This window comes from Brachybacterium sp. AOP25-B2-12 (assembly GCF_052378625.1).
In the GTDB taxonomy this organism is placed as follows: Bacteria; Actinomycetota; Actinomycetes; order Actinomycetales; family Dermabacteraceae; genus Brachybacterium.
This window is the reverse complement of record NZ_JBQSXW010000020.1, coordinates 1-53,270: the sequence shown is the minus strand read 5'-3', so window position 1 is coordinate 53,270 and position 53,270 is coordinate 1. Positions and strand designations below refer to the sequence as shown.

General features: G+C 72.0%; 46 protein-coding genes, 2 pseudogenes and 1 riboswitch. Of the genes and pseudogenes, 20 read left to right on the top strand and 28 right to left on the bottom strand.

Annotated features, from left to right (window positions below; translation table 11 throughout):
* Positions 1-701: 701 nt before the first annotated feature.
* Entirely contained in the window at positions 702-2,357 is a 1,656-nt protein-coding gene (locus tag ACT3TZ_RS13090; protein WP_444583869.1) for an NERD domain-containing protein, read from the top strand.
* 94 nt (positions 2,358-2,451) lie between these two features.
* Here ACT3TZ_RS13090 and ACT3TZ_RS13085 read toward each other — a convergent pair whose 3' ends face one another.
* The 3 genes from ACT3TZ_RS13085 to ACT3TZ_RS13075 all read right to left on the bottom strand — a co-directional run bounded on the left by ACT3TZ_RS13085 (position 2,452) and on the right by ACT3TZ_RS13075 (position 5,408).
* On the bottom strand, positions 2,452-3,723 hold the full coding sequence (locus ACT3TZ_RS13085) for an NINE protein (protein WP_444583868.1): 1,272 nt from the start codon (positions 3,721-3,723) through the stop codon (positions 2,452-2,454).
* Positions 3,724-3,966: 243 nt separating this feature from the next.
* Entirely contained in the window at positions 3,967-4,266 is a 300-nt protein-coding gene (locus ACT3TZ_RS13080) for a hypothetical protein (protein WP_444583867.1), read from the bottom strand.
* Positions 4,263-5,408 carry a C2 family cysteine protease gene (locus ACT3TZ_RS13075; RefSeq protein WP_444583866.1) on the bottom strand — a complete coding sequence of 382 codons (1,146 nt, stop codon included), beginning with the start codon at positions 5,406-5,408 and terminating at the stop codon, positions 4,263-4,265. The genes ACT3TZ_RS13080 and ACT3TZ_RS13075 overlap by 4 nt, the downstream gene beginning before the upstream one ends.
* A gap of 179 nt (positions 5,409-5,587) precedes the next feature.
* Between ACT3TZ_RS13075 and ACT3TZ_RS13070 the strand changes: the two genes are divergently transcribed.
* From ACT3TZ_RS13070 to recQ, 3 genes are all read left to right on the top strand, one after another.
* Positions 5,588-6,079 carry a hypothetical protein gene (locus ACT3TZ_RS13070; protein ID WP_444583865.1) on the top strand — a complete coding sequence of 164 codons (492 nt, stop codon included), beginning with the start codon at positions 5,588-5,590 and terminating at the stop codon, positions 6,077-6,079.
* A 190-nt stretch (positions 6,080-6,269) separates the two neighbouring features.
* Positions 6,270-7,094 (top strand): undecaprenyl-diphosphate phosphatase, encoded by an 825-nt coding sequence (locus tag ACT3TZ_RS13065; RefSeq protein WP_444583870.1) that lies wholly within the window; start codon positions 6,270-6,272, stop codon positions 7,092-7,094.
* Between the two features lie 73 nt (positions 7,095-7,167).
* Complete coding sequence (recQ, locus tag ACT3TZ_RS13060; RefSeq protein WP_444583864.1) at positions 7,168-9,078, top strand: DNA helicase RecQ; 1,911 nt, start codon at positions 7,168-7,170, stop codon at positions 9,076-9,078.
* Between the two features lie 96 nt (positions 9,079-9,174).
* Here recQ and ACT3TZ_RS13055 read toward each other — a convergent pair whose 3' ends face one another.
* The 8 genes from ACT3TZ_RS13055 to ACT3TZ_RS13020 all read right to left on the bottom strand — a co-directional run bounded on the left by ACT3TZ_RS13055 (position 9,175) and on the right by ACT3TZ_RS13020 (position 16,962).
* Entirely contained in the window at positions 9,175-9,825 is a 651-nt protein-coding gene (locus tag ACT3TZ_RS13055) for a TenA family protein (RefSeq protein ID WP_444583863.1), read from the bottom strand.
* Positions 9,822-10,484, bottom strand: coding sequence for a TenA family protein (locus tag ACT3TZ_RS13050; protein WP_444583862.1), 663 nt, complete (start codon positions 10,482-10,484; stop codon positions 9,822-9,824). Before ACT3TZ_RS13050 ends, ACT3TZ_RS13055 begins: the two co-directional genes overlap by 4 nt.
* 99 nt (positions 10,485-10,583) lie before the next feature.
* Positions 10,584-10,676: riboswitch (TPP riboswitch) on the bottom strand.
* A gap of 251 nt (positions 10,677-10,927) precedes the next feature.
* Positions 10,928-11,161, bottom strand: coding sequence for a hypothetical protein (locus ACT3TZ_RS13045; protein WP_444583861.1), 234 nt, complete (start codon positions 11,159-11,161; stop codon positions 10,928-10,930).
* 84 nt (positions 11,162-11,245) lie between these two features.
* Positions 11,246-11,437 carry a hypothetical protein gene (locus ACT3TZ_RS13040; RefSeq protein ID WP_444583860.1) on the bottom strand — a complete coding sequence of 64 codons (192 nt, stop codon included), beginning with the start codon at positions 11,435-11,437 and terminating at the stop codon, positions 11,246-11,248.
* Complete coding sequence (locus tag ACT3TZ_RS13035; RefSeq protein ID WP_444583859.1) at positions 11,434-12,492, bottom strand: hypothetical protein; 1,059 nt, start codon at positions 12,490-12,492, stop codon at positions 11,434-11,436. Before ACT3TZ_RS13035 ends, ACT3TZ_RS13040 begins: the two co-directional genes overlap by 4 nt.
* 7 nt (positions 12,493-12,499) lie before the next feature.
* Positions 12,500-12,760: a hypothetical protein gene (locus ACT3TZ_RS13030; RefSeq protein ID WP_444583858.1), complete on the bottom strand. Its 261-nt coding sequence runs from the start codon at positions 12,758-12,760 to the stop codon at positions 12,500-12,502.
* A complete protein-coding gene (locus tag ACT3TZ_RS13025; RefSeq protein ID WP_444583857.1) occupies positions 12,757-16,065 on the bottom strand; it encodes an FtsK/SpoIIIE domain-containing protein in 3,309 nt (1,102 codons plus the stop codon). The genes ACT3TZ_RS13030 and ACT3TZ_RS13025 overlap by 4 nt, the downstream gene beginning before the upstream one ends.
* Before the next feature lie 135 nt (positions 16,066-16,200).
* Entirely contained in the window at positions 16,201-16,962 is a 762-nt protein-coding gene (locus ACT3TZ_RS13020) for a helix-turn-helix transcriptional regulator (RefSeq protein WP_444583856.1), read from the bottom strand.
* 172 nt (positions 16,963-17,134) lie between these two features.
* On the opposite strand from ACT3TZ_RS13020, the gene ACT3TZ_RS13015 reads away from it, so the two are divergent.
* The 4 genes from ACT3TZ_RS13015 to ACT3TZ_RS13000 all read left to right on the top strand — a co-directional run bounded on the left by ACT3TZ_RS13015 (position 17,135) and on the right by ACT3TZ_RS13000 (position 20,927).
* Positions 17,135-17,539, top strand: coding sequence for a RidA family protein (locus tag ACT3TZ_RS13015; protein ID WP_444583855.1), 405 nt, complete (start codon positions 17,135-17,137; stop codon positions 17,537-17,539).
* Positions 17,540-17,822: 283 nt separating this feature from the next.
* Positions 17,823-19,100 carry an alanine racemase gene (locus tag ACT3TZ_RS13010; protein ID WP_444583854.1) on the top strand — a complete coding sequence of 426 codons (1,278 nt, stop codon included), beginning with the start codon at positions 17,823-17,825 and terminating at the stop codon, positions 19,098-19,100.
* A 10-nt stretch (positions 19,101-19,110) separates the two neighbouring features.
* Positions 19,111-19,959 carry a bifunctional 4-hydroxy-2-oxoglutarate aldolase/2-dehydro-3-deoxy-phosphogluconate aldolase gene (locus ACT3TZ_RS13005; RefSeq protein ID WP_444583853.1) on the top strand — a complete coding sequence of 283 codons (849 nt, stop codon included), beginning with the start codon at positions 19,111-19,113 and terminating at the stop codon, positions 19,957-19,959.
* On the top strand, positions 19,956-20,927 hold the full coding sequence (locus ACT3TZ_RS13000; RefSeq protein WP_444583852.1) for a sugar kinase: 972 nt from the start codon (positions 19,956-19,958) through the stop codon (positions 20,925-20,927). Before ACT3TZ_RS13005 ends, ACT3TZ_RS13000 begins: the two co-directional genes overlap by 4 nt.
* A 16-nt stretch (positions 20,928-20,943) precedes the next feature.
* Here the strand turns inward: ACT3TZ_RS13000 and ACT3TZ_RS12995 are convergent, their stop codons facing one another.
* Together ACT3TZ_RS12995 and ACT3TZ_RS12990 are read right to left on the bottom strand one after the other, a co-directional pair.
* On the bottom strand, positions 20,944-22,134 hold the full coding sequence (locus ACT3TZ_RS12995; protein ID WP_444583851.1) for an LLM class flavin-dependent oxidoreductase: 1,191 nt from the start codon (positions 22,132-22,134) through the stop codon (positions 20,944-20,946).
* Positions 22,135-22,217: 83 nt separating this feature from the next.
* Positions 22,218-22,793: a MarR family winged helix-turn-helix transcriptional regulator gene (locus ACT3TZ_RS12990; protein ID WP_444583850.1), complete on the bottom strand. Its 576-nt coding sequence runs from the start codon at positions 22,791-22,793 to the stop codon at positions 22,218-22,220.
* A gap of 95 nt (positions 22,794-22,888) precedes the next feature.
* On the opposite strand from ACT3TZ_RS12990, the gene ACT3TZ_RS12985 reads away from it, so the two are divergent.
* The 8 genes from ACT3TZ_RS12985 to ACT3TZ_RS12950 all read left to right on the top strand — a co-directional run bounded on the left by ACT3TZ_RS12985 (position 22,889) and on the right by ACT3TZ_RS12950 (position 32,092).
* On the top strand, positions 22,889-23,512 hold the full coding sequence (locus ACT3TZ_RS12985) for an NADPH-dependent F420 reductase (RefSeq protein ID WP_444583849.1): 624 nt from the start codon (positions 22,889-22,891) through the stop codon (positions 23,510-23,512).
* 26 nt (positions 23,513-23,538) lie between these two features.
* The gene (locus ACT3TZ_RS12980) at positions 23,539-24,426 is read left to right on the top strand and encodes a VOC family protein (RefSeq protein ID WP_444583848.1); all 888 of its coding nucleotides are present in this window, start codon (positions 23,539-23,541) and stop codon (positions 24,424-24,426) included.
* Positions 24,427-24,737: 311 nt separating this feature from the next.
* Entirely contained in the window at positions 24,738-25,676 is a 939-nt protein-coding gene (locus ACT3TZ_RS12975) for an ATP-grasp domain-containing protein (RefSeq protein WP_444583847.1), read from the top strand.
* A gap of 298 nt (positions 25,677-25,974) precedes the next feature.
* Positions 25,975-27,189, top strand: coding sequence for an LLM class flavin-dependent oxidoreductase (locus tag ACT3TZ_RS12970; protein WP_444583846.1), 1,215 nt, complete (start codon positions 25,975-25,977; stop codon positions 27,187-27,189).
* Entirely contained in the window at positions 27,186-28,589 is a 1,404-nt protein-coding gene (locus tag ACT3TZ_RS12965; RefSeq protein ID WP_444583845.1) for an NtaA/DmoA family FMN-dependent monooxygenase, read from the top strand. Before ACT3TZ_RS12970 ends, ACT3TZ_RS12965 begins: the two co-directional genes overlap by 4 nt.
* Positions 28,590-28,718: 129 nt before the next feature.
* Positions 28,719-29,828: a DUF1684 domain-containing protein gene (locus ACT3TZ_RS12960; RefSeq protein ID WP_444583844.1), complete on the top strand. Its 1,110-nt coding sequence runs from the start codon at positions 28,719-28,721 to the stop codon at positions 29,826-29,828.
* A 76-nt stretch (positions 29,829-29,904) separates the two neighbouring features.
* Complete coding sequence (locus tag ACT3TZ_RS12955; RefSeq protein ID WP_444583843.1) at positions 29,905-31,518, top strand: MFS transporter; 1,614 nt, start codon at positions 29,905-29,907, stop codon at positions 31,516-31,518.
* Between the two features lie 289 nt (positions 31,519-31,807).
* Positions 31,808-32,092 carry a DUF1540 domain-containing protein gene (locus ACT3TZ_RS12950; protein WP_444583842.1) on the top strand — a complete coding sequence of 95 codons (285 nt, stop codon included), beginning with the start codon at positions 31,808-31,810 and terminating at the stop codon, positions 32,090-32,092.
* Positions 32,093-32,491: 399 nt separating this feature from the next.
* Here the strand turns inward: ACT3TZ_RS12950 and ACT3TZ_RS12945 are convergent, their stop codons facing one another.
* Positions 32,492-32,896, bottom strand: a complete 405-nt coding sequence (locus ACT3TZ_RS12945) for a hypothetical protein (RefSeq protein ID WP_444583841.1) — start codon at positions 32,894-32,896, stop codon at positions 32,492-32,494.
* A 69-nt stretch (positions 32,897-32,965) separates the two neighbouring features.
* Positions 32,966-35,404, bottom strand: a complete 2,439-nt coding sequence (locus ACT3TZ_RS12940) for a glycoside hydrolase family 3 N-terminal domain-containing protein (protein WP_444583840.1) — start codon at positions 35,402-35,404, stop codon at positions 32,966-32,968.
* Positions 35,405-35,641: 237 nt separating this feature from the next.
* On the opposite strand from ACT3TZ_RS12940, the gene ACT3TZ_RS12935 reads away from it, so the two are divergent.
* Positions 35,642-36,889, top strand: coding sequence for an NAD(P)/FAD-dependent oxidoreductase (locus ACT3TZ_RS12935; RefSeq protein ID WP_444583839.1), 1,248 nt, complete (start codon positions 35,642-35,644; stop codon positions 36,887-36,889).
* A gap of 126 nt (positions 36,890-37,015) precedes the next feature.
* Here the strand turns inward: ACT3TZ_RS12935 and ACT3TZ_RS12930 are convergent, their stop codons facing one another.
* The 5 genes from ACT3TZ_RS12930 to ACT3TZ_RS12910 all read right to left on the bottom strand — a co-directional run bounded on the left by ACT3TZ_RS12930 (position 37,016) and on the right by ACT3TZ_RS12910 (position 40,717).
* Complete coding sequence (locus ACT3TZ_RS12930; protein ID WP_444583838.1) at positions 37,016-38,689, bottom strand: ABC1 kinase family protein; 1,674 nt, start codon at positions 38,687-38,689, stop codon at positions 37,016-37,018.
* 89 nt (positions 38,690-38,778) lie between these two features.
* Positions 38,779-39,189, bottom strand: coding sequence for a VOC family protein (locus ACT3TZ_RS12925; protein WP_444583837.1), 411 nt, complete (start codon positions 39,187-39,189; stop codon positions 38,779-38,781).
* A gap of 4 nt (positions 39,190-39,193) precedes the next feature.
* Positions 39,194-39,643: a helix-turn-helix transcriptional regulator gene (locus ACT3TZ_RS12920; RefSeq protein WP_444583836.1), complete on the bottom strand. Its 450-nt coding sequence runs from the start codon at positions 39,641-39,643 to the stop codon at positions 39,194-39,196.
* Complete coding sequence (locus ACT3TZ_RS12915) at positions 39,640-39,981, bottom strand: SdpI family protein (protein ID WP_444583835.1); 342 nt, start codon at positions 39,979-39,981, stop codon at positions 39,640-39,642. The genes ACT3TZ_RS12920 and ACT3TZ_RS12915 overlap by 4 nt, the downstream gene beginning before the upstream one ends.
* 163 nt (positions 39,982-40,144) lie before the next feature.
* On the bottom strand, positions 40,145-40,717 hold the full coding sequence (locus ACT3TZ_RS12910) for a TetR/AcrR family transcriptional regulator (protein ID WP_444583834.1): 573 nt from the start codon (positions 40,715-40,717) through the stop codon (positions 40,145-40,147).
* A 177-nt stretch (positions 40,718-40,894) separates the two neighbouring features.
* Here ACT3TZ_RS12910 and ACT3TZ_RS12905 point away from each other — a divergent pair, with 177 nt between their 5' ends.
* Positions 40,895-41,578, top strand: a complete 684-nt coding sequence (locus tag ACT3TZ_RS12905; RefSeq protein WP_444583833.1) for an NADPH-dependent F420 reductase — start codon at positions 40,895-40,897, stop codon at positions 41,576-41,578.
* Positions 41,579-41,647: 69 nt separating this feature from the next.
* On the opposite strand, the gene ACT3TZ_RS12900 is transcribed toward ACT3TZ_RS12905, so the two are convergent.
* Positions 41,648-42,358 carry a DsbA family oxidoreductase gene (locus tag ACT3TZ_RS12900; RefSeq protein ID WP_444583832.1) on the bottom strand — a complete coding sequence of 237 codons (711 nt, stop codon included), beginning with the start codon at positions 42,356-42,358 and terminating at the stop codon, positions 41,648-41,650.
* A 95-nt stretch (positions 42,359-42,453) separates the two neighbouring features.
* Positions 42,454-43,065: a TetR/AcrR family transcriptional regulator gene (locus tag ACT3TZ_RS12895; protein WP_444583831.1), complete on the bottom strand. Its 612-nt coding sequence runs from the start codon at positions 43,063-43,065 to the stop codon at positions 42,454-42,456.
* 175 nt (positions 43,066-43,240) lie between these two features.
* Between ACT3TZ_RS12895 and ACT3TZ_RS12890 the strand changes: the two genes are divergently transcribed.
* Positions 43,241-45,316, top strand: coding sequence for a heavy metal translocating P-type ATPase (locus tag ACT3TZ_RS12890; RefSeq protein ID WP_444583830.1), 2,076 nt, complete (start codon positions 43,241-43,243; stop codon positions 45,314-45,316).
* Between the two features lie 352 nt (positions 45,317-45,668).
* Positions 45,669-46,556, top strand: a pseudogene (locus ACT3TZ_RS12885) (IS256 family transposase); the annotation flags it as partial.
* Positions 46,557-46,593: 37 nt separating this feature from the next.
* Here ACT3TZ_RS12885 and ACT3TZ_RS12880 read toward each other — a convergent pair.
* From ACT3TZ_RS12880 to dnaK, 6 genes and pseudogenes are all read right to left on the bottom strand, one after another.
* A pseudogene (locus ACT3TZ_RS12880) lies at positions 46,594-46,908 on the bottom strand (thioredoxin family protein); the annotation flags it as partial.
* On the bottom strand, positions 46,905-49,532 hold the full coding sequence (clpB, locus tag ACT3TZ_RS12875; RefSeq protein WP_444583829.1) for an ATP-dependent chaperone ClpB: 2,628 nt from the start codon (positions 49,530-49,532) through the stop codon (positions 46,905-46,907). The gene clpB and the pseudogene ACT3TZ_RS12880, both read right to left, overlap by 4 nt.
* The gene (locus tag ACT3TZ_RS12870; RefSeq protein WP_444583828.1) at positions 49,523-49,834 is read right to left on the bottom strand and encodes a chaperone modulator CbpM; all 312 of its coding nucleotides are present in this window, start codon (positions 49,832-49,834) and stop codon (positions 49,523-49,525) included. Before ACT3TZ_RS12870 ends, clpB begins: the two co-directional genes overlap by 10 nt.
* Complete coding sequence (locus tag ACT3TZ_RS12865; protein ID WP_444583827.1) at positions 49,831-50,703, bottom strand: DnaJ C-terminal domain-containing protein; 873 nt, start codon at positions 50,701-50,703, stop codon at positions 49,831-49,833. Before ACT3TZ_RS12865 ends, ACT3TZ_RS12870 begins: the two co-directional genes overlap by 4 nt.
* Before the next feature lie 3 nt (positions 50,704-50,706).
* Complete coding sequence (locus tag ACT3TZ_RS12860; RefSeq protein ID WP_444583826.1) at positions 50,707-51,213, bottom strand: nucleotide exchange factor GrpE; 507 nt, start codon at positions 51,211-51,213, stop codon at positions 50,707-50,709.
* Between the two features lie 63 nt (positions 51,214-51,276).
* Positions 51,277-53,142: a molecular chaperone DnaK gene (gene dnaK, locus ACT3TZ_RS12855; RefSeq protein ID WP_444583825.1), complete on the bottom strand. Its 1,866-nt coding sequence runs from the start codon at positions 53,140-53,142 to the stop codon at positions 51,277-51,279.
* Between the last annotated feature and the right edge of the window lie 128 nt (positions 53,143-53,270).

The window sequence follows — 53,270 nt, the reverse complement described above, 5'->3', positions numbered from 1 at the left end:
ACGAATCTTCTCGCGCGAGAAGGATGTCGAGAAACTACCCGTATTGCCAGTCACGGATCCGTTCCATCAATCCCTGAAGCGACGACACCGAAGCCATTTCCCGCAGCACCAGGTCCTGGGTCGTCGAATGTGATGGGGTCGCCCCATCTCTCGCGCCCCCGCTAGATTCCTGGGAAGACGGCTTCGATGGCCCGTTTAAGTTCGACGGCCTGCTCTCGACCCAGTTGGATGACCTGGCTGACCTTAGGATCAGATTTCCGATTATCGGAACCATATGTTGCAATATGGATTAGCGCTCCGGGCCCTGTGCCGACCTGCATCCAACGGGCATCGACTTCAGTGGGGTGCCTCGAAGCGTCCGACTCCATCATTTCGAAACTACGAATCACAGCCATTGCCGTTCCTTTCGTGGATTCGGACCGTGCCCCCCGAAAGGCACAGTTCAACTGGTATCATAGGGCCGTGAAGGCCGGCTGGGTCATGCCTATATGGCCCGTAAGCGACCTCGGCGGGTACGTTTGAGCTGAGGTCCACATGAGACGGGCAGCTCTTGAGGTCCGGTTGATCTCGAACGCTCGAGTTGACTGCATCTATTGGTCATGGATGTGATGATGACGCCCAGGACCGACGAACGGCGCCCGCCGCACCCGGGTCCGTCCTCACCCGATCGACCGGATCCCCCCACTCGTCACGGAGCACCGATGCCCGTCCTCTCCCCTCCCGATCCCGACTTCGCGTCCGAGGCCGAGCACACCGTGTGGGAGCGCCTCGCCTCCCAGCTCCCCGACGACGCGATCCTCATCGCCAACCAGCGCATCACCGCGGGCGGAGAGGAGGTGGAGCTCGACCTGCTGGTCCTGTGGCCGGGCATGGGCATCGTCGCGATCGAGGTGAAGGGCGGCCTGGTGAGCGTCCGGGACGGGGTGTGGCTGCAGTCCGATCGCTCCGGCGCGCACAACCTTCGCCGCTCCCCCATCACGCAGGCGCAATCGGCCCGGCATGCGCTCCTGCACTTCCTCAACGAGCGCTCGTCCCGGCCGATCGGCCGCAGCGTCCACATGGTCGCCCTCCCGTACACCGAGGTCCCCGCGACCTGGGACGTGCCGGATGCCCCGCGCGCCCTCGTGCTCGACACGACCGACCTCCCGCAGATCATGGATCGTCTCGCTTACGCCCTGCGCACCGTCCCGCGGGACCACCACGCGCCGCTCGACGCGCTGCAGGCCGAGGACGCGGTGAAGGCTCTCCGGGCCACCCACCTCGCGATCACCAACCACCAGGCCCTGGCCCGACGCATCGAGGACGCCGGCAACACGTTCTCCCGCGAGCAGGAGCGCGCCGTGGCGCTGCTGCGGCTCCAGCACCGGGCCCAGGTGATCGGCGGCGCCGGCTCGGGCAAGACGCACCTGGCCATGATCAAGGCCCGCACCCTCGCCCGGGACGGATTCCGCACCGCGCTGCTGTGCTACTCCCGCGGTCTGGCCCGACACTTCCAGCTGCTCTCGGCGACGTGGCCGGAGGAGGAGCGCCCGGCGTTCGTCGGGCTGTTCCACGACCTCCCGGTCCGATGGGGCGCCGGCTCTCCCGAGGAGTTCGACGGTGAGCAGGCGGACTACTACGAGGAATACCTCCCGCGCCGACTCGCGGAGGTCGCGGCCGCACAGGGCGAGGACGAGCTGTTCGACGCGATCGTCGTCGACGAGGCGCAGGACTTCGCCGACATCTGGTGGGACGGACTGCTGCTGTGCCTGCGCGACCAGCAGGACGGAGTGCTGTTCGTGTTCACCGACGAGCACCAGACCGTGTTCGACCGCGAAGGCCGGGCGCCCATCACCCTGAACCCGTTCCCCTTGGACGACAACCTCCGCAACTCCGGCCGCATCGCGAAGACGTTCGCGGCGCTCACCCCCCTGTCGCAGAATCCGCGGATGGAGGAGGGTCTGCCAGTGCGGTTCGTGCAGAGCTCGACGGATTCCGCGGTCGGCGCCGCCGACGACGTGGTCGATGGTCTGCTCGACGAGGGCTGGGATTCCGGGGACATCGCGCTCCTGACCACGGGAAGCCGCCACCCGGAGCAGAAGGCCCAGATCGAGATCTCGGGATTCGACGGCTACTGGGACCAGTTCTTCGCCGCCGAGGATGTCTTCTACGGGCACGTCCTGAACTTCAAAGGTCTCGAGCGCCGTGTGGTGGTCCTCGCCGTCAACGGTTTCCAGTCCCTGGACCGGGCGCCGCAGCTGCTGTACGTGGGGCTCTCCCGGGCGCGCTCGTTGCTCGTGGTGGTGGGCGACGCCGGGGGGATCTGGGACGTCGGCGGTGGGGACGTGTGGGCGGCGATCGACAAGGGAGTCGGCTAGCCGCGTTCCACGGCGATCCGCGATGGGAGCGGACGCGAGGACCCACCAGCATCCCCGCGCCCGTCCCACCTCACGCCCTCACGCCCTCACGCCCTCACGCGACCTTCGTGAGCTCCGAGAAGTTCACGATGTAGTCGGGCGAGTCGATCGACATCACCTCGGAGAGGTTCGATGTGTAGTAGCACCGGTCGTTGGACTCGGAGCCGGACTTCAGCGTCCCGGAGAACTCGACCTTGTCGCCGGGCGACAGCGCGAGGGCCTGGTCGAACAGAGGGGTGCCCTGTTCGATGAGGGTGTGGTCGTCGTAGTCGGACAGCGCGTTGTTCCACGTGCCGATCTCGATGTCGTCCTCGATCGAGAGGGTGACGACGGCCTTGCCCTCGCCGTTGGCGTCGACGGTCTCGACGGTGCCCACCCACTTCTCGATGCGGCCGTCCGGAACGGCGCCGCACATCGCCTCGCTGCGGGTGTTGAGCACGTTGGCGCGCTGCAGGTCGGTGGTGGCGGCCTCGGACTCGCCGCGTGCCGTCTCGACGGCGCCGGCGAACGCGACCTGGGTCGCAGGCAGCGCCACCTCGGGCGCAGGCGCCGCGGTGGTCTCGGGAGCCGGCGCCTCCGTGGTCGGTTCCGCAGGAGCCTGCGTGGCGGCGGCCGGCTGGGCCTCCTCGGCGGGTGCGGCGACAGCGGCCGGCGCGCTCTGCTCGGACTCGGCCGGGGCCACGGCCTGATCGGAGCCCGAGGCGCCGTTGATGGCGCCACCGATGAACGAGATCACGACGACGACGGCGGTCACCACCCAGGCCACCGTCCTGTTGCTCTCATACTTCGCGAGCGGCCGCCCCTGGGAGTCCTTGCCGCCGGTGGCGAGGATGATGATGAGGTCCACGAGCGCCCAGATGCCCGCTCCACCGCAGGTCAGGAGCTTGAGGATCCCCAGTCCGATGAACCCGCGGTAGAACCTGTCGGCCCCGAAGACACCGAGGAACAGCGAGAGCAACCACGCCACGACGAAGGACTTGTCGGACTCCTGCGTCCAGGACCCTCCGGGCCCGACGGGCTGCTGCCAGGCGCTGGGTGCACCGGCCGGGGACGCGGCACCGTACGAAGGTCCCGGGTAGGGCGATCCCTGGGCGGCGGGGCGCCCCGAAGGCGGGTACCCCGTGCCCTGCGAACCGGGCACGGGGCCCGTGCTCGCGCCGCCGAGGCCCTGCTGGGCCTGAGGCCATGCGGCGGGCTGTCCCGGTGCGGGGGCCGGGGCGGCAGGCGCCCATGCGCCGGGTGCGCCCTGCGGGGTCGCGGGCTGCCCGGGCTGGGCGGGGCGGGGCTGTTCGGCGCCGGGGCCGAACGAGGGGGGAGGCGTGGACACAGAGGTCTCCTGGGGAAAAGGGCTCGCCGGTGACCGGTCGAGCGGTGAAAGGGGGTACATCGCTCCGGGAGGTCTGCCGTGGGTTCCGTGCCGTCCACCGGAGGATGTGCTCGCACCATAGATCGGCCCTCCGACAGACGAACGGGACCTCTGGCGCGGGGCTCATGTCCCGGTCGGCCTGGGTCACCGACGACGATCGCCGGTCCCGTCCCTCACCTCGACGCACGCGAACTCGCGCCGCCCTCAGGCGACCCGTCCGAGCACCACCCCGGCTGGTCGCTCTCCGGTCCACGGCACCACGGCGACCACCTGCCACGTCTCCCCGCCCAGACGCAGCCGGTCCCCGTCGACCACCTCGACGCGTCGCCCCGCGCGCCCCTGCTCCGCGAGGTGCACCGTCGCCACGGCCCTGCCCGACGACTCGTCCATCACGGCCGCGAGGACCCCGACGACGACTCCTGCGACCTCACGCCGTCCCGCGAGCCGGAGCCGCACGAGTTCGGGTGCGCCGCCTCCCTCGGCCTCGCGCTGCGCCTCGGTCATCGGTCCCCTCCGAACTCATCCGGTGTCCCGCCGACGCCTGCCATCACGAAGTTGGCGTTGTAGTCCTGGATGGAGACCCGCACCACGTGGGGCATGTCGCCCTCTCCCTCGCCCGTGTTGCCCCACGGGTTCACGAGGATCAGCTCCCCCGTGCTCTCATCGACACCCTGGACCTGATAGACGTGCGCGGTGGAGATGTCGTCCCGCCACGGGTGGAGGGGATCGGACATGACGGTGATCGGACGGCCCTCGTCCAGTGCGGTCCCGAAGTCCTCGAGCGAGGGATTCCCCCACAGGAAGGTGTCATCGGGCGCGGGAGCTCCCGTGATCAGCTCGAGCCCCCGACCAGGGGTGTCTGCGATGACCGACTCGTAGTCGGGACCCAGATGGTTGATGGCCGCCTGCTCGTAGATGGACATGTAGCCGATGGGATCATCGGCCCAGAAGTTCCCGGCACCGTCGTCGTCGACCCGGGCCCCTGTGGCGGCGAGCTGGTCCGCCGAGACGTTGACCGTCACCGGGTCCCCGTCCTCGTAGAGGGTGACGTCCCAGGTCCCGTCCGGGCGCAGCACGATGTTCTCCGCGAGGAAGTCGGGGTCGGTGCCGGCGACCGCCATGAGCCCGGCGAGGAACCAGCAGTCCCCCAAGGACCCTTGCCGGACGGTCTGCTCGGCGATGGCCTCGGCCGACAGATCCACATCTGCCGGGTCGAAGTCCTGGCCCTCTGCCGAGTCGATGTAGCGACCGCCGAGGTCGTCGATCGTCAGCGGATCCTGGAACCAGTCCCAGACGGCCTGTCCCCCGTTGATGACGTCCGACCACGAGAACCGCCCCCCGATCAGCCCCGCGAGAGCGGTCGCGTCGATCCTCCCGTCGACGTCCGAGGCGATCTCCTGCTCCGCGGCGTGGAGTCCCACAGCCTGAGAAGCGCCGTCGAGCTGGGAGCCCGCGGCGCGGAGCGAGGGTCCATGCGTGCCGTTCCAGACCTCCCGGAACGCTTCCCCGTCACCGCCTTCCCAGCGTGCGCCGCTGATCGCCGCGTCGAGCGTACGTGCGAGCTCGTCGAGCCGCCGCCCCGAAGATTGCGCGCGCAGCCCCCAGTCGATGAGCGCCTCGACATCTGCTCCGTAGAAGCCGTTCATGGTCCCCCCCTGACCCGTGCGGCCCCATCGGCCTGCTCGTGCCGACCCTAGAGCGTCCGACACCGTCGGGCCATGGGTCGGACTCCCCATGACCGATCGGCGCGGCGCTCGCGGTCGGACCCCATACTGGCGGGAACCGTCACAGATACCGACCACGGCGTCACCTCCCAGGAGTCCACATGTCCCGCCGTCTCCGGCACCTCGTGCCGCTCGCCCCCCTCGCCCTCCTCACCGCCTGCTCCGCCACCTCCCCCCTTCCGGCGTCCGGCGCGGTCGACCGCTACGACACCGTCGGCGAGGACGTGGCCACGACCCTCGCCGCGGCGGACAGCACCGATGTCACCTGGTCCCTCACCGAGACCACCCGCACGGTCACCGAGGTCGGCGGCACCTGCTCCTACACCCCCGGCACCTGGACGCCCTCCTCGGCGCTCGCTGAGCCCAGCGACGACGACGCCTGGCAGGGACGCATCGACGCCCTGAACCCCGTCCTCGAGGAGTCCGGCTTCGAGACCCTCGACCGCCCTGCCGCCGACGGCTCCCGCACCGTCCTCACCAGCGAGGACACCCACGGCGCGACCCTCACCATCACGGCCGAGGGCGAGGTCCGCATCCACGGCGCGACGGTCGACGCGGACCCCTGCACGACGAAGACCCTGGGCATCGGCTGACCAGCTCATGCATCGGAGCCGGCATCGGACGTTCCGCCCATGTGCTGCACAGCATCACAGGGCCTCGACCCGCCCGGAACGCCGCCCCGTTGCTAGCATCGGCCACCGGTTCCCGCAGCATCGCACGCGACCACCGAGCACCTGACCACGGCACCTGCGCCCCTCCCCCGTACCCCCCAGGAGAACCATGCTGAGCTGGCTCGAAGCCGCCTTCCTGGGCATCGTGCAGGGACTCACCGAGTTCCTGCCCGTGTCCTCGAGCGCCCACCTGCGGATCGTCGGGACGTTCCTGCCGGGCGCGGAGGATCCCGGGGCGGCCTTCACCGCCATCGTCCAGCTGGGCACCGAGGCCGCCGTGGTCGTCTACTTCTGGCGGGACATCGTCCGGATCATCGGCCGCTGGGCCCGCTCGCTCACGGGCTCGGTGCCCCGGGACGACGCCGATGCCCGCATGGGCTGGCTGATCATCCTGGGCACCATCCCGATCGTGCTGCTGGGGCTGCTGTTCCAGGACCAGATCGAGAGCGTCTTCCGCTCCCTGTGGGTGGTCGCCGCGATGCTCATCGGCTTCGGGATCCTGCTGGGCGTGGCGGACCGCATCGGCGCCCGCCGCCGCGAGCTCGACGATCTCACCTACCCCCACGGCATCCTCTACGGGATCGCCCAGGCACTCGCGCTGATCCCCGGCGTCTCGCGCTCCGGCGGCACCATCACGATGGGCCTGCTGCTGGGCTACTCCCGCGAGGCCGCCGCCCGCTACGCCTTCCTGCTGGCGATCCCCGCGGTCTTCGGCAGCGGCCTGTACCAGCTGGTCAAGAGCTTCGGAGAGCCCGCCGTCTACGGTCCGGGCCAGACGGCGCTGGCCACCGGCGTCTCCTTCGTGGTGGGACTGGCCGTCATCGCCTTCTTCATGAAGTGGATCTCCTCGCGCAGCTTCATGCCGTTCGTGGTCTACCGGATCGCGCTGGGCATCGTCCTGATGATCCTGCTCGGCGCGGGCGTCATCGTCGCCTGATCCCGGCTGTTCCCCGGGCGGGCGCCCTGTGGGTCACGAACCCTCCACACCCCTCGCCGCCTACCCTGGATCCATGACCGACGGTCCAGCCCCCTCAGTGCTCGATGCCATCACCAACGCCCCGGACCCGGTCGACCCCCTCGCCCCCGCGCCCCAGCAGGCGCCCTCCCCCGCCCTGCACATCCTGCAGACGGTCTTCGGGTACGACGCGTTCCGCGGCGAGCAGGCGCAGATCATCGACCAGGTCTCCGGCGGCGGGGACGCCGTGGTCCTCATGCCCACCGGCGGCGGCAAGTCGCTCTGCTACCAGATCCCCGCGCTGCTGCGGCAGGGCACGGGGGTCGTCATCTCCCCGCTCATCGCGCTCATGGCCGATCAGGTCGCGGCGCTGGACCAGCTCGGCATCCGCGCCGCGGCTCTGAATTCGACCCTGGAGCTGCACGAGGTCCAGGCCGTCGAGCAGCAGCTCCTCGCCGGTGAGCTGGACCTGCTGTACATGGCGCCCGAGCGCCTGGTTCTGCCGCGCACCCAGGACCTCCTGCACCGGGCGCAGATCGCCCTGTTCGCGATCGACGAGGCCCACTGCGTGTCCCAGTGGGGCCACGACTTCCGGCCCGACTACCTCGGGCTCTCCGTGCTGGCCGATGCGTTTCCCGAGGTCCCGCGCATCGCCCTGACCGCCACCGCCACCGGCGAGACCCACCGGGAGATCACCGAGCGGCTGCGCCTGGGCGATGCCCGGCACTTCGTCTCCAGCTTCGACCGGCCCAACATCCAGTACCGGATCGGCCCCAAGGACCGGGCGCGCGAGCAGTTGCTGCGCCTGATCCGCGCCGAGCACGACGGCGACTGCGGGATCGTCTACTGCCTCTCGCGCCGCAGCGTCGAGCAGACCGCCGCCTGGCTCGTGGACCAGGGCGTCCACGCCCTGCCGTACCACGCGGGTCTCGACGCCCGCGTGCGTCACCACAACCAGGAGCGGTTCCTGCGCGAGGACGGCCTGGTCATGGTCGCCACGATCGCCTTCGGCATGGGCATCGACAAGCCGGACGTCCGGTTCGTGGCCCATCTGGACCTGCCCAAGTCCATCGAGGGCTACTACCAGGAGACCGGGCGCGCCGGCCGCGACGGCCTCCCCTCGACCGCCTGGATGGCCTACGGCCTGGGCGACGTGGTCAACCAGCGCCGCTTCATCGATGCAGGGGACGGCGACGAGCAGTTCAAGCGCAACGCCCGCGCGCACCTCGACGCGATGCTCGCACTGTGCGAGACCGTCACCTGCCGCCGGGTCCAGCTGCTCGGGTACTTCGGCCAGGAGTCCGAGCCCTGCGGCAACTGCGACACCTGCCTGCACCCGCCCGAGACCTGGGATGCGACCGTTGCCGCGCAGAAGCTGCTGTCGGCGGTGATCCGCCTGGACCGCGAGCGTGATCAGCGCTTCGGCTCCGGGCAGGTGATCGACGTGCTGCTGGGCCGCGAGAACGACCGCTCCCGGCAGTCCCGCCACGACCAGCTGAGCGTCTGGGGGATCGGCCAGGACCTCTCCGAGCGCCAGTGGCGCACGGCCCTGCGTCAGTTGCTGGCCCGCGGGATCGTCGAGGCCGTGGGCGACTACGGGGTGCTGGTCCCCGGCCCGAACGCCGGCCCGGTGCTGCGCGGCGAGACGACGGTGCAGCTGGCCGTGGATCGCGCCCCCGCCAAGGCGGGCGGCTCGCGCTCGTCCGGGTCCGGGTCGCGCTCCCGGGCGGCCGATGCCCTCGAGCCCGCCCAGCGGGAGATCTTCGAGGCCCTGCGGGCCTGGCGGACGAGCGTGGCCCAGGAGAAGAAGATCGCCCCGTACATGGTGTTCAGCGACGCCACGCTGGTGGGGATCATCGACGCGCATCCGCCCACCGTGGGGGCGCTCGGCCAGGTCAGCGGGGTGGGCGCCAAGAAGCTCGCGGAGTACGGGGAGGCCGTGCTCGGGGTGCTGGCCGACGCCTGAGTCCGGGGACCTTCGTCCGCACTGGAGGCACAGGCGGCCCAAGCCCGCTCAGTGCCGTGCCCGTCCCGCTCGGATGCACCGAGGCCCCGTCCGGCCTCACACGAGAGCCTGTTGCCAGAACTCCGCCTCGAGCCGGGTCGCGGTGCCGAACACCTCCACCAGGTGGGCGATCCGCCCCTCCGAGAGCGGGCCGCCTGCGAGATGGTCCAGATGCTCCTCGGCCCGCCGGGACGCCGCCTGGAAATCCTCCCCCGCGTACTCGGCGATCCATTCCGCGTACGGATGCTCGGGGTATTCGGCCAGGCGCGGTGCGAGCTCCCGGCCGATCTCCGCGTAGCCGATCGCGCACGGCGCGAGCGCGACGTCCAGTTCGAGCAGGTCACCGGCCATGCCCGTGTCCAGCACGTAGCGGGTGTACGCGACGGTGGCCTGCTTCTCGGGCACGGCTGCGAGCTGATCCGGCTCGATGCCCGACCGTCCGGCCAGGCGCACGTGCAGGCTGGTCTCGGTGATCGTCGTGGCCAGCGCATCGGCGGCCTGCGCGATCTGCGCGGCGTCGCGGCTCTTGTAGACGGCCAGCGCATTGGCGCGGGCGAAATGCAGCAGGAACCGGTAGTCCTGCAGCAGGTAGTCCTGGAAGGCGGGCAGCGGCAGGGTTCCGTCGCCGAGGCGCTCCACGAACTCGTGGCGCGTGTACGCCAGCCAGTCCGTCTCGTTCTCCGCCCGCAGCAGCTCGAACAGGCTCATGCGGGATCCCCCGCGAAAGGGTGGGCGTACGCGGCGTCGAAGAACGCCAGCTCGAGGTCCACGGCGCGGGCGAAGAACGCCCGGGCGGCCTCCGGATCGGCCGGCCCCACCCGGTCCAGCTCCGCGGTCAGGAACGCCACGACGTCACGGAACGCCGGATTGTCGTGCAGGGTGATCCAGTCCGCGTGGACGAAGCTCTGAGGTCGCTGCTGGGGGGCGTTCTGCGCCCAGTCGAGGTAGAGCCCCTCGACCACGGCCAGCACACCGAGGGCCGCCGAGTAGCTCCCGGTCGCGGCCGCCTCCCGGAAGAGTGCCGTGAACCCCGCGGTCGCGGCCGTGTCGGGCACCTGCGCGCGGGCGTCCTCGGGCGCGCCGAGTGCCTCGAAGGACCGCAGGAAGTAGGTGTTCTCGTCGCCTGCGACCTCCCCCACGAACTGCGACAGGCGGATCCGCGCCGCGAAGGTGTCCGCCGACGCGATCGCCGATCCCAGGAGCACCAGGAAGCTGTCGAGGAAGCGATGGTCCTGGATCAGGTAGCCGGCCATCACCGGATCCGGGACGGTGCCCTCGGTCAGCTCACGGACGAACCGGTGCCCGGTGGCCCGCTCCCACGTCTCCTGGTTCTCGCGCCGCAGCGCCTGGGTGAAGGTCTCGGTCATGGCTGCCTCTCCGTGGGCCCCGCAGGGCCGCGTCTCGGTGACGGGGCGCAGAGCCCCGGGATGGAGACACAGGGTCGGCGGACGTGCGGGCAGACCCCGGCAGACCGTCCATGACATCCCTCCGCGAGTACGAACTCGATCAGGTTCCCGGGTGTGATCTCAGCCCCCGATGGGGCACCCCGTGTCGAGGTCGAGCGTACGGGGTGGGGGCGCGGGTGGCCAGGGAGCGCAGCTCCCGGCCCCCGGGACGACTGAGGCCCGCGGACGACGAACCGTCCTGGTCCCGTGACCCCACGTGCCCTCAGCCCACGGCCCACAGCCCACAGCCCACAGCCCACAGCGTCGATGAACCTGTCACGGCATTCGACCGGCGATCTCCCCTCATCCGGAGCAGCGCACGATCCTCTGACGGCGGTCTTCCCGCCCAGCACTGCCGACCGGTCTCAGCCGACCACTCCTCCCAGCGCAGGAAGTGCCCCGAGGGCGCCCGTCGACCCTGCGCTCGTGAGGAAGGAGAAGCACGCCGAGATCCCCGTGAGGACGAGCCAGACGGCGATCACCACCAGCACGAGCTTGACGATCAGCCACACCAGGGCGCGTCGGCGGGCGGATTCCTCCGCTGTCCGCGGGACGCTCGTGTCCCGCTCGGGGGGTTCACGCAGCTGCTGTTCGGTCACGGGACCCTCCTCGGGTTTGGGGAACTCGTACGGGTTGCAGGGACGGGGCGGCGCATGGGTGCCCTTCTGGCGCGCCGACTGCGGTCAGAGGTCACGCGAGGCCTCCCGGATCTCCTGCTGCGCTCGGGACTCGGCGACGTCGAGTGCGACCGCCGCGACCACCAGGCCGTCGACGACCTCGCGACGGAATCGCCTCGACGCCGCGTCCTGCCACGCGGCACCTATGTCCTCCGAGGTCCGGCGCAGACGGTCGGCACCGTCGCGGATCTCGCTCATCGGACACCGCCGTCCACCCGCACGCCGGCGTCGTCCGCGGCATCGCCCGCCAGACAGCGGACCGGGAGCTCGGTGAGCCCGGCCCGCTGGGCCGCGGCGACGTGCCCCCTGCCCGCCACGACGTGCAGGGGCGGCCCGGGGAGCACGGTCACCGGGTTCTCCAGCAGCCTGCGCACGACCTCACGCAAGGTGCGTTCACCCGACCGGCCGGATGCCGCATCGGCAGCGTCGATGCGCCGTTCCCAGTCCTCGCCCGCGAGGAGGGGAGGCAGGGCGTTCTCGAAGCGCTCGACGTCCCAGCGGTCGCGGGCCGAGCATTCGTCCGAGCCCACCGTGTCGATGTCGCGGAGCGGGACTGTCGTCAGCCCCCATCGGCTCTCCCATCCGGCGATGGCAGCATACGATCCCGAGCCCCCGGCGGCAGCTCCCGCACCGGGACCGCCGGACGACGCGGCGGACGCGCCGGGAGCTGAGCCGTACGCCCCGATCGCGTGGTACTCGTCGAGAAGACCGGAGAGCCGACCGAGCTGTGCTCGCCCCCGCAGGATCAGCGCGCCGCTGATCCCCACGTAGCTCAGCGCCGAACGCCGGTAGCGCTCGGAGGCGGCGTGGATCCTCTCCCCCGCGGCTCGGCACCGCCGCATCGCCTCCTCCGCCTCGGCGAGGGCACGGCGGGCCCGGACGACCTGCTGCTCGGCACGGGACTCATCGGACCGGGCCGCGGACAGCGATCCCTCCGCCGCCCGCAGCCGGGCCAGACCAGGACCCGAGTAGCGAGGATCCGGGTCCACGGCGGCATGGGCGCGGCTGACCTCGACCTGCGCCGCCTGGACCCGCGTCCGCGCGGCCGAGAGCGCACCTCGGGCGGACCCGAGCTCGGATTGCGCATCGTGATGATCCGCCCGTCGGCCCTCGAGCGCTTCGGCGGCCCGGGCCTCGTGCGATCGCAGGGAGCTCCGGGCGGCCGCATCACCGGCGATCATCGCCGCGCCGAACACGGCGATCCCGCGCGCGGAGCGCTGCAGCGCCTCCTGACTGGAATGGGCGGCGGTCATGACGCGCTCACCGCAGGAACTCGCGCAGGGTGCGCGCCTTGGAGTCGACCTCCCGGGAGTGCTCGCCCAAGGCATGGGAGAACCTCCGCATGCCCTTGACCGCCTGGCGCACATCGTTGTCGATGCGGTCCTTGACCCCATCGCGCCAGTCGATCGTCTCGAGCGTCCGCTCGAGCTCCCGGTTGAACCGCTCGACGTCGTCCTGGATCCCCCGGAGACGTCGGGCGAAGCGCTCGAGGTCCTCGGGGCTGGCGTGCACCCGGTTCATGCGACGACACCGCCCTCGCGCACGTCGTCCGTGGCCAGGGCTCCGACCTCATCCCTCCACCAGGCCAGCGGAACCTCGGTCACGGCCAGCACGCCCTGGGTCCGTCCGCTGTCACGATCGAAGAACAGCGCCTGGCGGGGCTTCTGCGCGGGAGAGATCCCGTGGTCGAAGAAGTCGGCGGCATCGTCCGGAGAGATGGGCCCTGCCAGACGGAGGTCGAAGGCGGCGATCGCGGACCTGCTGAGCTTCCGCGTGATCCCCGACGGCGAATCCGACCACGCGACCGTGTGCACGCCGACCTCCGGCCCCTCCTCGAGGATCCTCTCGAGGTCCGAGGCGGGATCCTCGGCAGGCGTCTCCGGCGCATCGAAGGAGAATCCGCTCCCACCCGAACTCTCGGCGAGGCCTCGCGAGCGGTGCACGCCGTGGAGGATCAGCACCTGTGCGGGCCCCGACGAGCCGAACGGATCCGCCTGACGTGACCGGACGGTGCCGGCCAGTTCCGACAGCTCCGCCGCCAGACGTCGCTGGGGGACGATCCGGACACGGGAGAGGTCCGCGAGCGTCTCGAGGTACGGATCGAGCTCCTCTCCGACCCCGATGAACGGGCACAGCACGACCTCGGCATCCGGCAAGGTCCGCAGGACGTCGTCGATCACCCCCATCGTGAAGGCGATCTCCGCGGAACCGCCGTCGCGGAGCACCGCGAGCAGATTGCGCCCCGGAGCGCGCGGGAGGTCCACGTGGGGCGCCGCGCCGAGCCCGAGCGCACCGCCGAGCAGGAGCCGAGGTGCTCGTCCGCCGGCGCGGGGCGCATCGGCGGCGACCAGGGCGGCCCGGTCGGCCGCACGGTCGGCGGAGAAGACCACGGGACGGCGGGTGAAGCCCCCGTCGTCGGCACGCTCGCGGAGGGCCCGGAGTCGCTCCCAGCGTGTTTCGTCGTTCTCGTACGCGACCTTGACGAAGACGTTGGCCTCGGGCCGTCCGCCCTGGGTGTTGACCACGGCCTCTCCACGGGCCGTCAGGTGACGGTGGGCGTCGTTGCGCTCCCCGAGGGCGAGCGCAGCGTCCTCCTCGGAGCTCTGCAGGAGGATGCGGGTGCCGATGAGCTGCAGGACCTGGCGGTTCAGGCCCACCATCCCGCTGATCGACTGCGAGCCCAGGACGAGGTGCACCCCGTAGCCGCGACCCTGCCGGATGATGTGCTCGAGGCTCGTGGCCGCGTCGAGGGCCAGCTTGTCGTCGGTGTCGAAGAGGATCTGGAACTCGTCGATCACGACGACGAGCCGCGGCAGATGCACGTCCCCTCGCTCGCGGTGGTCGCCGAGCGAGGTCACGCCGTTGCCGACCTCCTTGAACAGCGCCGAGCGACGCTTCATCTCGTCCTCGATCGACCGCAGGACGTTGAGCCCGAACTCGCGCTCGCTCTCGATCGCGACGGCGCGGGCATGCGGGAGGCCCTGGCGGGCGTACGGGGTGAACTCCACCCCCTCCTTGAAGTCGATGAGCTGCAGCTCGAGCTCCTGCGGGGAGTAGAGGAGGCTGAGCGCGCTGAGCCAGGTGTGGATGAGCGTCGACTTCCCGGATCCGGGACGTCCGATGAGCAGCGCCGCGGACCTGCTCTCCGAGTCGAGACGGAGGTAGGCGGCCTCCCGTGCGCTCGACAGGCCGATCGGTGCCACCACGGCTCGCGCCGAGGAGTTCTGCCACCAGGTCGACGAATCCGCGAGGTCGGGCACGACCGTGTTCGCGGGGATCTCGGGGTGGGTGCGGGACGAAGCGGCCGCGGCATAGGTCGCGAGTGCGCGATCCAGGCCGGTGGTGACCCCGCTCGTGTGCGCACCGGGTCCGACGGCCTCGATGCGCGCCTCCACGAGGGCCCGTGCCTCCTCGGCGCCGATCTGATGGTCGATGTCGCTGCGGATGCCCCGCCATGAGGTGTCGGTGTCCGGGAGGTCGACCCAGGCGCTGTCGTTCCGAGCGAGGCCGATCGTGGGTCCTCGGAGCAGATCCTCCAGACCGGGGGTGTAGTCGTCACCGCCGTCCGCCCGTGCGGACACGATCGTGTGGATGCCGCAGCGCGGACCGTTCTCGAGCACCCGCTGCAGGAGGTGGAGGTTGGTCCCCCTGTCGAACTGCTCGGGGAAGTCGTGGATCACCAGGAGCCTGTACGGCTCGGCGATCTCGTCCGCGGCCTCGTTGTACTGGTCGATCGAGGCGAACTCGCCGCGGAGGTACTTCTGGGTCACCGACTCGATGTGCCCGACGAGATCCTTCAGGAGCGCCTCGATGTCCTCACGGGAGCTGCGCACCTTGGTGTGGATCAGCTCAGGGTTGTGATCGCCCAGTCCGAGGAACCGGGCGTCCGAGCGGCCGAGTCCGAGCGGGTCGACGAACGCGCACCGCAGACCCGCCGGTGGGAATCCCGCCAGCGCACGCAGCGTGAGCTCCTCGAGGACGCCGTTGGCCACGTCGCGCCCCTCGGAGGTGAATGGCACCACGATGTTCCCGAGCGCACGGAGGTCCCGCACCCAGGGGACGGCGATCTTCGCGGACTCGACGGGCAGCTCGTGGGCGGTTCGCGGAGCGGCGACGAGACTCCCGAGATCGAGGGGCTCCACGGCGCGCTGGGTGGCCGGCGCGGATGACCAGGCGGCATCGCGCAGGGGGTGCGCGGACGGAGAGGTGTGGGTCTGTCGACGTTCCGTGAGCTCCTCGCGATCGGTCGCCACGAACGCGGAGCGGCGGGCCTCGAGGTCACCGACGGCCTCCCGGCGCCGGTGGTCGGCGCGCTCGCGGGTGCGCGCCAGCGCCTCCGAGTCGACGGCGAGCCGATGGTCGATCGCCTCCGCCTCGGCGAGCGCGCCGTGGCGGACACCCTCGAGGTACTGCAGCAGTTCCACGAGGCGCGCCGTGTGGGCCGGCTTGGCCCGCAGCGGACGGTCGATCACCCTGCGCAGCTCGATCACCTCGGCGGACGCCCGCTCGACGATCGCGACGTCGAGCTCGGACCCGGATCTCTCGATCCGGACCAGGCCGATGGGCTGCCCGTACACCTTCGTCTCGAGCAGCGACCAGGCCCTGCCGGAGCCGGACAGCTCGCTCCGCACCCACGTCAGCATCCGTCCCGCGAGTCCGCGCAATGCCGCGGCGAGCCGTCGCTGGACCTCTATCCGCTGGGTCTCGGCCGCGATGCGGGACGACTCCGCGGCGACCTCGTCATCCGCGTCGTGGAACGCGCGGAGCAGGGTCTGCGTGAACCGCCGGACCCGCTCCTCCCGCTCGTCGAACCACACATCGGTCACGGCGACATCGTCCGCGCGCATCGAACCCCCCACTGATCATCCGGTCGCGTCGATGGTAAGCCAGATCACACCGCGGGGAGAACGTCGGTGCACAGGGGTTCACGGCGTCTCCGGGCCGGGACGTCGACCGTCCGCTCAGACCCCTCGCCGCGACTCCTCGAGGTACTGGTACGCCGTGCTCCGCGAGACACCCAGCCGCGCCGCGATCCGCGGCATCGCCTGGCCCACCGAAGTGGCTCCCTTCTCGTCGAGCAGGCCGAGCACCCGCACCCGCTCCTCGCGAGTGAGCGCGGCCGCCTGCTTGCCGGTCTCGGCGATCCCGCGGGTGATCATGTCGTCCACGACGTCGCCGATGTCGGCCCCCACGACCTCCTGCTCCCCGCCGGACGTGCCGACCACGGGGGCGGGGGCGCTCGGCTCGATCGAGCCGACGAGGGCCTGAATGGTGCGCAGGGCGCTCACGTCGACGTTGATGCACAGCGCCGCGATGATCCGCCCGGCCCGGTTGCGCAGGTAGACCGAGGAGGAGCGCAGCTCGCGGCCGTCCCGGGTGCTGCCGCGGTAGCCGAAGGCGTCGTGGTCCTCAGTGTCGCGGGCCAGCACGTCGAAGCCCAGACTCGTGGAGGGGCCGCCGATCCCCCGGCCGCTCACATGGCCGTTCTCGATCGCGACGACGGTGTGCTCGAGGTCGACCTGCTCGGCGGAGAGGTCGTGCACCACCACCTCGCAGCGCGGTCCGACCGCCGCGGCGATCGCATGGGCCACGGGCGTGAAGGTCGCCACGACCTCGGCGATGGTCTCGAAGGTCGCGGCGGCCGCGCCCGGGGCGGGATCCGTTGCCGCCGCGACGCCCGCGGGGGCGGCGTCCGGGCGCGGTGTGTCCTCGGCGATCGACATCCCGTCAATCTAGCGATCGGCCCGCCCCGGAGCACGCCCGGACCACTCTCCGGACAATGCGTCCGGATGACTGGACACAGAGTCCAACACCCCGTAAGTTCACGGGTATCGGCACCCGGGCCCTCCGCGCCCGCGCGCCGCGTCGTCCCGTCCGCACCCACGAGGAGCACCCATGTCCCACAAGCAGGTCATCACCACCGACAAGGCGCACACCGTCGGCGGGCCCTACTCCCCCGCGATCATCTCCCACGGCTTCGTGTTCCTCTCCGGCTGCACGCCGCACCGCCCGGGCCCGGACCGCGAGCTGGTCACCACGAGCTTCCGCGCCCAGGCCGAGCTGGCCCTGGACAACCTCGCCGCCCTCGCCGAGGCCGCGGGCTCCAGCCTGGCCGACGCCGTCCGCACGACGGTCTACATCAGCGACTGGAAGTACTTCCACGAGCTCAACGAGGTCTTCGGCGAGTACTTCGGCGAGAACGGCCCCACCCGCACCACGCTGCCCCTGCCGATGGCAGGCTTCGACATCGAGGTCGATGCGATCCTCGCCCTGCCCGACGCCGACGCGCCCTCGGTCTGATCCGACCGGATCTTGCCCGGCCGTGATCGGCGCGGCCGCCCGATCGATCGCGCCCGACCCCGCAGCACCCTGATCGACCCCGTCGCCCGGGTCCGGTCCGCGACCTCGCGCGCGCTCCGGACCCGGGCGGTCGCGGCCTCCGCCCGACCCACGGCACAATCAGCTCCACCGGCCCGACCCTCAGCCCCACCAGCCACATCCCCCGCACCATCAGCCACGCCCTCGGCACCATCGCACCACCGCACCATCCATCGCGCCGCCGCGGCCACCAGGAAGGCTCTCCATGGACCTCGACATCCTGTCCACGCTCCCCATCGGCCCGTGCGCCAAGGCGCTGCCGGCCTCCACGAGCACGCAGACCGTCCCCGAGTTCCTCGCGACCTCCCCGCATCTCAGCGACCTGACCACGCCGATCCTCGGGCTCGGCGGCCCCGCGATCGACGCGAACATCGCGGTCCTGGCCGCGTACTGCGCGCGTCACGGCGTGGTGCTCGCCCCCCACGGCAAGACGACGATGATCCCCGAGCTCTGGCAGCGCCAGCTCGACGCGGGCGGCTGGGGCATCACGGTCGCCAACCCCGCCCAGCTCGGCGTGGCCCGCGAGTTCGGCGTCCCCCGCATCCAGCTCGCCAACGCCCTCGTGGACCCGCACGGGATCGCGCTGGCCCAGGAGATGACCGCCGCCGGCACCGAGGTGCTCTCGTGGGTCGACGACACCGCGACCGTCGAGCGCCTCGCGCGGCTGCTGGACCCGGCCGGGCCGCCGCTGGACGTGCTCGTCGAGCTCGGCTCTCCCGGCGCCCGCACCGGCGCCCGCACAGTCGAGCGCGCGCTCGAGGTGGCACGCGCCGCTCACGCGACCCCCTCCCTGCGTCTGCGCGGCGTCAGCGGCTACGAGGGAGCCCTCGCCCACGACCGCTCCGAGGACGCCCTGACCACGGTCAACGCCTACCTCGACCGGCTCCGCACCCTCTTCACCAGCGCCGCGGCCGAGCAGCTGTTCGACACCGAGGACGTGATCCTCACGGCGGGCGGCAGCGCCTACTTCGAGCTCGTCATCGAGCACCTCGCGAACCTCGCCGGGAACGCGACGCCGGGCCTGGACACCACCGTCGTGCTCCGCTCCGGCTCCTACATCACGCACGACGACGGCTTCTACCGCGGCATCACCCCGTTCACCGATCCGGACTCCGCCGACGTGTTCGTCCCCGGCATGCACGCCTGGGTGCGGGTGGTCTCCCGGCCCGAGCCCACGCTCGCCCTCGTGGACGCCGGCAAGCGCGACGTGCCCTTCGACGAGGGGCTCCCCGAGCCCCAGCGCGCCCAGACCGAGTTCGGCGAGCCCAGCCGGCCCCTCCCGGGCGCCACCGCGATCGCCATGAACGACCAGCACACCTTCCTGCGGATCTCGGCCGATGACCCCCTGGCGATCGGCGACGTGGTGCGCCTGGGGCTCTCGCACCCGTGCACCGCGATCGACAAGTGGCGCCTGGTCCCCGAGATCGACGACGCCGACGCCGCGGACCCGGCGATCATCGGCCTGCTGCGCACCTACTTCTGAGCCGCGGACCATGACCCCTCCTCCCGGGACGCCGACCTCCCCTCCCAGCCCGTCCGCCACCGGGCGCACGGCCACCTCGCACGCCGCCACCGGAGGGCGCCCGCGACTGCCGGCGCGCACCGCCACCGGAGGGCGCCCGCAGCTGCCTGCGCGCACCGCCACCTCGCGGCTGATCGTCGTGATCCGGACCGACGCGCCCGCCGCGTACGTCCCGCTGCTCGAGGCCCTGGTGACCGGCGGCGTCACGAGCGTCGAGCTCACGCTGACCACGCCCGGCACCCTCGATGCGCTGCTGGCGACCTTCGGCGCGGACCTCGACCTGGGGGTGGGCACGATCACGACCCCCGAGGAGCTCCATCGCGCCGCCGCCGCGGGCGCCGCGTACGCGGTGACGCCCGTGACCCGCGCGGACCTGCTGGCCGCAGCACGTGAGACGGGCCTGCCGATCGTCCCGGGCGGTCTGACGCCCACCGAGCTGCACGCCGGATGGGCCGGCGGGGCGGCCGCCGTCAAGGTGTTCCCCGCCGGCCAGGTGGGTCCCGACTATGTCCGTGACCTGCGCGGGCCCTTCCCGGACATCGAGGTGATCCCCTCGGGCGGCGTCGATCTCGACGGCGCACGCGCCTGGCTCGCGGCCGGTGCCGCGGCAGTCAGCGTGGGCGGGCCGCTGCTGGGCGACGCCGCACGCGGCGGCGACCTGGGGGCGCTCACCGACCGCGCCCGCGCGTTCGTGGACCTCTGCCGGCGTGCCCCGGGCCTCCCGGCCACCCCGGATCCCGCACGGCCGCAGGACCTCCCGAACCCTTCGGGCCTCCCGGCCGTCCCCGCTCACGACCACCCCGAGGACGGCCACCGATGACCACCCCCACTCCCGAGGACCGTCTCGGCGTCGTCACGCTCGGCGAGACGATGGCCCAGCTGCGCTCCGGCCAGGTGGGCTCCCTGGCCCACCTCGACCAGCTCGCCATCGGCATCGCCGGCGCCGAGTCCAACGTCGCGATCGGCCTGCGCCGCCTGGGCGTGCCCACCACCTGGCTGGGCCGCGTGGGCGCCGACGAGCTGGGCCGACGCGTCACCCGCGAGCTGCGCGCCGAGGGGGTGCGGACCCTCGCGATCCTCGACGACGGCGCCCCCACCGGGCTCATGCTCAAGTCCCGTCCGACGAGCGTGACGACCAGCGTGGACTACTACCGCGCCGGCTCTGCCGGATCCCGTCTGGCACCCACAGATCTCCCGCCCGACCTGCTGAGCGGCGCCGGCATCCTCCACGTCACCGGCATCACGGCGGCGCTGTCCGAGTCCGCGCGCGCGACCGTCCACGCGGCGATCGACCGGGCCCGCGCCCAGGGTGTGCGCGTGAGCTTCGACGTCAACCACCGCTCGCGGCTGATCGGCACCGAGGACGCCCGCACCGCCTACCGCGAGATCGCCGAGCGCGCGGACCTGATCTTCGGCGGCCCCGAGGAGCTGGGGCTGCTGCTGGGCACCGATGCCGCGACCTCCGAGGAGGCCGTGGCGGCCCTGCCCGCGGGCCCCGAGGTGGTGCTCAAGGACGGCGAGCGCGGTGCCGCCAGCACCCTGGACGGCACGACCCTCGCGGTCGCCGCCCACCCGGTGTCGGTGGTCGACACCGTGGGCGCCGGCGACGCGTTCGTGGCCGGCTACCTGTCCGCGGCCGTCGAGGGCCTGGATCCCCTCGAGCGCCTGCGCCGCGGGGCGATCTGCGGGGCCGTGGCCTGCATGTCCCCCGGGGACTGGGAGGGCGCACCCTTCCTCGCCGACCTCGACGGGGTGCTCGGCGCCGCGGGAGACCCCGTCCGCCGCTGAGCCGAGCGGGACCGCCTCAGCCGGGCAGGATCCCCCGGCTCTCGACCAGCAGCGCGAGCGACCGCCGACGATCCGCCGGGTCGTGGGCCAGCGTGGTCACGAGCAGCTCATCGGCCCCCGTGGCGGCCACGAGCGTGTCGAGCCGGGCCGAGACGGTCTCCGGCGACCCGACGAAGCGGGTCACGAGACGGTCGCGGACGACGGCCTCCTCATCGGGCCGCAGCGGTGCGGCGAGGGCCTCGGCCGGCGTCGGGTACGGGATCGCCCCGCGACCGGCGCGGATGCTGTGCACCCACTGCCCGTATCCGGCCGCGAGCTCCCGGGCCCGCGCGTCGGTGTCGGCCACGAGCACGTCGGCCGAGACGATGACGTGGGGCGCGGCGATCCGTCCGGGGCGGAAGGCCTCGCGGTAGGCGGCGATCGCATCGGTGACGAAGGACGGCACGACGTGGTAGTTCGCGCCGAAGGGCAGCCCCAGCTCCCCGGCCCGCCGCGCACTGGGACCTGCGGAGCTGCCGTGGATCCAGACCTCGGCGTCCGAGCCCGTGGCGGGCGAGGCCTGCACGATCGCGCCGTCGGGGTCGCGGTAGGTCCCGTCCAGCAGCGCGAGGATGTCGTGGACGTCCTCGGTGAACGTGTCGGTCCCGGTGCGGGTGCGGGAGAGCAGCTTCTCGTGGACCGCGCGGTGTGCGCCGCCCGTCGTGCGCGGCGGCGGGGGCGCAGGCAGCAGCAGACCCGCGACCTCACGATCGGCGACGGCGGGACGCGCGGGTGGCGTGGGCCGGGATGCGCCGTGCGAGGCGGGATCCCGTCCGGCACCGGGCCCGACGGCCTCCCCGGGGTCGGCGCTCGACGGCGTCCGGGACCCGGACCGGCCGATCCCCAGGTCGATCCGCCCGGGGTGCAGGGCCGAGAGCAGCCCGATCTCCTCGGCGACCCGCAGAGGCGTGGTGTTGCCGAGCACCGTCACGGCTGTGCCCACCCGGATCCGCGCGGTCGCGGCGGCGACGGCGGCGGCCAGGACGTGCGGCGCGGCGCCGGCGACCCCGGGGTTCAGGTGGTGCTCGGCCAGCCAGAAGCGCACGTAGCCCAGGCGCTCGGCCTCCCGCGCGAGCTCGAGGCTCTCCCGGAGCCCGTCGGCCGGGGTGCTCCCGGAGCCGAAGGCGGACAGGTCCAGGACGGACAGGGGCACGGGGGCTGCGGACACGGGGGCCTCCGGGGATCCAGGGTGGGCGGGACGGCTCGCGGCCCGACGCTAGGGCACGGCGGGGCCATGCCGCCGGTCCGGCGTCATGCGCGGTCATCCTGGGGGACGGCTTCGTCCTCCCCGGCCCGCGAACCCGTCCTCGCCCTCCCGCGCGCGGGCTCCGACGTCGTGGCGCTCGCGGGCACCGGCTCCAGCCCGCCGGGCGCACCGAGCCGGTCCAGGAGCACGGCGCTGATCTCGGCGAGCGCGTCGAGCTGTGCGGGCGTCAGCGCATCGATCACGAGCCGCCGGGCGGTCGCGATGTGCCCCGGCATGGCGTGGATGAGACGACGGCGCCCCTCGGGTGTGAGCGCGACGACGGTCGCCCGCCTGTCCTCGGCGCAGGGCCTGCGGGTCAGGTCCCCTCGCCGGTCCAGCCGCGCGCACACGTGGGACAGGCGCGGCAGCGTCGCGTACGTCGCCTCGGCGAGTGCGGTCATCCGCATCCCCTCCCCCGGGCCGAGCTTGAGGTTCGAGAGCACCATGAACTCGAAGTGCGTCATCTGCGCGTCCCGCTGCAGCTGGGTGTCCAGCGCCGCCGGGAGCAGGCCGCTCACGCCGATGATGCCGAGCCATGCCGCGGACTCGCGCTGGGTCATGCGAGGGGCTCGGAACGTCATGTCGGCCATCGTACGGATACTTGTCGCATCAACCAAAGCGTGGTAGACCTGTCCTCGTATCCGTTGAAGAATCAACTATTCGAGGAGCATCGACCATGTCGACCATCACCATCATCGGAGCAGGGAACCTCGCCGGAGCCGTCGCCGCCGTCGCCCACAGGGCCGGAGCCACGCTGCAGGTGCTCGCCCGCGACCCCGAGAAGTCCGCCACCGTGGCGCAGGGACTCGGCGCCGCCTCCGGGCGCATCGGCGACCCGCTGACCGGCGAGATCATCGTCCTTGCCGTCCCCTACCCCGCCGTCGAGGAGATCCTCGGCACGTACGCGGGCGCGCTCGACGGCAAGATCCTGATCGACGCGACCAACCCCATCGACTTCGCGACCTTCGACAGCCTCGTGGTCCCCTCGGACTCCTCCGCCGCCCAGCAGATCCAGGGAGCCCACCCCTCGGCCCGCGTGGTCAAGGCGTTCAACGCCAACTTCGGCGCGACGCTCGCCAGCGGCCAGGCGGGCCCCGTCACCACCACGGTCCTCGCCGCGGGCGACGACGCCGACGCCAAGGAGCAGGTGCTGGCCCTCGTGCGCTCGGCGGGCCTGCGCGGTGTCGACGCCGGCGCCCTGAAGCGCTCGCGCGAGCTCGAGGCCGTGGCGTTCCTGCAGATCTCCCTGGCCTCCGCGGGCGCCACCCCGTGGACCGGCGGCTTCACGCTGCTGGGCTGACCACCACCTCGACGAAGGAGTTCCCCATGACCTCGACCGCGGCGATCGCAGCGACCTCCGGGGCCGCGCCCGACGCGACCCGCATGGATGCCGTCGAGTTGCTGGTCCGCGACCTCGACACCATGACCGCGTTCTACCAGCAGGCCGTCACCCTCGACGTCCTCGACCAGGTGGGGCCCACTGCCACCCTGGGGCGTGGGGACACGGCGATCATGACCCTGCGCCAGGTCCCGGAGCTGCCGTCCCGGGATCCGCGCGGGGCGGGGCTCTATCACTCGGCCATCGTCTTCCCGGACGAGGCGCACCTGGCCACCGTCCTCGCCTCGATGGCGCAGCGGGCGCCGGCGCTCTACGAGGGCAGCGCCGACCACCTGGTGAGCGAGGCCTTCTACTTCCACGACCCCGAGGGCAACGGCCTCGAGCTCTACCGGGACCGTCCCCGGGACGCCTGGGTGTGGACGCCCGTGGACCGCGTCGTCATGGGGTCGCAGGCGCTGGACCCGCAGGCGTTCCTGGGCCGGTGGTACGACCCCGAGCTCCCGGTCGTCGGCGAGCCCGCCGCCATCGGCCACCTGCACCTGCAGGTCGGGGACATCCCGACGGCCCGGAGGTTCTACGTGGACGTGCTCGGGCTGGACGTCACCGCGGACCTGGGCAGCGCCCTGTTCGTCTCCGCCGGCGGCTACCACCACCACATCGGCCTGAACACGTGGCAGAGCGCGGGTGCCGGCCCCCGCGCCGCGAGCCTGGGTCTGGGCGACGTCCGGTTCCGTTTCCCGCGTCGGGACGACGTCGAGGCGCTCGCGGACCGGCTCCGCTCCGCGGGCGTCGCGATGCAGGACGACGGCCGGGTGCTGCGGTTCCTCGACCCGTGGGGGACGCAGCTCGCGGTGACGCCCGAGGTGGACGGCTGATCCTCGGGCCGGCCCGGGTGCGCACCTCGCGGTGGCGTCGCGCGGTTCGGCTCGGCCTGATCGCGCCGCATCGGATCGGGTCCGGAAGAAAGGTGCGAGCCGGGATGTCACCGTCGAGAACCCTCGACTGTGACGTCAGGTTGCCTCGGGACGTCGTCGTGGGCACCTCGTCACTACGATCGAGGACCCGCGCGCGCACGCCGCGGACCCCACCTCGGGCCACCGACGTCGCGCCGAGGTTCCCGCGCGTCGCGAGCGCTGCACGCCCGCGTGCCCGCCGTGCCGCCCGCCCACGTCCTGAGGAGGGACCGATGACCCGACCCGCCGTGCACGTCCTCCACGACAACCCCGAGTGGATCGAGGTGTTCGTCCGCGCCTTCGAGGCCGAGGGCGTGCCCCTCGTGCAGTGGCCGCTGGACCACGGCGTGCTCGACCTCGACGGCGAGCCGCCGCAGGGCGTCTTCTGGTCCCGCCTCAGCGCGTCCTCCCACACCCGCGGCGCGGAGCTGGCCAAGGACGCCGCCCGGGCGACCCTCTCCTGGCTCGAGTCCTGGGACCGCCGGGTCGTCAACGGCTCCCGAGTCGCCGACCTCGAGGTCTCCAAGGTGATCCAGCACGCCGCCCTGCGCCGCCGCGGCTTCGACGTGCCGCGCACCGTGGCCGTGATCGGCACCGAGGACCTCCTGGCCTCCGCGCGCACCTTCGCGCCGCCCTTCATCACCAAGCACGATCAGGGCGGCAAGGGGCTGGGGGTGCGCCGCTTCGACACCCAGGAGGAGTTCGCGGCGTACGTCGAGGGGCCGGAGTTCGAGCCCTCGGCCGACGGGATCACCCTGCTCCAGGAGCTGCTGGTCACCCCGGAACCCTTCATCACGCGCGCCGAGTTCGTGGGTGGCCGCTTCGTCTACGCGGTGCGCGTGGACACCTCCCGCGGCGCCTTCCAGCTGTGCCCGGCCGACGCCTGCGCGGTCCCCGGCGACGACGACCCCGCCGTGCCGCCCTTCGTGCGCGACGAGTCCTTCACCGCCGAGGACCCGCTGATCCAGCGCTTCCAGGACCTGCTGGCCTCCCTCGACATCGAGATCGCCGGCATCGAGTTCCTGCACACCGTCGACGGCCGCACCGTCACCTACGACATCAACACCAACACCAACTACAACGCCGATGTGGAGGCCCAGGCCCCGGTGCCCGCGATCCGGGAGATCGCCCGCTACCTGGGCGGGCTGCTCGACCAGGTCACCGAGTCGTGACGGCACGGGACGGGACGTCCTGGCTCAGGTAGGCCCGTATACGGCCCAGCTGAGCCAGGACGTCCCGTCACCCGTGCCCACCGCCCCCGGAACGCAGCAGACCGGCAGCCCCCCGCCCACGGCCCTCATCGGCCTCCTCCGTCACCCCATGTGAACGCCGCATGACGCGCTGTGGACCGCGGTGAGCGCCCGTGGCAGGACCCGCGACAAGCCCGGTGCCCGTGGTCGACAGTGGTGCTCCGACCCACAGGCATCGGCCGCGGCATCCGCCCGGCCCACCCCGCTAGGAGTGAGCACCATGTCGTCACCACGAAGGATCCGCCTCGGTGTTGCCCTCGACGGCGCCGGCTGGCACCCGGCCGCCTGGCGTGAGCCGACGTCCCTGCCCCACGAGCTGTTCAGCGGCCCCTACTGGGAGGAGCTCGCCCGGGAGGCCGAGCGCGGCGGCCTGGACTTCCTGTCCGTCGATGACTCGCTGTCCCTGCAGTCCGCGACGCCGTTCACCCCCGATCACCGCACCGACGAGGTCCGCGGCCGCCTCGACGCCGTGCTCGTGGCCTCGCGGATCGCCCCGGCCACCCGCTCCATCGGCCTGCTGCCGGTGGCGACCACCACGCACACCGAGCCCTTCCACGTCGCCACCCTCATCGCGACGCTGGACCACATCACCGACGGCCGCGCCGGCTGGCAGGCCCGCATCTCCGCCGCCCCCGGCGAGGCCCGCCTGTTCGGCCGCCGCGACATCCCCGACCTCACCGGGATCGACGACCCGGCCGCCCCGGCCGCCGTCGCGGAGCTGTTCGACGAGGCCGCGGCCGCCGTGGACGTCGCCCGCCAGCTGTGGGACTCGTGGGAGGACGACGCGGAGATCCGCGACGTCACCACCGACCGCTTCCTGGACCGGGGCAAGGTCCACCGCATCGACGCCGAATCCCGCTGGTTCAGCGTGCGCGGCCCCTCGATCGTGCCGCGCTCCCCGCAGGGCGCCCCCGTCGTCGCGGCGCTCGCGCACGACGTGGTCCCCTACCGCTTCGCCGCGCGATCGGCCGACGTCGTGTTCGTGACCCCCGAGGACACCGCGGACGCCGTCCGGATCCTCACCGCCGTGCACGAGCAGGAGCGGTTCGTCGAGCGCGACGGGGAGCCGCTGCGCATCATCGCGGACCTCGTGGTGCTGCTCGACGGACCGCAGGAGACCGGGGCCGACCGCCTCGCCCGCCTGGACGCGGTCGACCCCCTGACCTCGGACACCCGGGTCGCCACCGGGTCGGCCACGGCGCTGGCCGAGGAGATCGAGGCCCTCGGGCAGCTCGGCTACGACGGCGTGCGCCTGCGCCCCGGCGTCGCGACCGACGACCTGCCGCGGATCTCCCGCGAACTGGTCCCCGAGCTGCGCCGCCGCGGGCTCGTCCCCGACGGCTACGAGGGCACGACCCTCCGCGAGCACCTCGGGCTGCCCGCCACCGTCCCCAGCCGCTACGCGCCCACCGCCGACCTGCAGGAGGCCTCATGAGCACCGACCGTCCCCGCAAGCAGATCGTCCTCGCCGCCTACGTCGGCGGGGTCAACGAGCACACCCAGTGGGAGGATCCCGCCGCCGGCAGCCAGATCGCCTTCTCCTCGTTCCGCCAGGTCGCCGAGACCGCCGAGCGCGGGCGCTTCGACTACTTCTTCCTGGCCGAGGGCCTGGCCCTGCGCGAGCGGGACGGCCAGGTGTTCGACCACGACGTCGCCGGGCGCCCCGCGACCCTCGCGGTGCTCGCGGCTCTCGCGGGCGTCACCGAGCACATCGGCCTCGTCGGCACCCTGAACGCGACGTTCAACGAGCCCTACGAGCTCGCCCGGCAGCTCGCCTCCCTGGACCAGCTCTCCGGGGGACGCGCCGGCTGGAACGTCGTGACCAGCTTCGACGCCTTCACCGGCGGGAACTTCCGGCGCGGCGGGTTCCTGGACCGCTCAGAGCGCTACGAGCGGGCCGCGGAGTTCCTGGAGGTCGCCCGCGAGCTCTGGGAGTCCTGGGCGGAGGACGCGATCGCGGCCGATGCCACCCGCGGCACCTTCCTCACCGATCCCGACGCGGGCGCGTTCTCCCACACGGGCACGCAGTTCGACATCGCCGGGCGCTTCACGGTCCCGCGCAGCCCGCAGGGCCGACCCGTCATCGTCCAGGCGGGCGTCTCCCCGCAGGGACGGGACTTCGCCGCGAAGAACTCCGACCTCATCTTCTCGCCGTACAGCCGGCTCGCCGAGGCTCAGGAGTTCTACGCCGACGTGAAGCGGCGGGCCGCCGGCTTCGGCCGCGACCCGAAGGACCTCAAGATCGTGCCGAGCATCGGCTACGTCCTGGGCGGCGCCGAGGCCGAGGCGAAGCAGCGGGCCCAGGACCTGCTGGACCAGACGCTCACCGAGAAGACCGTGCGGACCCGCTTCGAGCAGGTGTGGAACCGCGACCTCTCGGCGTACGACGTCGACGGGCCCGTCCCCGACCTCGAGCCCGATCTCGAGGGGCCGCCATTCATCCAGGGGCGCGCCTTCCACCTGCAGGATCGGGTCGAGGCGATCACCGCGTGGCGCGCCCGTGCCGCCGAGGAGGGCTGGTCGCTGCGGCAGCTGGCCGCCGAGGTGTTCGACCGCTCCCAGCTGGTGGGCACCCCCGAGCAGGTCGCCGACCAGCTCGACGAGTTCGTCCAGGGCGACGGGGCCGACGGCGTGGTGCTCGGCGGCCACGTGACGCCCGGCGGCCTCGACGAGTTCGTGGATCAGGTGGTGCCGCTGCTCCAGGAGCGCGGCTCGCTGCGCCGCGAGTACGAGGGGACGACGCTGCGCGACAACCTCGGGCTGCCCGTGCCGCCGCGCGGCCCGCGCCGTGACGCGGCCGGCATCGACGACGGGGCGCTGAGCGGCGCCCGCTGAGGCGTCGCGGTCCTCGTCGCGCCGCCGTGCAGCGGGGATGTCGACCGGACACCGCGGCCGCGTCCCCCGAGGCCTCGCCCTCGCCCTCGACTCTGCACCGCAGGTCACCTCACCGACAGGAGATCCACCATGACCGACACCACGACCCGCGCGGGAGCGACCCTCACCGCCCGGGCCGACACCCCCGACGCGCCCGCCGCCCCCGCACCCCGGGAGGCCCTGGCCGTCGACCCCGCCTTCGCCGAGGCCTGGGAACTGTGGCACCGCGACCACGAGCTGCGCCGCACCGACCCGCTGGGCTTCCTCGCCATCGTCGGCCTCTACTGGCTGGGGGCCGAGCCGATCACCGTGCCCGGCGCACCCGGCCGCTGGCATCTGGGGCCCGACGGCCCCGTCGTCGAGCTCGCCGACGGCGAGCGTCTCACCCATGGCGAGGACGTGCTCACCGGTTCCCGGGAGCTCGGCTCGCTGCTCGTGGACGGCTCGGCACGGCTGGGGTTCGTCGACGGGCCAGCCCGATCCGGGGCCGATGGCGAGTCGGCCCGCCCGGCGGTCGCCGACGGGGCGAGCAGCTCCGGGGCCGGTGGCGAGTCGGCGCGACCCGTCACCGCGGAGGCGTCGGAGGGCTCCGGGCCGGGGACGCGGCCCTCGGCAGGTCCCGCGGAGGACGATGCCCCGGCGTTCGGGTTCTGCGAGGTCGCCGTCCGGGGCGACGGCGTGATCCTGCGTCCGCGGCGATCCGACAGCGTGTACCTGGCCGAGTACACGGGCACCCCCGCCTACCCCGCGGACCCGCGCTGGGTGCTTCCCGCGCGATTCGTGCGGCACCCGGAGCCCGTGGCGGTTCCCGTGGGGTCGGTCATCGAGGGTCTGGACCACGAGTTCCCCTCCCCCGGCACTCTCGAGGTCGAGCTGCCCTCGGCGGACGGCCCCGTGCCGTGGTCCCTGACCGCCTTCGCGCGCGACCTCGAAGGAGGCCTGAGCGTGCTCTTCCGCGACCTGACCAGCGGTGTCACCACCTACGCGGCGTCTCGGAGCGTGGCGGTCCCGGCGCCGGACGGGGAGGGCCGCACCGTCCGCGACCTCAACCGTGCCGTGAACCTCCCGTGCGCCTACATCGACTTCGCGACCTGCCCGCTGCCCCCGGCGGGCAACCGCCTGCCGGTGCCGGTCGAGGCCGGGGAGAAGCTGCCCCCACGCCGCGCGGAGTCCTCGCCGTGGGAGGGCGCCGCGGAGTGAGCGCGCCGGGCGAAGCGCCGATCCCGGGAGCGGGGACCTCGGGCCCGCGGGCACTCGACCGGCGGATCACGCACGCGTGCCGGGCACCCGGTCCTCCCGTCCGCGGCGCGGGGCGAGCACCCGCGCCGCGCTGGCCGCGTGCCTGCTCGCGGGCTTCGCCACGCTGTTCGACTCCGCCGCCATCGCGTATGCGACCCCTGCCGTCAGCGCATCGCTGGGCGGCGGCACCGCCGGGGTGCAGGCGCTGCTGGCGTCGTTCTCGCTGACCTTCGGACTGGGACTGGTCCCCGCCGGCCGCCTCGGGGACGCGTACGGGAGGCGGGCCCTGTTCGCCATCGGCCTCGGGATCTTCCTCGTCGGCGGGATAGTGACCGTGCTGGCTCCGGGGATCGGCGTGCTCATCGCGGCGCGCCTGCTCCAGGGACTCGGTGCCGGCGTCATCAGCGCCCAGGTGCTCGGCGCGATCCAGGACCTGTTCATCGGCCCCGCCCGACTGCGGGCGCTGGGCCTGTACACCGGCGTGGGCGCCCTGGCCGCGCTGGTCGGGCCGCTGGGCGCCGGAGCCGTCCTCGCGGGGATCGAGGCGGACCTCGCCTGGCGGATCGTCCTGCTGCTGCCCCTGCCCTTCGCGGCCGTCGCCGTCCGGCTCGGGCTGCGAGGTCTGCCGGGACGGGTCGCGACGGAGCCGGGGAGCTCGCTGATGCTGGGCGAGGTGCCTCCGGCGGAAGGGTCGTCCATCGTCGGGACGAGCACGGCGTCCTCCTCGCGCCACCGCGCGATCGTCGCGAAGGGCCGGCCGCGTCGGCGCACGCCGCTCGACCTCCCGGGCATCGTGCTGCTGTGCGGGCTGGTGGTGCTCCTCATGGCGCCCGTGCTGCGCACCGGGACAGGGGTCGGCATCGCCTCGGTGCTCGCGCCCCTCGGCGCCGGGGCCGCGGGCATCGTCCTGCTCATCGTCTGGGAGCTCGTCTACCAGCGCGGCGGCCGCCTGCCCCTGTTCGCCCGCGACCTGGTGAGGTCGCGCGGCTTCGTCGCGGGGAACCTCGCGGCGATGCTGTGGTTCGGCAGCACCCTGTCGCTCTCCTCGGTCCTCACGATCCACCTGCTGACGCTGCCCGGCGCGCACCCGCTGCTCATCGCCCTCCTGTTCGCGCCCGGCGCTCTGGCGCGTCTGGTCGCTTCGCTCCTGTCCGCCCGGGTGCACGGCGCTCTCGGGCCATGGGCGATCGTCGTGGGGCTGGCGCTGCAGACCGCGCTGCTGACGACGCTGGCGCTGCTCGCGCCGCGCGTCGACGGCCAGTCGCTGCTGGTGCTCGCCGCGGTGGCGCTCGTGGGACTGGGCTTCGCGGGCGGTGTCATCGAGCCGCCGTTGCGCGTGGTGACGCTGTCCTTCGCGCCCGCCCACCTCCACGGTGTCGCGGCGTCCTTCCTCCAGCTGACCCAGCGGCTCTCGGCGACCTACCTCGTGGCGCTGACCACCGGCATCCTGCTCGGGGCCGCCGGCGCCGGATCCGAGGCGAGCCTCGGCATCGCGGTCGCGACCTGCGCGATCGCCGCCGGCGCCGCGACGCTCGTCGGCCTGGACCGCTCGCTGCGCAGGACCACGGGCCAGGGGAGGTCGGCCCCGGTCTCGGGGATCAGTGCCGAGCGGGCACGGACGCTCGAGGCGTCGACGGCGACGGTGTCGTGAGGTCTGCGGGGCGGGCGGCCGTCGAGTCGCTGGATGGGGACGTCGCCGGTTCATGACGTCGTCGGCGCGTGACGCGAGAGGGCTCGCGGCGTGGGGGGTGCGTGGCGTGGAGGGCTCGCAGAATACCCACGGCCGGCTCCCGAGAATGGCCCGCATTTAGCGCACACGCGCATTATCAAATACATTTCTGGTGCGTAAAGCGGTAAGGCCTTCTTTGCTATCGCGAAATGCGTATTCGCTTTATCGTGGGTTCTGCCGGACACCGGCACCGAACCTTCAGGAGGCCCCCATGACCGTCGTCGACATGCCCCGCGTCACCGAGTGCACCGTCTCGGGCTGCTCCTACAACCACGACGGCTGCCACGCCTTCGCCGTCACCGTCGGCTCGGACACGAGCTGTGCGACCTTCATCCCCCTCGACGTCAAGGGCGGCCTGTCCAAGGTCGTCACGCAGGTCGGCGCCTGCCAGCGCTCGGCGTGCGTGCACAACGAGAACCTCGAGTGCGGCGCCGCCTCGATCAAGATGGGCGCGGGCGAGGACACCGCCAACTGCCTGTCCTACGAGGCCCGCTGACCAGCACCCCCTGACCACCTCCGCGCCCGGAGGTGCATGAGCGGCCTTCGCCCGGCCGCCCCCGAGAGCCCCGTCCGGCGTCGCCCCCGCCGACGGGGCTCCCGTTCGTCGGGGGACGACCGGCGTCCGGGGCGCATGCACATGACCCCGCACGACGTCGCATCCACCGACGGAACCCGGTGACCACGACGTTCACAGGAGCGCCTTGGCGACCACCACGACCGTTGCTGCCCGTGCACTCCACCCACACCCGTCGCCCGGTCACGGACCGAACAGCCCTGGCGCATCGGCAGACGGCGCGGGCGATGTGTCTCCGGGACGGCTTCTCGCCAGGTGGCTGCAACAACCTGACTCCAGACGCCCGAGAGCCCCGAATTCCGAAAGCTCGGGCTTTGCGAGTCAGGTTGTTGCGCGCCCCACCCCGCCCGCTCCGCCCTCAGGCAACGAGGCCATGGAGGCTGCCCTTCGGGTCGGGATGTCGCACAGCAGGGAGTCCTCGGGAGCGACGAACTCCACGTCGCCGGGGACGTCGAGCCCGTGGGCGCCCGGCTCCCGGACCATCAAGGCTGCCGGCAGATCGTCGGCGGCAATCACGGCCGTCGATCCGGCGCGACTCCCGCCGGCCGAGCGGGCGGCGAGGTCGCGGATGACCCGCAGGGCATGGCCCGAGGAGTGGTCGCCGCGGGACAGCGACACGAGGATGCCCCGGCGTTCGCACCACACCGGGAAGCGACTCCCGCCGTCGACACGCCACCGCCCCGCCCAGCGCTCGAGAAGGCGGCACTCCGCGTCGATGTCGCCCACCCCCGACCAGCAGTCCGATCGTGCGACGCCACGGACGATCCGGGACTCCCGGTCTCGGGGGTCGGGGCCTCAGGACCTCGCGGCCTCCGGGCCGCGGACCGTCGCGGGGCGCCCGACCAGGCCGGCCCGCAGGAGGGACCTCAGCACAGTTCGGGCGCTGCGCTGGACCTCTGCGAGCGTCAGCCCGTCCTGCGCGGCGAGGGCATCGGCCACGCCGTCGTCGCGGACGGTGCCGAAGTGCTCGCGTGCACCGGGCATGAGGACGTCCACCTGGGCCCGTACGCGGTAGGCGCTGTCGCGCAGCGCCGGGAACCCGGGGTCCTGGGACATCTGCATCCACCAGTCGGTCATCACCGCGCCCTCGTAGCCCCATTCCCCGCGGAGGATCGTCGTGGCGAGGTCGTAGTGGTAGTGGGCCCAGACGCCGTTGATCCTGTTGTACGAGGTCATGAGGTTCCGCGGCGCGGCCTCGCGGACGCACAGCTCGAAGCCGCGCAGGTAGATCTCCCGCAGCGCGCGCTCGGACACCCGCGAGTCGTGGCGGGTCCGGTTGGTCTCCTGGCTGTTGGCCGCAAAGTGCTTGGGACAGGCCGAGACGCCGCGGGACTGGATGCCCTGGACGACGGCGTCGGCCATCCGCCCGGTGAGCAGGGGGTCCTCCGAGAAGTACTCGAAGCTGCGCCCGCCCAGGGGGTCGCGGTGGATGTTCATGCCGGGGGACAGCAGCACGTCCGAGCCCTTGCGGATCATCTCCTCGGCGTGCAGCGCCGCCAGCTCGCGCACCCCGTCGACGTCCCAGCTCGAGGCGAGGGCCGTGCCGCACGGCAGGAGGGAGGCGTGCGCCGCGAGGCGGATCCCCGAGGGTCCGTCGGTCGTGATCTCCGCGGGGACCCCGCGTGCGCGGAGCGCCTCGCTCACGCCGCCGAGGGCCCCGGCGTTGCCCGGCGCGCCGAGCGGGGAGTCCATGACGAGGTCCCCGTAGGTCAGGTCGACGAGGTCCTCCGGGGTGAGGGTCGCGATGAACGCGTCGAGGTCCAGCTCGCTCCGGGCGACGGCCGCGAGGTCCGGCAGGGGTGAGGGCACGGGCGTCGCGGCGGGGATCTCCTCCGGCAGGCGGGCGAGGATCCGGGCGCGGAGGTCCACGGTCGCCACGGGCACCGGTTCGTGGGAGGGGACCGCCCGTCCGTCGGCATCCCGGGCGACGACGAGACGGTCGAAACGGTGCTCGGGGCGGACGGCCGCGGCCTCCTCGAGCTGCTCCAGCACCTCGAGCTCCGGGAGCTCCCGGGTCCCGAGCACCCGCGCGGCGCGCGCATCGGTCCCCAACAGGTAGCGGTACGTGCCCGCCGGCAGCACCCAGGCGCTGCGGTGTCCGGTGGACCCGGCGTCGTCGTACGAGGCCAGCATGCGGCGCGGAACCTCGAGCACCACCTCGTGCCGCGCCCCGGGTGCCAGGTCCGGGGTCCGCGCGAAGCCCACGAGCACCCGGTCGGGGGTGCCGAGCGGGCCGTCGGGGGTGTCCGCATAGAGCTGGACCACCTGGCTCCCGATCCGGTCCCCGGTGTTGGTGACCTGCACCGTCACGGTGTCGGTCTCCTCGCCGAGCACGAGGGTGGCGTCCGAGAGCTCGACGCTCGTGTACCCGAGCCCGAAGCCGAAGGGGAACAGCACGCGGTCCTGCGCGAAGGTCTCGAAGTACCGGTACCCGACGTACACGTCCTCGACGTACTCGGAGAACTCGGGGGCCCCGAAATGCCCGGCGCTCGGGTAGTCCTGGTAGGTGCGGGCGATGGTGTCGGTGAGGCGCCCCCCGGGCTCGACGGCCCCGGTGAGCACGTCGGCGATGGCCCGCGCGCCCTCCATGCCGCCCAGCCACGCGAGCAGCACGCCGTCGATCGGGTACTCCTCGACCCAGCCCAGATCGATCACGTTGCCCGCGTCGAGCACCACCACGGTGCGCGCGAAGGCTGCGGTGACCTGCGCGAGCATGTCCCGCTCGAGCGCGGTGAGCAGGTAGGAACCCTCCTCGAGGACGTTCTCCCGGTCCTCCCCCGCGGCTCTGCCGATGACGACCACGGCGGTGCCGCTGCGCTGCGCGACGGCGTCCACCAGACCCGGCGCCAGCGGCATCTCCGGGTGGAACCGCGGCCACCGGCCCCAGACGTCCCCGGCATCGGCCGGGTTCTCGGCGCACCAGCGGGTGTAGACGTCGGCGAGCTCTGCATCCACCGTCACCGTGCCGCTGTCGCGCAGGGACGTCAGCAGGTCGGTGGCGTACGTGGCGTTGACGTCGCCGCCGGAGCCGTAGCCCACCGAGAACCAGTCCCGCTGGACGCGCCCGAAGATGGCGACGGGCGCGCCCTCTTCGAGGGGGAGCACACCGTCGTTGCGCAGCAGCACGGCACCGCGGGCCGCGGCTTCCCGTGCCCGCGCGGCCAGGCGCGGATCCACCCAGCGGTCGTCGTCGGCGGGGGCGGTCGATGCCTGGGAGAGCAGGTCCTCGGTCATGGGCGATGGCTCCTGGGGTGGCGATGGGGAGGGCGCGGCGATGGCACTCCGGGCGTCGTCGTCCGGTGCACGGCGGGGGCGCCGCCACCTCGTCGGGCGCGCCGACGGCGGTGCCGCAGGTCTCACGGTACGACGGGCCGGTGGGGCATGGCTGGGCGGGTGAGGACTCCAGCTCGGCTCCCACCACGCCCATCCGGCGGCGGTAGGGTGGCCGCCATCCGACCCCCGGGAGGGCACGTGGACGCAGTGGACACCGATGTGATCGTGATCGGCGCGGGCCTGGCAGGACTGCGCTGTGCCGCGGATCTGCAGACGACCGGGCTCGATGTCCAGGTCCTCGAGGCCTCCGACGAGGTGGGCGGGCGGGTGCGCACCGACCGCGTCGACGGGTTCCGGTGCGACCGCGGGTTCCAGGTGCTCAATCCCGCCTACCCGGCCCTGCGCGACAGCGTGGACCTCGGTGCGCTGGGCCTGCAGAGCTTCGCGCCCGGTGTGGGCGTGCTGAGCGATCGGGGGCGCGGCCGCTCGATCGTCGCCGATCCCCTGCGCCGCCCCTCCCTGCTGCTGGACACCCTGCTGTCCGGAGCCGTCGGCCCCTCCCAGGTCGCCGGTGCCCTGCGCTGGCTCATCGGACCGGGCCCGGACACCCCGGACATGCCGCGCACGGTCTCGATGGACGAGGCCCGCTTCCACGGTCCGCTGCGCACGGAGGTCGTCGAGCGGTTCCTGGCCGGGGTGGTCCTGGAGACCGACGGCAGCTCCTCGGCCCGCTACGTCCGCGACCTCGCACGCCTCTTCCTCGCCGGCACGCCGGGCGTGCCCTCCCTCGGGATGGGCGCTCTGCCGCGACGGCTCGCCGAACCCCTGGGCGCCTCCGTGCACCTCGGCGCCCGGGTCGAGCGGATCGGCCGGGACGGCGGTGCCGCGACCGTGCAGGTCGAGGGGCACGTGCTGCGGTCCCGTCAGGTGGTCGTCGCGGCCGGCCCCCGCGCGACGAGCGACCTCGCGACGCTGCCGGAGGTCGCCATGAAGGGTGTCACGACCTGGTGGTTCGCGCCCGAGGAGTGTCCCACCGGCGTGGACCTGCTGCTCGTGGACTCCCGCCACCGCGCCGGGCCGCTCGCGAACACCGCGGTGCTGTCCAACGTCGCGCCGAGCTACGCGCCGCCGGGTCGGCATCTCGTCCAGGCCTCCGCGGTGGGCGTCGGCCTCGCGGCCGAGGAGGCGGCGATCCGGCGGCAGCTCTCGGATCTCTATGCGGCCGATGCCTTCGCGTGGCCCCTGCTGGTGCGCCACGACGTGGCCGATGCCCTGCCCACGGAACCGGCCGGTCGCCGCGCGGGCCGTCCGCAGGACGTGGACGACCTCACCGTCGCCGCGGGGGACGTCGAGGGCGGGGCCTCGATCCAGGGGGCGCTGGACTCCGGCGCCCGGGCCGCCGAGCTGGTCGCGCTGCGCCTGGGCACCGCGGCGACGACGGGCTGAGCCGGGCCGTCGGTCCCGCACGAGCAGGTTCCGGCCCGCAATCCCGCATGGCGTCCCTCGAGGGCCGACACCCGGTCGCGGCCGGCCCTGCCGGACCCGATGCCCACGGTCCTCCCGGACGCCGCCTCAGCCGGCGAGGCGCCGCACCGCCCGCACCAGGCTGCGTGCCGGACCCGCCTTGGCCACGAGCCCGACGCCGAGCACCCCGGTCGCCGTCCCGGCCAGCAGCATCAACGGGTCGCGGAGCTTGCCCACGCGCCCGTCGGTCCCGGCGAGCACGGTCGCGATGCCCACGAGCAGCGCGCTCATGGTGATGCCGGCGATCACCCGGTCCCCCGTGCTCTCGACCCTCTCGACGAGGGGCTCGAGGTCCTCGGGGTGCAGACGGGCCTCGACGCCGCGGGCCTCGTAGTCGTCGAGGATCCCGAGCAGACGGTCGGGGAGGTCCGCGAGCAGGCGCGCCTTGCGCTCGCCCTCGCCGAGGAGGTGGCCGGCGAGCGCGCGGGGGCTCCACGCCTCGAGGATCGCGGTGCGGCTGACCTCGCCGACCACCTCCCCGAGGTGGAAGTCGGGGTCCAGCACGATCGCGCTGGACTCGGTGAGCACGAGCATCCGCAGCAGCGTCGAGATCTCGGCGGGCAGCTGCAGGTGATGGCGGCGCAGCATGCCGGTGAGCTGGGAGAAGAAGTCCAGCATCGACATCTCGGCGAGCTTGCCGGAGATGGTCTCCATGAGCCGCGAGACGTCGCCGCGCAGCACACGGTGGTCGACCTGCCCGCGAGGCGGCGCCAGGCGCAGCAGAGCCCGGGTCACGGCATCGGGATCCTTGCGGCCCAGGGCGATGACCAGGCGCAGGATGTCGCCGCGGGCATCGTCGGAGAGTTCCCCGACCATGCCGAAGTCGATGAGCCAGATCCCGCCGTCCTCACGGACGAACATGTTGCCCGGGTGGGGGTCGGCGTGGAAGAACCCGTCGATCAGCACCATGCGGACCACGGTGCGCGAGGCCGCCCTCGCGAGCGCCGGCCGGTCCAGCCCCGCGGCGTCCAGGGCCTTCGTATCCGTGATCCGGATGCCGGCGGCGAACTCCTCGGTGAGCACCGCGGGGCTCGAGAGCTCGGGATGGACTGCGGGGATGCGGACCACCGGGTCATCGGCCAGGTCCTTCGCGAAGCGCTGGGCGTTCTGCGCCTCGACGGTGAGGTCCAGCTCGCGGCGCAGCGAGGCGTCGAAGGAGGCCACGAGGTCGGTGACGTCGAGCTCGGCGGCCAGGCGCGACTCCTTGGCGGCCACGGAGGAGAGGTCGCGGAGGATCGCGAGGTCCGCGTAGACCTCGGGCACGATCCCGGGCTTGCGCACCTTGACGACGACCTCGGTCCCGTCGTGCAGGCGGGCCCGATGGGTCTGTCCGATCGACGCGGTGGCCAGGGGGGTCCGGTCGAAGCTCGCGTACAGCTCGTCGACGTCCTTGCCGAGCTCCTCGCGGATCACGGCGACGATCTGCTCGGCGGGCACGGGATCGGTGCCGTCCTGCAGGCGCGAGAGCTCGTGGGCGTAGGCGGGCGGCAGCAGGTCCTCGCGGGTCGCGAGCATCTGCCCGAGCTTGATGAAGGTGGGACCCAGCTCCTCGAGCGCCTGCCGCAGCCGCACCGGGCCGGGGACGGCCTCGTGGTGACGGTGGTGGGACCCCAGCCCCGGGACGCGGGCCCGGAGCCCGACCTCGCCGGCGAGGGTGCCCCATCCGAACCGGACGAGCACCTCCGCGATCTGCCGATACCGTTCGCTCTGCCTGACGACCATGGATCACTCCTACGCCATCGCGCAGTCCAGAGCAAGGCGGGACTCCCGCCGACCCGGTGCTCCCCCGCGCACATCGGCCCGATCCGGCCCTAGCGCAGCTCCTGGATCCGGATCGTGGTGCCGGCGGGATCGCGCAGGGCGCAGTCGCGCATGCCGTAGGGCTGCTCGGTGGGCTCTTGGATGACATCGGCCCCGGCAGATCGGACCTGGGCGAAGGTGGCGTCGAGATCCGGGGTCGCCAGGAGGATCCACCCGTAGGTGCCCTTGGCCATCATCTCGGTGATCACGCGACGCTCCTCCTCGGTGACGCCGGGATCGGTGACAGGCGGCGCCAGGAGGATCGAGACGTCGGCACGCTGCGGGGGCCCGACGGTGATCCAGCGCATCGTGCCCCCGCCCACGTCCTGACGGACCTCGAAGCCCAGGACGTCCCGGAAGAAGGCGAGCGAGGCCTCGGGATCGCGGTGCGGCAGGGCGACGGTGCTGATCGTGAGTTCCATGGGGTCAGCGTAGGGACGGGGCCGTGCGCGACACATCTCCGTTCCTGATCGGTCTGGTCATCCGTCCGGCGATGCAGGGCGGCACGCCGGCGCTGTCGGTGCCCGCCTCGCGGCGGTAGACGCTCGGAGGCACGCCGACCAGCTCGATGAAACGGGTGCTGAAGCTCCCGACCGAGGAGAATCCCACGGCCATGCAGACCTCGGTGACGCTCAGCTCGCCCCGTCGCAGCAGGGCCATCGCTCGCTCGATGCGCCGCGTCATGAGGTAGGCGTGGGGCGTCTCGCCGTAGGCGCGACGGAATGCCCTGCTGAGATGCCCGGCGGACAGGTGCGCACCCCGCGCCAGGGACTCCACGTCCAGCGGCTGGGCGAAGTCGCGGTCGATGCGATCGCGGACCCGGCGCATGAGCGTGAGCTCCCGGAGGTGCTGCTCGGCGGTGGTCCGGACCGTCATGCGGGCATGCCGCGGACGGCCCGGTCGGCGATAGGCCTGCCCACGAGCGTCCCGACCGCGATGCCCAGTCCGGCGATCGCGAACCAGATCAGCCGCGCGTCGGACGGTCCGATCAGTGCGGCGATTCCTGCCCCCAGCGGGACCAGGCCCGTCAGCAGGATGGGGGCCCAGGCGGCCCGGTGCCCTGCGCGCCAGGCGCGGTCCGAGGCGCGCATCGGTGCGGTCCGGTAGCCGACGAGCGGGTTCCGCGGGAGCCGCCCGGCGCGCGCGGCGATGCCGCCGACGACGTACAGGCCGCCGACGACGAGGAGCAGGATGATCAGCACGATCTCGAACATCGTCCGACACTACCCGCCTGTGGTCTGCACCACAGCGCCCGGGCGGCGAGCGCGCACCCGATGACGACGGGCCCGGAGAGGATCCCGAGGTCGGCCAGGGCGACGGAGATCATGCCCGGCGCCGTGACGGTGTCCCATGCTCGGCCGGCCGTCCTCGCGGGGGTCAGCGGCCCCCGGTGCGGACGATCCGGGCCACGGCCTCGCGGATCTCCTCGGTGCCCCGGGTCTCGGTCGCGAGAGCCCGGTGGATGGTCAGCCCCTCGATGAGGGCGTCCAGGAGTCGCGCCGTGAGCGGATCGAAGCGGCGCTCGAGCGCCCTGCGGCTGCGCCGCATCCAGGAGTCGGTGAGCCCCCGGTAGGAGGGGTCGCGCGCCGCGAGGGTGTAGAGCTCGTGGCTCAGCACCAGCTCGCGATGGGACGCCAGGACGTCCTGGTCGATGATCGCGACCACCGCCCGCTCGGCCTCCTCGGGTGTGGTCGCCGCGTCCATGCGGGCCTCGAACCGCGTCGCGACCTCGTCGATGAACCGGGTGAACGCCTCGTGCAGCAGGTCGTCCATGCCCGTGAAGTGGTACGTCATCGAACCCAGCGGGACGTCGGCCAGAGCGGCGACCCGGCGGTGGGAGGTGCCCGCCAGCCCGCGATCGGCGATCACCGTGAGGCAGGCGTCGATGATGTGGTCGCGGCGCTCCGGATCGTGGCGTCGAGTGCGCACCGCGGTGCTGTTCTGGGTCACGGGGCCCATGATGCACGCTCCGTGCACCCTCCGGCGGGCCGGGAGCGTGAACGTCGGAGTCGTGCACCGTTCCTCCACGAACACCCCCGTGCCTACGGTGGACGCATCCGCCCGCGGAACCGTCGAGGAGCCCTCTCCGGGACGATGCCGCATCGTCGATCCACGAGGAGCGATCGCATGTCCACCATCGGATTCATCGGCGCCGGCAACATCGGCGGCACCGTCGCCCGGCTCGCCGTCGACGCAGGCCACGCCGTGGTGCTCAGCAACTGCCGCGGCCCCGCGACGCTCGGGGGCCTCGTCACGGAGCTCGGTCCGCACGCTCGCGCGGCGACCCCCGAGGAGGCGGCCGCGGCCGGCGACCTGGTGGTCGTCACCATCCCGCTCAAGGAGTACCGCAGCGTGCCGGTCGAGCCGCTGGTGGGCAAGGTCGTCATCGACACCGGCAACTACTACCCCGAGCGGGACGGACGGATCGCCGAGCTCGACGACGAGTCCACCACCACCAGCGAGCTCGTGCAGGCCCACCTCCCGCGGTCCTCGGTGGTCAAGGCCTTCAACAACATCTCCTACGTCCACCTCGCGGCGCTCGCGCGGCCCCACGGGGCCCCCGACCGCACGGTGCTGCCGATCGCCGGGGACGACTCCGCCGCCAAGGCCGCGGTGACACAGTTCCTCGACTCGATCGGCTACGACGCGCTGGACGCCGGGCCCCTCGCCGAGGGATGGCGCTTCCAGCGGGACCTGGCCGCGTACACGAAGCCGTACGTCGGGGACGGGAAGTCCGAGACCGGCCACCCGGTCGATCGCGCGCAGCTCGAGGCCGCCCTGCGGGAGGCGAAGCGGTACCGGAACCTCTGACCTCGCACCGAGGGTGAGCACCCGGCCGCGATCGGGGGCGGCACCGTGCGCGCCGTGCCCGCCGTCTCCTCAGGCGCGCGCCGTGGCGGGGTCGATCTCGCAGGCGCCGTCATCGATGCAGGTGCCCGCGGCGGGGGCGACGTGCTGCAGGGGGTGGGCCGCCGACCAGGCCTGCTCGAGCCCGCTGAGGAAGGTCTCGGTGCTCTGGCCGCCGGAGATCGCGTACGTCTCGTCGAGGACGAAGAACGGGACGCCGGTGATGCCGAGGGGCTGCGCCGCGGCCTCGTCGGCCCGGACGGCATCGGTGAAGGTGCCGTCCTCGAGCGCGGTGCGTGCGCGCTCGGGGTCGATCCCGGCATGGCGCGCGATGTCCACGAGCCCGTCGATGGTGAAGATCGTGCCCTCGGCGGAGAAGTACGTGCGGAACACCGGGCCGATGACGTCGATGCCCTCGGCGGCACCGAGGTGGACGAGCTCGTGGGCACGGCGGGTGTTGCCCGCGTGCCGCTCGAGGCTGAAGGGCAGGGCCTCGGCCTCGGCGAGCTGCTGGATCCGCTGCTCCTGGGCCCGGGCCTGGCCCGGGCCGACGCCGTGGCGCGTCTGGAAGAACTCCAGCAGCGGCTCGGTCTGGTCGAGGGGATGGCCGGGGTTCAGCTCGAAGGACCGGTGGATCACCTCGACCTGGTCGCGGTGGGCGAAGCGGGCCAGCGCCTGCTCGAAGCGCGCCGTGCCCACGTAGCACCACGGGCAGGCGATGTCGCTCCAGATCTCGACCTTCATGACGGGTCCCTTCCCACGAGGGCGTCGCACACGGTGTCGACGCGCTGATGGGACGACGCTAGCACCGATATGGGCAGGGGTGCCCGTTTAGTGGGTCACAGAACGTGCGGTGTGCGAGGAGGCGCGTCCGGGACCGCCCGGCATCCGGCGATGGCGAGCTGGGCGAACCGGGTCGAGGGGGCACCGTCCCGCGGAGCGGCATGGGCGAGCACGCCGTCGTGGGCGTGGAGCAGGACCTCGACATCGGCGGCGGAGAGGTCGGAGCGCACGGCGCCGGCCTCGCGGGCCCGATCGATGATCCGGTCGAGGCCCGCCAGGACACGACGGCGCTCCTGGTCCACGCGCTCCCCCGGGCTGAACGGCCGCAGCAGGGCCGCGCTGAAGGCGCGGTCGGCCCGCTGCTGCTCGAACAGGGAGGCCAGGAACGCCTCGAACGCGCCCCCGGGGTCCAGGTCAGCGCGATCCAGAAGCTCCGCGACCATCGCCGAGCACGCGGCGATCCGGTCCTCGAAGACGAGCTCGAGCAGGCTCTCGCGGGTGGGGAAGTGCCGGTAGAGCGTCGCGGTGCCCACGCTCGCACGGCGGGCGATCTCGATGATCGGGACCTCGGGCCCCTCCTCCGCGAACGCCGCGCGGGCGGCCGCGGCGACCCTGTCCCGATTGCGCACGGCATCGGCGCGGAGCGGGGCGGGGGCGGGGTCGGGCATGCGGTCATCGTAGGGCGCGGCATCCGGGACGGGAGCGGTCCGCGAGCCCCGGACGCCGGACCGGGCGAGATGTGGGGCTGGAGACACCTGGTCCGCGCAGCTCGCCACCGATACCCCCCAAGGGTATAGTATTCGGCATCGCCCCCGACGTAGCGTCCTCCGGAAGGAGACCACCATGAGCACTCGGCACACCGGCCATCCCGATCACGACCAGCACCCTGATCACGGCGAGACCCCCGGGCACGTCGACCACTCCGGCCATGGCGGCCACATGGGCCACGTCCAGATGTTCCGTCGCCTCTTCTGGATCATGCTCGCGATCGCCGTGCCGACCGTCGTGCTCGACCCGATGTTCGCCGACATCCTGGGGTACCCGCTGCCGGCAACCGGCTGGGTCACCTGGATCTCCCCCGTGCTGGGCACCGTCCTGTACGTCTGGGGCGGCAAGCCGTTCCTGACCGGCGGCATCGACGAGCTGAAGGCCCGTCGCCCCGGGATGATGCTGCTCATCGCCCTCGCGATCACCGTCGCCTTCGTCGCGTCCTGGGGTGCGACCCTGCACCTCCTGGACCACGAGCTCACGTTCTGGTGGGAGCTCGCGCTGCTGGTCGTGATCATGCTGCTGGGGCACTGGATCGAGATGCGCTCTCTGGCCCAGACCACCTCGGCGCTGGACTCCCTCGCGGCGCTGCTTCCCGATGAGGCCCAGAAGGTCGACGGCGGGCAGATCGTCACCGTGGCGCCTGCGGACCTCGTCGTCGGCGACGTCGTCGTGGTGCGCCCGGGATCCTCGGTCCCGGCCGACGGGCGGATCGTCGACGGGGCGGCGAGCATGGACGAATCCATGATCACCGGCGAATCCCGCACGGTGCGCCGCGGCGTGGGGGACCCGGTGGTCGCCGGCACCGTCGCCACCGACTCGGGACTGCGCGTCGAGGTGACGGCCATCGGCGCCGACACGACGCTGGCCGGGATCCAGAAGCTGGTGGCCGATGCGCAGGCGTCCTCCTCGCGGGCACAGCGGATCGCCGATCGTGCCGCCGCCTGGCTGTTCTGGTTCGCGCTCGGCGCCGCGGTGATCACCGCGATCGTCTGGACCCTCGTCGGCTCGCCGGACGACGCCGTGATCCGCACGATCACCGTCCTCGTCATCGCCTGCCCCCATGCCCTGGGCCTCGCGATCCCGCTGGTCGTGTCCATCGCGACCGAGCGCGCCGCGCGCGCTGGGGTGCTGGTCAAGGATCGCCTCGCGCTCGAGTCGATGCGCACCGTGACCACGGTGGTCTTCGACAAGACCGGCACCCTCACCAAGGGCGAGCCCACGGTCACCGCGATCGCCCCGGCCGACGGCCGCACCGACACCGAGGTGCTGGCCCTGGCGGCGGCCGCCGAGACCGACAGCGAGCACCCGCTCGCGGCGGCCATCCGCGGCGCGGCCGGCACGCGCGACCTCGCCGTCCCGCAGGCCCGCGACTTCTCCTCCTCCCCCGCCGTGGGCGTGCGCGCCCAGGTCGACGGGCACATCGTCGCCGTCGGCGGCCCCGCCCTGCTGCGCGAGCACGGGCTCGAGGAGCTGCCGGGGACGCGCACCTGGCGCGACGAGGGCGCGATCATCCTGCACGTGCTCGTCGACGGCAGGATCGCCGGCGCCCTGCGTCTGGCCGATGAGGTGCGCCCCGAGTCCCGCGAGGCGGTGGACGCCCTGCACGCGCGCGACGTCCAGGTCGTCATGATCACCGGCGACGCACAGGCCGTGGCCGAGGCGGTCGCCTCGGACCTCGGCATCGACCGGGTCTTCGCCGGCGTGCGTCCCGAGGACAAGGCCGCCAGGATCGCGGCCCTGCAGCACGAGGGCGCGAAGGTCGCGATGGTCGGGGACGGCGTCAACGACGCCCCGGCCCTGGCCCAGGCCGATGTCGGCATCGCGATCGGCGCCGGGACCGACGTCGCGATCGCCTCGGCGGGCGTGGTGCTCGCGTCCTCGGACCCCCGCGCCGTGCTCTCGGTGATCACCCTGTCCCGCGCCGCGTACCGCAAGATGCGTCAGAACCTGTGGTGGGCGGCGGGCTACAACCTGCTGTCGGTGCCGCTGGCCGCGGGCGTGCTCGCGCCCATCGGCTTCGTCCTGCCGATGAGCGTGGGCGCGCTGCTGATGTCCGCCTCGACCCTGGTGGTGGCGCTGAACGCGCAGCTGCTGCGGCGGGTGGAGCTGCGGCCGGAGGTGGTGGCGCGGGAGGACGTGCGGAGGTGATCCAGATCGAATGTGTGAAATTTCCGAGACGTTCGAACGGAGGGGCTTCAGAACAGCGGCGAGGACGTCCAACGGGGGTCGCCCGCACCAGCCCACCCCGCCTTCAGATCTCACGTTGCTTCGCCGAAGATCTATCGCGCTCGCGCAGACGTTAGATTCGTTCCCACCCCACGACGCGCCGGATCGCCCCGACCTGACCTGGCCTGCGATGTTCGAGCCCGTCCCGCTAATAACTAAGATTCCTTCACGCATATGATCGCATTCGACACCGAGTGCTTCGGCGAGCCAGGCCATTTCCAGAGCATCGTTGAAGTGGGTGAAAGGATATCGGGCTCTTCACAATTCGGGGCCCCAGCTCGTGAAGACCCTCGGCATCAACTCACTCTCGAAGTCGCAAGTCAGCCGGATGGCCGAGTCGCCTAACGAACACGTCGAACAGTTCCGCCACCGCCCCCTGGACAAGGCCGGGCCATTCACGTTCGTCTCCGCCGACGCGCTGACCATGAAGGTCCGCGAAGGTGGGCGCGTGATCAACGCCGTCGTCCTGCTCGCGACCGGCGTGAACGGCGACGGGCACCGCGAAGTCCTCGGCATGCGGGTCGCCACCAGTGAGACCGGAGCTGCGTGGAACGGCTTCTTCGCCGACCTCGTCGCCCGCGGCCTCGCCGGGGTCCGCCTGGTCACCAGTGATGCGCATGCGGGACTGGTCGAGGCGATCGCTGCGCACCTTCCCGGGGCGGCCTGGCAGCGGTGCCGCACCCACTACGCCGCGAACCTCATGGCCGTGACGCCCAAGAGCATGTGGCCAGCGGTGAAAGCGATGCTGCACAGCGTCTATGACCAGCCCGACGCGGCAGCCGTGAACGCTCAGTTCGAGCGGCTGCTGGACTACGTCAGCGAGAAGCTCCCGGCCGTGGCCGAGCACCTCGACGCGGCCCGCGCAGACCTGCTCGCGTTCACGGGGTTTCCCAAGGACGTGTGGGTGCAGATCTGGTCGAACAATCCCACCGAGCGGCTGAACAAGGAGATCCGCCGCCGCACGGACTCCGTCGGCATCTTCCCCACCCGCGAGGCGATCGTCCGACTCGTCGGCGCGGTCCTGGCCGAACAGACCGACGAATGGGCCGAAGGACGCCGATACCTCGGCCTCGACGTCCTCGCCCGCTGCCGCCTCAACCTCGTCCCCGACACCAGCACCGAGGAGGTCACCACCAGCTCCCTGCCAGCCCTGCCCGCCTGACCTCTCAGCGAAGGATCGCTACACCACTTCCAGGGACTTGACCGGAGAACTTGCGGGCCGTCTCCGGCGCGGCGTCCACGTCCACTTTCACCAGCTTGAGCTTGCCGGCACGTTCCGTGGCGACCTTCTCGAGGGCAGGGCTGACCATCCGGCACGGTCCGCACCAGGTGGCCCACAAGTCCACGAGCACCACTTGCGGGGCCTGCTCGGCCACCTCGGCGAAGTCCGCATCGCCCGCATCGACGATCCACGGCACGGCGCTCTTGCAGACGCCGCAGCGCGGGTACCCCGACGCGGCGGCGGGGACACGGTTCTTCTTCCCGCAGTTGGGGCAGGTCACAATCGCGCTCACCCCGCGTCCTCCTCTTCGGCGGGCGCTGCGATGTTGAAGACGAGGTCGCCGTCCTGCACGTCCAGCGTGACCGTCGACCCGTCCATCACCTGCCCGCTCAGCAGCGCACGACCCAGCCGGGTCTCGATCTCATGGCTGATGTAGCGTCGCAGCGGACGCGCACCGTACACGGGGTCGTAGCCGCGGTCGGCGATGAGCTGGCGTGCCGCGGGCGTCAGCTCGATGCGGATCTGACGCTCGGCCAGCCGGGAGCGCAGGTCGGTGAACTGCAGCTCCACAATGTCCTGGATCTGTTCACGACCCAGCGGTGAGAACACCACGATGTCGTCCACCCGGTTGAGGAACTCGGGACGGAAGTGGGCGCGCAACTCACCGAGCACACTGTTTCGCACGTCGTCGGGGATCGCGCCGCCATCGGAGCCCAACAGGTGATGGGCACCGATGTTGGAGGTCATGATGACGATGGTGTTGCGGAAGTCGACGGTGCGTCCCTGGCTGTCGGTGATGCGGCCGTCGTCGAGGACCTGCAGCAGCGTGTTGAACACGTCCGGGTGGGCTTTCTCGATCTCGTCGAAAAGGACCACGCTGTACGGGTGGCGGCGCACCGCCTCGGTCAGCTGCCCTCCCTCGTCGTACCCGACATACCCGGGAGGTGCACCGACGAGACGGCTGACGGTGTGACGTTCCTGGTATTCGCTCATGTCCAGCCGGACCATCGCCGACTCGCTGTCGAACAGTGCTTGCGCGAGCGCTTTGGCCAGTTCGGTCTTTCCCACTCCGGTGGGGCCGAGGAAGATGAACGAGCCGATGGGTCGGCGCGGGTCGCGGATGCCGGAGCGGGCACGGATAATCGCGTCGCTGACGAGCGTGATGGCCTCATCCTGACCGACCACCCGCTCCTTGAGGGTGGCATCCAGGGTGAGGATCTTGGTGCGTTCACCTTCCTGCAGCCGGGCCACGGGGATTCCCGTCCACGCTGCGACGATCTCGGCGATCTCGTCCTCGGTGACCACCTCCCGCAACAGCCGCTGCCCGCCTTGTTTGGAGGTGAGACGCTCCTCCTCGGCGCGCAGGCGTCGTTCCGCGTCAGCGATAGCCCCGTACCTCAGTTCAGCGGCACGGTTGAGGTCGTAGGAGCGCTCCGCTTCCTCCGCCTCCCGCCGCAGCCGCTCCAGCTCACCGCGCAGCTCCTGGACCTTGCGGATCGCTTGACGCTCCGCCTCCCACTGGGCGCGCTTGGAGTCCGCCTCCGCCTTCAGGTCGGCCAGTTCCCGGCGCAGCTCCTCCAGCCGGTTCTTGCTGGCAGTGTCCGTTTCCTTCGACAGCGCCGCTTCCTCGATCTCCAGGCGTGTCACCCGCCGGGTCAGCTCGTCGAGCTCAGCGGGCATTGAGTCGATCTCGGTTCGCAGACGCGCGCAGGCTTCGTCGATGAGGTCGATGGCCTTGTCGGGCAGGAACCGGTCGGTGATGTACCGGTGGGACAGCACGGCGGCAGCGACCAGTGCGCTGTCCTGGATGCGGACACCGTGGAAGACCTCCAGCCGTTCGCGCAGGCCGCGGAGGATGGAGATCGCGTCCTCCACGTCAGGTTCCTCGACCATCACCGTCTGGAACCGGCGTTCCAGGGCAGCGTCCTTCTCGATGTGCTTGCGGTACTCATCGAGGGTGGTGGCACCGATGAGGTGCAGCTCCCCGCGGGCGAGCATCGGCTTGAGCATGTTGCCGGCGTCCATCGCCCCTTCGGTGGCTCCCGCCCCCACCAGGGTGTGCAGCTCGTCGATGAACAGCAGGATGCGTCCCTCCGCTGCCTTCACTTCCGCCAGGACTGCCTTCATTCGCTCCTCGAACTCGCCCCGGTACTTCGCGCCGGCGACCAGGGCAGACAGGTCCAGCGAGAACACGGTCTTGTCGCGAAGGCCCTCGGGCACGTCCTCACGCAAGATCCGCTGGGCAAGGCCCTCCACGATGGCGGTCTTTCCGACACCGGGCTCGCCTATGAGGACGGGGTTGTTCTTGGTCTTGCGGGAGAGGATCTGGATGACCCGGCGGATCTCCGCATCACGCCCGATGACCGGGTCAAGCTTGCCCAACCGGGCGTCAGCGACCAGGTCACGGCCGTACTTCTCCAACGCCTCGTACGTCTGCTCGGGGGTGGCGGAGTTGACGTGCTGGTTGCCGCGGATCTTGGTGAGTGCGCTGAGGAAGCTCTCCCGGGTGACACCGTGCCCGCGCAGCACGCGGGACGCGGGACGGTTGGAGGAGTCGTCGACGAGGGCCAGAACGAGATGCTCCACGGAGATGTAGGAGTCTTTCAGCCGCTTTGCCTCCCGCTCCGCCCGTTCCAGGGTGGAGGTGAGGCTGCGGCTCACGTACACCTGACCGGTCTGCGGGGAGGACCCGGAGACGCTGGGCTTGCGGGCGATCTCCGCTTCGACGTCGGCGCGTACCGCTTCCACGTCAGCACCCGCTGTCTGCAGCAGTCGGGGAACCAGCCCCTCCTCCTGCTGCAGCAGTGCGAGCAGGAGATGCTCCTCATCCGTCTCGATCTGACCGGCCTGGACCGCGATGCTCTGGGCCGAGGTGAGCGCTTCCTGCGACTTCTGAGTGAGTGAGTTCATGTCCATGGGGTGTCTCCTTCAAGTCGGATGGTCCGGTGCTGCTCGAGCTGCTCGATGCGGGCGAGCAGCTCGAGCACGAGTGCGATGCCGGCGTAGTTCACGGCAAGATCGGAGTGCAGACGCACGATGGTGTGCACGCGGGCGGGGACGGTACGGGCGAACCACAGCCGTCCGCTGGTGTCGACGTGGGCGGTGACCAGCCCCAGCTCGACGAACTTCCGCAGCGTATCCGGGTGGATACCTGCGGCCACCGCGGTCGCGGCCAGGTCGGCCCGGGCGACACGGACGGGCAGGTGACGTGAGGTCATGATCCTCTCCTGGCATCAAACGACGATTCGTCGCGGAGCTGTTCGAACAGCTCCCTCTCCTTCTTGCTGAGAGTGCGGGGAACGACGACCTTCACCCGCGCATACAGGTCTCCCGGCTGTCCCCTGCGCGGCATCCCCTGCCCGCGCAGGCGGAGCCGCCTGTCAGTGGACGAGCCGGGCGGAACGTGCACGGTGACCGGGCCGCCGGGGGTGGGCAGGCTGACATCCGCGCCCAGCGCCGCCTCCCACGGTGAGATGGGAAGGTCCGTTTCGATGTCCGCGCCGCTGAGCCGGTACCGCTTACTGCCCTTCACGCGCAGCGTGACCAGCAGGTCCCCGTCCTGTCCGTCGGCGCCCGCGATCCGCAGCCGCTGCCCGTCGACAGCGCCCGCTGGGATGTCGATGGTGTACTCCTGCGCGCCGCCGTACGGGGACGCGACCTGCACCGTGCGCCGCCCGCCCCGGTAGGCCTCCTCGACGGTGATCTCCAGCTCCGCGGTGTGGTCCTCGCCGCGACCGAAACCACCGAAGCCGCCCCCGAAGAGGTCCTCCCAGCTCACGCTCTGCGCGCCGCCCCCGCTCCACGTGTATCGGGTGCCGCCGCTGCGGCGCGGCTGCTCGGAGGAGCGAGCCGCGTCCGCGGCGGCGTACTGCCGGAAGTTCTCACCGAACCGGTCGTACTGTGAGCGGGTTTCCGGGTCCGACAGCACATCGTGGGCTTCACTGATCCGTTTGAAGGTCTCCTCCGCCCCCGGGGCCTTGTTGACGTCCGGGTGGAACTTGCGGGCCTTCTCCCGGTAGGCGCGGCGGATCTCCTTCTGATCCGCCGACCGGGAGACCCCCAGCACGCTGTAGAGATCCTCCGCCATCTCCTACTCCTCCTCCGGCCTGCGGGTGACCACGACCGCAGCCGGTCGCAGCATCCGCTCAGGCGTTCCGAACCCGGGGCGAGTGACGGCGAGGATGCTGCGCGGCGGGACGCTGGCATCCTCGACGACCGAGACCGCCTCGTGCAGCTGCGGGTCGAACTCCGCACCGTCGGTGACAATCTCGGGGTACCCGAGTGCGCGCAACGCATCAGCGGCCTGCGCCCGGACGGCCTTCATGCCACCCAGAACGCCCTCGTCAAGATCCACCCCGAAGCTGAGCGCCCGGTCCAGCCCGTCGACGACAGGCAAGAAGGCTTTGGCGGTGTGCCGCCGCTCCTGCTCGCGGACGGTCTGGATCTCGCGCGCCATCCGTTTGCGGAGGTTGTCGTAGTCCGCCGCCGCCCGGCGCCACCGGTCCTCGGCCGTCTCCAACTGGGAGGCGACCGCTGCTTGCGCGGCGCGGATCTCCTCCGGGGACACGTCGGTGAGGTCGTCGTTCAGCAGGTCCACGGCCCGCGTGTCCTCGTTCTGCTCCTCGTTCTGCCCCTCGACCATCGCGATCCTCCCTCCGTGCTACTTGTCGAACTCGGCGTCGACGACGTCGTCTTCGTCGTCCTGAGCGGGCTGCTCAGCGTGGCTGGCGTTCGCGCGGGCCGCAGCAAGGGACTGCGCAACCTGCAGCAGCTCGCCGGTGCGCTCTTTCGCTTCCTGCTCGCCGACGTTGTTCTGCACTGCCTCGCGGGCCTGCGTGATGAGCAGCTCCGCGCGGGCACGCTCGTGCTCCGGTGCAGCGTCGCCGAGCTCACGCAGTACCCGCTCGACCTGGTAGGCGGCGGAGTCCAGCTCGTTGCGGGCGTCCACGGCCTGGCGCAGCGCCTGGTCGTCAGCCCGGTGCTGCTCGGCTTCCTTAATCATCCGGTCGATCTCGCCCTGGTCCAGATTCGAGGTGTCACTGATGGTGATGCCCTGCTCGGTGCCGGTGTCCTTGTCCTTCGCCGTCACGTTCAGGATGCCGTTCGCGTCGATGTCGAAGGTGACCTCGACCTGCGCTTCACCGCGAGGAGCGGGGCGGATGCCGGTGAGCTCGAACCGGCCCAGCACCCGGTTGTCCGCGGCGATCTCCCGCTCGCCCTGCAGGACGACGATCTCCACCGACGGCTGGTTGTCTTCGGCCGTGGAGAACACCTCGCTGCGTCGGGCGGGGATGGTGGTGTTGCGCTCGATGATCTTCGTCATCACGCCACCGCGGGTCTCCACACCCAGCGACAGCGGGGTGACATCCAGCAGCAGCACGTCGTCGACGTCGCCCTTGAGGACGCCCGCCTGGATGGCGGCGCCCACAGCGACCACCTCATCGGGGTTCACCGTCATGTTCGGCTCCTTGCCGCCGGTGAGCCGCTTGACGAGCGCTTGGACAGCGGGGATGCGGGTGGAACCGCCCACGAGGATGACCTCGTCGATATCGTTCTCGCTGATCTTCGCGTCGGTCATCGCCTGACGCACCGGACCGAGGCACCGCTCAACGAGGTCAGCGGTGAGGTCTTCGAACTTGGACCGCTTCACGGTCATGGTCAGGTGCTTGGGCCCACTGGCGTCGGCGGTGATGAAGGGCAGGCTGACCTGGGTCTGGGACACCGAGCTGAGCTCGACCTTCGCCTTCTCGGCCGCCTCGAACAGTCGCTGCAGCGCCTGCGGGTCGTTGCGCAGGTCGATGCCGTTCTCGTTCTTGAACTCGTCGGCAAAGTAGTCCACCAGCCGGCGGTCGAAGTCGTCGCCGCCCAGGTGGGTGTCACCGGCGGTGGATCGCACTTCGACGACCCCGTCGCCCACGTCGAGGAGGCTGACATCGAACGTGCCGCCACCGAGGTCGAACACCAGGATGGTCTCGTGGTTCTTCTTGTCCATTCCGTACGCCAGTGCGGCGGCGGTGGGCTCGTTGATGATGCGCAGCACCTCGAGCCCGGCGATGCGTCCGGCGTCCTTGGTCGCGGTGCGTTGGGCGTCGTTGAAGTAGGCGGGAACAGTGATGACGGCCTCGGTCACCTTCTCACCGAGGAACTTGCTGGCGTCGTCGACGAGCTTGCGCAGCACCTGGGCGCTGATCTCCTCCGGCGCGTACTGCTTGCCGCGGATGTTGAACCGTGCTTCGCCGTTGGGGCCTTCCACGACGTCGAAGCCGACGGCGTTGGCTTCCTCCTTGATCTCGTCGAAGGACCGGCCGATGAACCGCTTGGCGGACGAGATGGTGCCCTTCGGGTTGAGGATGCTCTGCCGGCGGGCAAGCTGCCCCACCAGCCGTTCACCGTCCTCGGTGAAAGCGACCACCGACGGGGTAGTGCGGGCTCCCTCCGCGTTCGGGATGACCTTCTCCTCGCCAGCCTCCCAGACGGCGATAACGGAGTTCGTGGTTCCCAGATCGATTCCTACTGCCTTGGCCATGATGATTGTTCCTTTCTTGTCGCGTGAGACACGTTTCAGGGTTCGTCAAAGAGCGCGCCAGGATCGGCGCAGGCGCAGGGCTGAGTGCCCGGAGTCAGGAAGCAGGCTGCTTCAGGGGGATCTTTCCG

Excerpts from the sequence above, each read along its gene's own strand:
- ACT3TZ_RS13090 (WP_444583869.1), top strand. The coding sequence starts at position 702 with ATGCCCGTCCTCTCCCCTCCCGATCCCGACTTCGCGTCCGAGGCCGAG.
- ACT3TZ_RS13080 (WP_444583867.1), bottom strand. The coding sequence starts at position 4,266 with ATGACCGAGGCGCAGCGCGAGGCCGAGGGAGGCGGCGCACCCGAACTC.
- ACT3TZ_RS13075 (WP_444583866.1), bottom strand. The coding sequence starts at position 5,408 with ATGAACGGCTTCTACGGAGCAGATGTCGAGGCGCTCATCGACTGGGGG.
- ACT3TZ_RS13070 (WP_444583865.1), top strand. The coding sequence starts at position 5,588 with ATGTCCCGCCGTCTCCGGCACCTCGTGCCGCTCGCCCCCCTCGCCCTC.
- recQ (WP_444583864.1), top strand. The coding sequence starts at position 7,168 with ATGACCGACGGTCCAGCCCCCTCAGTGCTCGATGCCATCACCAACGCC.
- ACT3TZ_RS13055 (WP_444583863.1), bottom strand. The coding sequence starts at position 9,825 with ATGAGCCTGTTCGAGCTGCTGCGGGCGGAGAACGAGACGGACTGGCTG.
- ACT3TZ_RS13050 (WP_444583862.1), bottom strand. The coding sequence starts at position 10,484 with ATGACCGAGACCTTCACCCAGGCGCTGCGGCGCGAGAACCAGGAGACG.
- ACT3TZ_RS13040 (WP_444583860.1), bottom strand. The coding sequence starts at position 11,437 with ATGAGCGAGATCCGCGACGGTGCCGACCGTCTGCGCCGGACCTCGGAG.
- ACT3TZ_RS13035 (WP_444583859.1), bottom strand. The coding sequence starts at position 12,492 with ATGACCGCCGCCCATTCCAGTCAGGAGGCGCTGCAGCGCTCCGCGCGC.
- ACT3TZ_RS13030 (WP_444583858.1), bottom strand. The coding sequence starts at position 12,760 with ATGAACCGGGTGCACGCCAGCCCCGAGGACCTCGAGCGCTTCGCCCGA.
- ACT3TZ_RS13020 (WP_444583856.1), bottom strand. The coding sequence starts at position 16,962 with ATGTCGATCGCCGAGGACACACCGCGCCCGGACGCCGCCCCCGCGGGC.
- ACT3TZ_RS13015 (WP_444583855.1), top strand. The coding sequence starts at position 17,135 with ATGTCCCACAAGCAGGTCATCACCACCGACAAGGCGCACACCGTCGGC.
- ACT3TZ_RS13010 (WP_444583854.1), top strand. The coding sequence starts at position 17,823 with ATGGACCTCGACATCCTGTCCACGCTCCCCATCGGCCCGTGCGCCAAG.
- ACT3TZ_RS13005 (WP_444583853.1), top strand. The coding sequence starts at position 19,111 with ATGACCCCTCCTCCCGGGACGCCGACCTCCCCTCCCAGCCCGTCCGCC.
- ACT3TZ_RS13000 (WP_444583852.1), top strand. The coding sequence starts at position 19,956 with ATGACCACCCCCACTCCCGAGGACCGTCTCGGCGTCGTCACGCTCGGC.
- ACT3TZ_RS12990 (WP_444583850.1), bottom strand. The coding sequence starts at position 22,793 with ATGACGTTCCGAGCCCCTCGCATGACCCAGCGCGAGTCCGCGGCATGG.
- ACT3TZ_RS12985 (WP_444583849.1), top strand. The coding sequence starts at position 22,889 with ATGTCGACCATCACCATCATCGGAGCAGGGAACCTCGCCGGAGCCGTC.
- ACT3TZ_RS12980 (WP_444583848.1), top strand. The coding sequence starts at position 23,539 with ATGACCTCGACCGCGGCGATCGCAGCGACCTCCGGGGCCGCGCCCGAC.
- ACT3TZ_RS12975 (WP_444583847.1), top strand. The coding sequence starts at position 24,738 with ATGACCCGACCCGCCGTGCACGTCCTCCACGACAACCCCGAGTGGATC.
- ACT3TZ_RS12970 (WP_444583846.1), top strand. The coding sequence starts at position 25,975 with ATGTCGTCACCACGAAGGATCCGCCTCGGTGTTGCCCTCGACGGCGCC.
- ACT3TZ_RS12965 (WP_444583845.1), top strand. The coding sequence starts at position 27,186 with ATGAGCACCGACCGTCCCCGCAAGCAGATCGTCCTCGCCGCCTACGTC.
- ACT3TZ_RS12960 (WP_444583844.1), top strand. The coding sequence starts at position 28,719 with ATGACCGACACCACGACCCGCGCGGGAGCGACCCTCACCGCCCGGGCC.
- ACT3TZ_RS12950 (WP_444583842.1), top strand. The coding sequence starts at position 31,808 with ATGACCGTCGTCGACATGCCCCGCGTCACCGAGTGCACCGTCTCGGGC.
- ACT3TZ_RS12940 (WP_444583840.1), bottom strand. The coding sequence starts at position 35,404 with ATGACCGAGGACCTGCTCTCCCAGGCATCGACCGCCCCCGCCGACGAC.
- ACT3TZ_RS12930 (WP_444583838.1), bottom strand. The coding sequence starts at position 38,689 with ATGGTCGTCAGGCAGAGCGAACGGTATCGGCAGATCGCGGAGGTGCTC.
- ACT3TZ_RS12925 (WP_444583837.1), bottom strand. The coding sequence starts at position 39,189 with ATGGAACTCACGATCAGCACCGTCGCCCTGCCGCACCGCGATCCCGAG.
- ACT3TZ_RS12920 (WP_444583836.1), bottom strand. The coding sequence starts at position 39,643 with ATGACGGTCCGGACCACCGCCGAGCAGCACCTCCGGGAGCTCACGCTC.
- ACT3TZ_RS12915 (WP_444583835.1), bottom strand. The coding sequence starts at position 39,981 with ATGTTCGAGATCGTGCTGATCATCCTGCTCCTCGTCGTCGGCGGCCTG.
- ACT3TZ_RS12905 (WP_444583833.1), top strand. The coding sequence starts at position 40,895 with ATGTCCACCATCGGATTCATCGGCGCCGGCAACATCGGCGGCACCGTC.
- ACT3TZ_RS12900 (WP_444583832.1), bottom strand. The coding sequence starts at position 42,358 with ATGAAGGTCGAGATCTGGAGCGACATCGCCTGCCCGTGGTGCTACGTG.
- ACT3TZ_RS12895 (WP_444583831.1), bottom strand. The coding sequence starts at position 43,065 with ATGCCCGACCCCGCCCCCGCCCCGCTCCGCGCCGATGCCGTGCGCAAT.
- ACT3TZ_RS12890 (WP_444583830.1), top strand. The coding sequence starts at position 43,241 with ATGAGCACTCGGCACACCGGCCATCCCGATCACGACCAGCACCCTGAT.
- clpB (WP_444583829.1), bottom strand. The coding sequence starts at position 49,532 with ATGGACATGAACTCACTCACTCAGAAGTCGCAGGAAGCGCTCACCTCG.
- ACT3TZ_RS12870 (WP_444583828.1), bottom strand. The coding sequence starts at position 49,834 with ATGACCTCACGTCACCTGCCCGTCCGTGTCGCCCGGGCCGACCTGGCC.
- ACT3TZ_RS12865 (WP_444583827.1), bottom strand. The coding sequence starts at position 50,703 with ATGGCGGAGGATCTCTACAGCGTGCTGGGGGTCTCCCGGTCGGCGGAT.
- dnaK (WP_444583825.1), bottom strand. The coding sequence starts at position 53,142 with ATGGCCAAGGCAGTAGGAATCGATCTGGGAACCACGAACTCCGTTATC.